The 56,035-nt window shown below is 64.5% G+C and carries 53 protein-coding genes and 2 tRNA genes (2 of these 55 running past the window's edge); 37 read left to right on the top strand and 18 right to left on the bottom strand.

Features of this window, described 5'->3' with window-relative positions; all coding sequences use genetic code 11:
- The 13 genes from EJJ38_RS05090 to EJJ38_RS05150 all read left to right on the top strand — a co-directional run.
- A protein-coding gene (locus tag EJJ38_RS05090) for an autotransporter outer membrane beta-barrel domain-containing protein (protein WP_245454119.1) crosses the window boundary here: on the top strand, positions 1-4,072 show its 3' portion. It extends 4,985 nt beyond the left edge of the window; only the last 4,072 of its 9,057 coding nucleotides appear in the window; its start codon lies beyond the left edge, outside the window; the stop codon is at positions 4,070-4,072.
- A 56-nt stretch (positions 4,073-4,128) separates the two neighbouring features.
- Positions 4,129-4,275, top strand: coding sequence for a hypothetical protein (locus EJJ38_RS20245; RefSeq protein WP_164738415.1), 147 nt, complete (start codon positions 4,129-4,131; stop codon positions 4,273-4,275).
- A gap of 359 nt (positions 4,276-4,634) precedes the next feature.
- Positions 4,635-5,858: a tyrosine-type recombinase/integrase gene (locus EJJ38_RS05095; RefSeq protein ID WP_127089050.1), complete on the top strand. Its 1,224-nt coding sequence runs from the start codon at positions 4,635-4,637 to the stop codon at positions 5,856-5,858.
- Between the two features lie 123 nt (positions 5,859-5,981).
- Positions 5,982-6,737: a hypothetical protein gene (locus EJJ38_RS05100; protein WP_127089051.1), complete on the top strand. Its 756-nt coding sequence runs from the start codon at positions 5,982-5,984 to the stop codon at positions 6,735-6,737.
- A 653-nt stretch (positions 6,738-7,390) separates the two neighbouring features.
- Complete coding sequence (locus EJJ38_RS05110; RefSeq protein WP_245454120.1) at positions 7,391-7,684, top strand: winged helix domain-containing protein; 294 nt, start codon at positions 7,391-7,393, stop codon at positions 7,682-7,684.
- Positions 7,685-7,873: 189 nt separating this feature from the next.
- Positions 7,874-9,274, top strand: coding sequence for a replicative DNA helicase (locus EJJ38_RS05115; protein WP_164738416.1), 1,401 nt, complete (start codon positions 7,874-7,876; stop codon positions 9,272-9,274).
- On the top strand, positions 9,271-10,179 hold the full coding sequence (locus EJJ38_RS05120; protein ID WP_127089053.1) for a YdaU family protein: 909 nt from the start codon (positions 9,271-9,273) through the stop codon (positions 10,177-10,179). The genes EJJ38_RS05115 and EJJ38_RS05120 overlap by 4 nt, the downstream gene beginning before the upstream one ends.
- The gene (locus EJJ38_RS05125; RefSeq protein WP_164738417.1) at positions 10,176-10,505 is read left to right on the top strand and encodes a helix-turn-helix transcriptional regulator; all 330 of its coding nucleotides are present in this window, start codon (positions 10,176-10,178) and stop codon (positions 10,503-10,505) included. Before EJJ38_RS05120 ends, EJJ38_RS05125 begins: the two co-directional genes overlap by 4 nt.
- Complete coding sequence (locus EJJ38_RS05130) at positions 10,502-11,047, top strand: hypothetical protein (protein ID WP_127089055.1); 546 nt, start codon at positions 10,502-10,504, stop codon at positions 11,045-11,047. Before EJJ38_RS05125 ends, EJJ38_RS05130 begins: the two co-directional genes overlap by 4 nt.
- Before the next feature lie 334 nt (positions 11,048-11,381).
- On the top strand, positions 11,382-12,512 hold the full coding sequence (locus EJJ38_RS05135; protein WP_127089056.1) for a hypothetical protein: 1,131 nt from the start codon (positions 11,382-11,384) through the stop codon (positions 12,510-12,512).
- Entirely contained in the window at positions 12,513-16,058 is a 3,546-nt protein-coding gene (locus tag EJJ38_RS05140; protein ID WP_127089057.1) for a hypothetical protein, read from the top strand.
- 3 nt (positions 16,059-16,061) lie between these two features.
- On the top strand, positions 16,062-16,499 hold the full coding sequence (locus EJJ38_RS05145) for a terminase small subunit (RefSeq protein ID WP_127089058.1): 438 nt from the start codon (positions 16,062-16,064) through the stop codon (positions 16,497-16,499).
- Between the two features lie 11 nt (positions 16,500-16,510).
- Positions 16,511-16,849, top strand: coding sequence for a hypothetical protein (locus tag EJJ38_RS05150; RefSeq protein WP_127089059.1), 339 nt, complete (start codon positions 16,511-16,513; stop codon positions 16,847-16,849).
- A 33-nt stretch (positions 16,850-16,882) separates the two neighbouring features.
- Here the strand turns inward: EJJ38_RS05150 and EJJ38_RS05155 are convergent, their stop codons facing one another.
- On the bottom strand, positions 16,883-17,074 hold the full coding sequence (locus EJJ38_RS05155) for a KilA-N domain-containing protein (RefSeq protein ID WP_127089060.1): 192 nt from the start codon (positions 17,072-17,074) through the stop codon (positions 16,883-16,885).
- A 270-nt stretch (positions 17,075-17,344) separates the two neighbouring features.
- Here EJJ38_RS05155 and EJJ38_RS05160 point away from each other — a divergent pair, with 270 nt between their 5' ends.
- From EJJ38_RS05160 to EJJ38_RS20250, 3 genes are all read left to right on the top strand, one after another.
- The gene (locus EJJ38_RS05160) at positions 17,345-18,115 is read left to right on the top strand and encodes a hypothetical protein (protein WP_127089061.1); all 771 of its coding nucleotides are present in this window, start codon (positions 17,345-17,347) and stop codon (positions 18,113-18,115) included.
- A gap of 197 nt (positions 18,116-18,312) precedes the next feature.
- Positions 18,313-18,693 (top strand): SH3 domain-containing protein, encoded by a 381-nt coding sequence (locus EJJ38_RS20890; protein WP_164738419.1) that lies wholly within the window; start codon positions 18,313-18,315, stop codon positions 18,691-18,693.
- A 781-nt stretch (positions 18,694-19,474) separates the two neighbouring features.
- Positions 19,475-19,642: a hypothetical protein gene (locus EJJ38_RS20250; protein WP_164738420.1), complete on the top strand. Its 168-nt coding sequence runs from the start codon at positions 19,475-19,477 to the stop codon at positions 19,640-19,642.
- A gap of 171 nt (positions 19,643-19,813) precedes the next feature.
- Here the strand turns inward: EJJ38_RS20250 and EJJ38_RS05175 are convergent, their stop codons facing one another.
- Positions 19,814-20,590 carry a LuxR C-terminal-related transcriptional regulator gene (locus EJJ38_RS05175; protein WP_127089064.1) on the bottom strand — a complete coding sequence of 259 codons (777 nt, stop codon included), beginning with the start codon at positions 20,588-20,590 and terminating at the stop codon, positions 19,814-19,816.
- A 92-nt stretch (positions 20,591-20,682) separates the two neighbouring features.
- On the opposite strand from EJJ38_RS05175, the gene EJJ38_RS05180 reads away from it, so the two are divergent.
- The 3 genes from EJJ38_RS05180 to EJJ38_RS05190 are packed head-to-tail and all read left to right on the top strand — an operon-like array spanning position 20,683 to position 22,775.
- Positions 20,683-21,324, top strand: a complete 642-nt coding sequence (locus EJJ38_RS05180; protein ID WP_127089065.1) for an acyl-homoserine-lactone synthase — start codon at positions 20,683-20,685, stop codon at positions 21,322-21,324.
- A complete protein-coding gene (locus EJJ38_RS05185) occupies positions 21,284-22,573 on the top strand; it encodes a cytochrome P450 (RefSeq protein WP_127089066.1) in 1,290 nt (429 codons plus the stop codon). The genes EJJ38_RS05180 and EJJ38_RS05185 overlap by 41 nt, the downstream gene beginning before the upstream one ends.
- Before the next feature lies 1 nt (position 22,574).
- Positions 22,575-22,775, top strand: a complete 201-nt coding sequence (locus EJJ38_RS05190) for a hypothetical protein (RefSeq protein ID WP_127089067.1) — start codon at positions 22,575-22,577, stop codon at positions 22,773-22,775.
- Positions 22,776-23,020: 245 nt separating this feature from the next.
- On the opposite strand, the gene EJJ38_RS05195 is transcribed toward EJJ38_RS05190, so the two are convergent.
- Both EJJ38_RS05195 and EJJ38_RS05200 read right to left on the bottom strand, forming a co-directional pair.
- Positions 23,021-23,521: a thermonuclease family protein gene (locus tag EJJ38_RS05195; protein ID WP_127089068.1), complete on the bottom strand. Its 501-nt coding sequence runs from the start codon at positions 23,519-23,521 to the stop codon at positions 23,021-23,023.
- Positions 23,521-23,835, bottom strand: coding sequence for a helix-turn-helix domain-containing protein (locus tag EJJ38_RS05200; RefSeq protein WP_338021850.1), 315 nt, complete (start codon positions 23,833-23,835; stop codon positions 23,521-23,523). Before EJJ38_RS05200 ends, EJJ38_RS05195 begins: the two co-directional genes overlap by 1 nt.
- A 32-nt stretch (positions 23,836-23,867) precedes the next feature.
- Here EJJ38_RS05200 and EJJ38_RS05205 point away from each other — a divergent pair, with 32 nt between their 5' ends.
- Positions 23,868-24,212, top strand: coding sequence for a hypothetical protein (locus tag EJJ38_RS05205; protein ID WP_127089069.1), 345 nt, complete (start codon positions 23,868-23,870; stop codon positions 24,210-24,212).
- 131 nt (positions 24,213-24,343) lie between these two features.
- On the top strand, positions 24,344-24,742 hold the full coding sequence (locus EJJ38_RS05210; protein ID WP_127089070.1) for a hypothetical protein: 399 nt from the start codon (positions 24,344-24,346) through the stop codon (positions 24,740-24,742).
- Between the two features lie 159 nt (positions 24,743-24,901).
- Here the strand turns inward: EJJ38_RS05210 and EJJ38_RS05215 are convergent, their stop codons facing one another.
- The 4 genes from EJJ38_RS05215 to EJJ38_RS05230 form a co-directional block, all read right to left on the bottom strand.
- Positions 24,902-25,447 (bottom strand): hypothetical protein, encoded by a 546-nt coding sequence (locus EJJ38_RS05215; protein WP_127089071.1) that lies wholly within the window; start codon positions 25,445-25,447, stop codon positions 24,902-24,904.
- A 216-nt stretch (positions 25,448-25,663) separates the two neighbouring features.
- Positions 25,664-25,739: transfer RNA gene (locus EJJ38_RS05220), tRNA-Ala, on the bottom strand.
- A 65-nt stretch (positions 25,740-25,804) separates the two neighbouring features.
- Complete coding sequence (locus tag EJJ38_RS05225; protein ID WP_127089072.1) at positions 25,805-26,212, bottom strand: energy transducer TonB; 408 nt, start codon at positions 26,210-26,212, stop codon at positions 25,805-25,807.
- The gene (locus EJJ38_RS05230; RefSeq protein ID WP_127089073.1) at positions 26,213-26,458 is read right to left on the bottom strand and encodes a hypothetical protein; all 246 of its coding nucleotides are present in this window, start codon (positions 26,456-26,458) and stop codon (positions 26,213-26,215) included.
- Between the two features lie 142 nt (positions 26,459-26,600).
- Here EJJ38_RS05230 and EJJ38_RS05235 point away from each other — a divergent pair, with 142 nt between their 5' ends.
- Positions 26,601-27,203: a glycosyltransferase gene (locus EJJ38_RS05235; RefSeq protein WP_127089074.1), complete on the top strand. Its 603-nt coding sequence runs from the start codon at positions 26,601-26,603 to the stop codon at positions 27,201-27,203.
- Between the two features lie 166 nt (positions 27,204-27,369).
- Here EJJ38_RS05235 and EJJ38_RS05240 read toward each other — a convergent pair whose 3' ends face one another.
- Positions 27,370-27,576, bottom strand: coding sequence for a DUF1127 domain-containing protein (locus EJJ38_RS05240; RefSeq protein ID WP_245454122.1), 207 nt, complete (start codon positions 27,574-27,576; stop codon positions 27,370-27,372).
- Positions 27,577-27,878: 302 nt separating this feature from the next.
- On the opposite strand from EJJ38_RS05240, the gene EJJ38_RS05245 reads away from it, so the two are divergent.
- Positions 27,879-27,952: transfer RNA gene (locus EJJ38_RS05245), tRNA-Gln, on the top strand.
- Positions 27,953-28,097: 145 nt separating this feature from the next.
- Here EJJ38_RS05245 and EJJ38_RS05250 read toward each other — a convergent pair.
- Positions 28,098-29,684: an FAD-dependent monooxygenase gene (locus tag EJJ38_RS05250; RefSeq protein WP_127089075.1), complete on the bottom strand. Its 1,587-nt coding sequence runs from the start codon at positions 29,682-29,684 to the stop codon at positions 28,098-28,100.
- 119 nt (positions 29,685-29,803) lie between these two features.
- Here EJJ38_RS05250 and gpmI point away from each other — a divergent pair, with 119 nt between their 5' ends.
- Complete coding sequence (gene gpmI / locus EJJ38_RS05255; protein ID WP_127089076.1) at positions 29,804-31,327, top strand: 2,3-bisphosphoglycerate-independent phosphoglycerate mutase; 1,524 nt, start codon at positions 29,804-29,806, stop codon at positions 31,325-31,327.
- 320 nt (positions 31,328-31,647) lie between these two features.
- Here the strand turns inward: gpmI and EJJ38_RS05260 are convergent, their stop codons facing one another.
- Both EJJ38_RS05260 and amaB read right to left on the bottom strand, forming a co-directional pair.
- Positions 31,648-33,336 carry a thiamine pyrophosphate-binding protein gene (locus EJJ38_RS05260; RefSeq protein ID WP_127089077.1) on the bottom strand — a complete coding sequence of 563 codons (1,689 nt, stop codon included), beginning with the start codon at positions 33,334-33,336 and terminating at the stop codon, positions 31,648-31,650.
- A 66-nt stretch (positions 33,337-33,402) separates the two neighbouring features.
- The gene (gene amaB / locus EJJ38_RS05265) at positions 33,403-34,932 is read right to left on the bottom strand and encodes an L-piperidine-6-carboxylate dehydrogenase (protein WP_245454123.1); all 1,530 of its coding nucleotides are present in this window, start codon (positions 34,930-34,932) and stop codon (positions 33,403-33,405) included.
- A gap of 219 nt (positions 34,933-35,151) precedes the next feature.
- Here amaB and EJJ38_RS05270 point away from each other — a divergent pair, with 219 nt between their 5' ends.
- Complete coding sequence (locus EJJ38_RS05270) at positions 35,152-35,508, top strand: response regulator (protein ID WP_205666108.1); 357 nt, start codon at positions 35,152-35,154, stop codon at positions 35,506-35,508.
- A 3-nt stretch (positions 35,509-35,511) separates the two neighbouring features.
- Positions 35,512-35,967, top strand: coding sequence for a response regulator transcription factor (locus EJJ38_RS05275; RefSeq protein WP_127089080.1), 456 nt, complete (start codon positions 35,512-35,514; stop codon positions 35,965-35,967).
- Here EJJ38_RS05275 and EJJ38_RS05280 read toward each other — a convergent pair.
- Both EJJ38_RS05280 and glmM read right to left on the bottom strand, forming a co-directional pair.
- Positions 35,952-36,629, bottom strand: a complete 678-nt coding sequence (locus tag EJJ38_RS05280) for an outer membrane protein (RefSeq protein ID WP_164738422.1) — start codon at positions 36,627-36,629, stop codon at positions 35,952-35,954. The genes EJJ38_RS05275 and EJJ38_RS05280 overlap by 16 nt on opposite strands.
- A 162-nt stretch (positions 36,630-36,791) precedes the next feature.
- Positions 36,792-38,135, bottom strand: coding sequence for a phosphoglucosamine mutase (glmM, locus tag EJJ38_RS05285; RefSeq protein WP_127089082.1), 1,344 nt, complete (start codon positions 38,133-38,135; stop codon positions 36,792-36,794).
- A gap of 237 nt (positions 38,136-38,372) precedes the next feature.
- Between glmM and EJJ38_RS05290 the strand changes: the two genes are divergently transcribed.
- From EJJ38_RS05290 to serA, 7 genes are all read left to right on the top strand, one after another.
- Positions 38,373-39,371, top strand: coding sequence for an adenosine kinase (locus tag EJJ38_RS05290; RefSeq protein ID WP_245454124.1), 999 nt, complete (start codon positions 38,373-38,375; stop codon positions 39,369-39,371).
- Positions 39,368-40,657 (top strand): ATP-dependent DNA helicase, encoded by a 1,290-nt coding sequence (locus EJJ38_RS05295; protein WP_245454125.1) that lies wholly within the window; start codon positions 39,368-39,370, stop codon positions 40,655-40,657. Before EJJ38_RS05290 ends, EJJ38_RS05295 begins: the two co-directional genes overlap by 4 nt.
- A 179-nt stretch (positions 40,658-40,836) precedes the next feature.
- Positions 40,837-42,372 (top strand): GGDEF domain-containing protein, encoded by a 1,536-nt coding sequence (locus EJJ38_RS05300; RefSeq protein WP_127089084.1) that lies wholly within the window; start codon positions 40,837-40,839, stop codon positions 42,370-42,372.
- Positions 42,373-42,478: 106 nt separating this feature from the next.
- Positions 42,479-43,960, top strand: a complete 1,482-nt coding sequence (locus EJJ38_RS05305; protein WP_127089085.1) for a methyl-accepting chemotaxis protein — start codon at positions 42,479-42,481, stop codon at positions 43,958-43,960.
- Positions 43,961-44,287: 327 nt separating this feature from the next.
- Positions 44,288-45,715 carry a methyl-accepting chemotaxis protein gene (locus EJJ38_RS05310; RefSeq protein ID WP_164738423.1) on the top strand — a complete coding sequence of 476 codons (1,428 nt, stop codon included), beginning with the start codon at positions 44,288-44,290 and terminating at the stop codon, positions 45,713-45,715.
- Positions 45,716-46,106: 391 nt separating this feature from the next.
- Positions 46,107-47,282: a phosphoserine transaminase gene (locus EJJ38_RS05315; protein WP_127089087.1), complete on the top strand. Its 1,176-nt coding sequence runs from the start codon at positions 46,107-46,109 to the stop codon at positions 47,280-47,282.
- A 271-nt stretch (positions 47,283-47,553) separates the two neighbouring features.
- Positions 47,554-49,140, top strand: a complete 1,587-nt coding sequence (gene serA / locus EJJ38_RS05320) for a phosphoglycerate dehydrogenase (RefSeq protein WP_127089088.1) — start codon at positions 47,554-47,556, stop codon at positions 49,138-49,140.
- A gap of 51 nt (positions 49,141-49,191) precedes the next feature.
- Here the strand turns inward: serA and EJJ38_RS05325 are convergent, their stop codons facing one another.
- The 4 genes from EJJ38_RS05325 to EJJ38_RS05335 form a co-directional block, all read right to left on the bottom strand.
- Positions 49,192-50,136 (bottom strand): DMT family transporter, encoded by a 945-nt coding sequence (locus EJJ38_RS05325; RefSeq protein ID WP_127089089.1) that lies wholly within the window; start codon positions 50,134-50,136, stop codon positions 49,192-49,194.
- Positions 50,137-50,244: 108 nt separating this feature from the next.
- Positions 50,245-50,817, bottom strand: a complete 573-nt coding sequence (locus EJJ38_RS05330; RefSeq protein WP_127089090.1) for a disulfide bond formation protein B — start codon at positions 50,815-50,817, stop codon at positions 50,245-50,247.
- Positions 50,818-50,824: 7 nt separating this feature from the next.
- Positions 50,825-50,977 carry a DUF5993 family protein gene (locus tag EJJ38_RS20255; RefSeq protein ID WP_245454126.1) on the bottom strand — a complete coding sequence of 51 codons (153 nt, stop codon included), beginning with the start codon at positions 50,975-50,977 and terminating at the stop codon, positions 50,825-50,827.
- 108 nt (positions 50,978-51,085) lie between these two features.
- A complete protein-coding gene (locus tag EJJ38_RS05335) occupies positions 51,086-51,412 on the bottom strand; it encodes a PqqD family protein (protein ID WP_164738424.1) in 327 nt (108 codons plus the stop codon).
- Positions 51,413-51,471: 59 nt separating this feature from the next.
- Between EJJ38_RS05335 and EJJ38_RS05340 the strand changes: the two genes are divergently transcribed.
- The 4 genes from EJJ38_RS05340 to alaS all read left to right on the top strand — a co-directional run.
- On the top strand, positions 51,472-52,392 hold the full coding sequence (locus tag EJJ38_RS05340; protein WP_127089092.1) for an HPr kinase/phosphorylase: 921 nt from the start codon (positions 51,472-51,474) through the stop codon (positions 52,390-52,392).
- Positions 52,389-53,222: a sulfotransferase domain-containing protein gene (locus EJJ38_RS05345; protein WP_127089093.1), complete on the top strand. Its 834-nt coding sequence runs from the start codon at positions 52,389-52,391 to the stop codon at positions 53,220-53,222. The genes EJJ38_RS05340 and EJJ38_RS05345 overlap by 4 nt, the downstream gene beginning before the upstream one ends.
- 1,100 nt (positions 53,223-54,322) lie before the next feature.
- Positions 54,323-55,408, top strand: a complete 1,086-nt coding sequence (recA, locus tag EJJ38_RS05350; RefSeq protein WP_127089094.1) for a recombinase RecA — start codon at positions 54,323-54,325, stop codon at positions 55,406-55,408.
- A gap of 329 nt (positions 55,409-55,737) precedes the next feature.
- Positions 55,738-56,035: the 5' portion of an alanine--tRNA ligase gene (gene alaS, locus EJJ38_RS05355; RefSeq protein WP_127089095.1), read on the top strand. 2,351 nt of this gene lie beyond the right edge of the window; 298 of the gene's 2,649 nt are visible here — the first part of the coding sequence; the start codon lies at positions 55,738-55,740; its stop codon lies beyond the right edge, outside the window.

Below are 56,035 nucleotides of genomic sequence, written 5' to 3' on the forward strand. Positions count from 1 at the left end.
GGCCTCCTCTATCATCAATACGGTTGGTCCGAATGCGGCGGGGATTTTTGCCCAATCGGTCGGTGGCGGAGGGGGGGCGGGCGCATCCAGCAGCGCGGCCTCCAGCGCCCCCGGGGCATCCAGTTCCGGCGGCAGCACGTCCAGCGCCACAGGCAGCCTGTCCGGCTCGGCAAGCGGCTCCAGCACCTCTTCGGCGGCGGGGCAAAGTGGCGGCGAGTCCGGCGCGCAGTCCGGAACCAATGGCGGGTACTCGCTGGCCATGAGCCTTGGTGGCAGCGGCGGGACCGCCGGCGATGGGAGTACCGTCTGGATCACCAACGAATATGGGATTTTCACGGGCTTTAGTCTCGCGAGCGGGACCAGGAGCCTCGTTCCCGCCGACAACTCGCCGGCCATCTTTGCCCAATCGGTGGGCGGCGGCGGCGGCAATGGCGGCGCGAGCACCACCAACAGCTCGGCTGGCGAATATAGTGGGTCCCTGGCTCTGGGTGGCAATGGCACTGCCGGTGGCGCGGGCGGCAGTGTCACGGTCAACACCATCGGCACCCTGCAGACGACGGGTGTCAACTCCGCCGGCGTTTTCGCCCAGTCGGTGGGCAATGGTGGCGGCAATGGCGGATCCTCCACCACGACCTCCTCCTCAGGCGGCGCCCTTTCCCTAGCGCTCGGCCTCGGCGGCAGCTCGTCGGGCGGCGGGGGCGGCGGAGCGGTGAGTGTCACCGTAAATACGTCCGGCGCGTTCCAGAACGATCCGGGCATCAGCACGCAGGGCTTCAATTCCCATGGCATCTTCGCCCAGTCGGTGGGCGGCGGCGGCGGCTCCGGCGGCGTTCTCGTTTCGGCGGCGACAGGGCCAAGCAGCACTGGCGGGAGTGGCAGCAGCAGCAGCTCGGCTTCGAGCACCTCGACCTCCGCTTCCACCACTGACGGCGTCGCTCTGGCGCTGGGGCTGGGCGGATCGGGGAGCGCGGGTGGGGCCGGCGGCACGGTGCAGGTCACCTCGAACGCGCAGATCAGCACCCTGGGCGCCAATGCCGCCGGCCTGTTCGCCCAGTCCGTGGGGGGCGGCGGTGGAGCGGGCGGAGCCAGCACGGTGAATGCCAGCAACAGCAGCTATGCGCTGTCCTTCGGCCTTGGCGGATCGGGCGGCGGAGGCGGCGCGGGCGGCGAGGTCACGGTGACGGCCAATGCGGCGATCACCACCCAGGGTGTGCTGGGCTATGGCGTGCTGGCACAGTCCGTGGGCGGCGGCGGCGGAACGGCGGGTGCCTCGACCAGCGGAGCCTCGGGCGGATCGGACGCCTCCTTCAGCATGGCGCTCGGCGGCAGTGCCGGCAGTGGCCAGACCGGCGCCGCCGTGAGTGTGACAACGGTAGGGACGATCACCACCTCGGGCGCCGCAGCGATGGCGATCATCGCCCAGTCCATCGGTGGCGGTGGAGGTATCGGCGCCGCCAGTTCGTCCACCTTCAGCAGTGATGGCGTCAGCGGAACACTCACTTTGGCGGGGACAGGCGGCAGCGGCAATGATGGCGGGAGCGTCACGGTTTCGGCTGCCGGCCTCGCGACCTCCGGTACCGCCGCTTTCGGCATTCTCGCCCAGTCCATCGGAGGCGGCGGCGGTGTCGCAAGCGTAGGCACAAGTTCGGGCATGACGAGCGGTTTCGCCACGACCTTGGGCGGCTCGAGCAGTGGCGCGGGCGGCACGGTCAACGTGTCCACCTCCGGACCCATCTCCACCACCGGCAACGGGGCGATCGGCATCCTGGCGCAAAGCATCGGCGGCGGCGGTGGCGTCGCGAATGGGGGCGGCAGCATTACCTTCGCCGGCCCCTTGACGACCTCCGATGGCGGCAGCGTCACGGTCACGGTGGGAGGTTCAGTGACCACCACCGGCACCAATGCGGTGGGCGTTCTCGCTCAGTCTATCGGCGGCGGTGGTGGTGTGGCCGTCTCGGACGGACAGGCGACCAATTGGACCTACTCGGACGGCACAGGTACGGGCGGGGCGGTGACGGTCAATGTCAGCGCTTCCATCAGCACCAGCGGCGCGGGCGCCTATGGCGTCATCGCCCAGTCCGTGAGCGGGGGCGGCGGCCTCGTCATGAACGGCACCACCATGGACCTGGTGAACGGCGCCAATGTGCTGGTGAACGGCAATGCCCTCATCTCCGGCAAGGCGGCGGTCTATGTGCTGGAAGGCGGCTCGGTCAGCGCCAGCGGAGTGGGCGGCACCGGCATCTCGGCCCAAGGCAATGGCGATCCCATCATCATGCTCGCCCCCGGAACCCGCGTCACTGGCGGCCCCTCGGGCACCGCCATCGTCAGCGACGGCACCGAGACCTACATCACCTCCTACGGCGCCATCTCCACCCTGGACGGGGCGGACGGGCTGGCCATCCGCACCAGCACAGGCTTCGCGCAGATCGTCAATGGCGGCAGCCTCATCGGCAATCTGGCGCTCACGCCGGGCGCCGCCAACAGCGTGTCGAACCTTGCGAGCGGAACCCTTTGGGCGGGATCCTCGCTCGATCTCGGCGGGGCGGGCAATGGGCTGACCAACGCGGGCACGTTGCGCAGCGCCTTCCCCACGCTCGGCGCCACCACGCTGAACGGCTCGCTGGTGCAGACGGCGAGCGGCGTGCTGGCGATCCGGGCCGACCAGCTCTCGGGCCAGTCCGACCGTTTCCTGGTCGCGGGCGATGCCCGCCTCTCGGGCGGGGTGCTGGGCATCATCTACAATCCCGGCCGCGCCATGCCGGGCCATTTTGACACGCCGTTCCTGTCGGTCGGGGGCACACTTTCAACCGACAATCTGGTGGCGCTCGGCGACACGGCGATCCTGGATTTCTCGCTGGCCAATATCGCCGGGGGCCTCAGCCTTGGCACCACCATCGACTTCACCCCGTTCGGCTTGTCCAAACGGGGCCTTGCGGTGGGGACGCTGATCGGGGAGATCCAGACGCGCGGCTCCTCGGCCCTGTTCGAGACCATCGTGCCGGCGTTGCTGCAGGTGACCACGGTGGCAGGTCTGGAACAGAGCTATGGTACGGTGGGGGGCGGCGCCGTCTCCATGGTGCCCACCACCATGATCAATGCGGCCTCGGCGACGCTCATGGGCATCACCACGCAGATGGACTTGTGGCGCAGCGGGCTGCGCCCGGCCTCCACGGCGCTCGGCTACGCCGTCCCGGCGAGCGGGGGCACAAGCGGCTCAAGCGCGGAATCGAGCGAGAGCGCCGCGAGCGGCGGACGCTTCTTCTGGGGCGCGCCCATGGCGAGCCTGACCACGGGCGGGGGCCTGTCGGGCTCCAGCATCGGCGGCATGGCGGGACTGGACGGGGTGGTGGACAGCCTGCCGCTGCTGGCGGGCGCGGCGCTCAGCTTCTCAACCTCAAGCCTTGCCACCAACGCCTATGGGGCAGACGTGTCCACCAGCTATGGCAGCCTCAGCCTCTACGGCCTGTATGAAGCCGGCCCGGCCTATGTGTCGGCCACCGTGACGGCAGGTTACGGCAGCGCGAACTTCAGCCGCAACCTCTACAATATCGGCCTCAACCTTGCGACCGACAGCGGGCTGGACGGCTGGATCCTGGGCGGGCGGATCGAGGCGGGCTACAGCTTCCCGCTGGGCACGAGCGGCGCCAACCTGACCCCGTTCGTGGCCTTCCAGCCGATCCAGCTCTGGCTGGGCTCGGGTTCGGAAATGTTCACGCTGGGGCCGGGCATCCAGTATGGCGCGACCTCCATCACCGCGCTGCCGCTCTATCTCGGGGTGCAGATCGACGGCATCTGGACGGCCAGCAACGGGCGGCAGATCGCGCCCTATCTGCGAGCGGCGTGGATGCACGATTTCAGCCCCGACCGGGACGTGCCGCGTTCGTTCGCCGAACTGCCCAACCTGTCCTTCTCGGGCACCGCCATCCCGACCCTGAGCAATGCGGCGGATCTGCATGCGGGCCTGCAGTTCCTCGCCAGTCCGAACACCGCGTTGTCGGCGAGCCTGGATGCCCAGATTTCCGAGACCTATTCCACGTTCGGCGCCTCCGCCAGCTTCCGGGTGAGGTGGTGAGCTACGGAGCGGCGCATGCACAGCGCGAGGCCGTACTCACCCTTCTGATGCGGCACATGGGCTTGCTGAACGACAAGGTGAGGGGGCAGGGCGATGCCGATAATCCGCTCCCCCTGTTGATCCGTGAGGTGCAGGGCAATGCGATCCGGCCGGTGCCGACGCCCATGCTGGAGCACGAGGACTGCGTGTGGCCGGTTCAGTGACCGGTGTCAGCGTGCCAGTGAGATGGGGCCGTCCTTCGGCGGCGGCCCTTTTCTTTTTGCCCGCCTTACAGCGCTTTCGTTCACCGCCGCCCGCAGCAATTCGCTGCAAGCCAATGCCTGCGGGTGAGTTTAGCGATTGGGTTGGATATCCCTGACAATCAAAAGTCAGAGCAATATCAATAGCTCATGATTGGCTATTGGTGGAGCCGAGGTCCACCAAACTGAACTATCCTGACGCGTCTTAGCCCATCAATGACCCGTTGAAAACAGGCGTTTTCCAGCCCCCTTCCTATCCCGAACATTCTTGACCTATCCCCGGAGCGCAGTACGTTGTTGGGGTGAATGTTGGGGTGCACCGCATGGCGAGGCAGATAAACAAGCTGACTGCGAGGTCGGTGGCGGCGCTCAGCAAGCCGGGCCGACACTCCGATGGCGGCGGCCTCTATCTTGTGGTCGAGCCCAAGGGTGCAAAGCGCTGGGTGTTCCTTTTCCGCTGGAGCGGCAAACTCAAGGAAATGGGTTTCGGCGGTGTCAGCGCGGTATCGCTGGCGAATGCGCGGGAGAAAGCGGCTACCGCTCGTAAGGTTCTTGACGCTGGCCGCAACCCCATTGAGGTCCGCAAGGCCGCCGCTTCGGAAGAGGCTGCACGAATCACGTTCGGGACATTTGCCGATCAACTCGTGGACGACATCAAGTCGGGCTTTAGGAACGAGAAGCACCGCTGGCAGTGGAAGCACACCCTTGAGGTCTATGCGGCTAAGCTGCGCGAAGTCCCCCTTGATGAAGTGAGCACGGAGAAGGTTCTGGAGGTGTTGCAGCCTCTTTGGCAGAGCAAGCAGGAAACAGCCTCTCGCCTCCGTGGCCGCATCGAACGCGTGCTTGATGCAGCGAAGGCGAAGGGGCTGCGCTCCGGGGAGAATCCCGCTCGCTGGCGAGGTCATTTGGATGCCCTGTTGCCGAGCCGGAAGAAGCTCCAGCGTGGCCACCATCCCGCGATGCCATACGCCGAAGTTCCAGCCTTCATTCAAGAGCTTCGGGAGCGGAGCGCGGTCGCTGCCTTGATGATGGAGTTCGCCATTCTCAGCGCAAGCCGCACCGGAGAGGTTGTCGGGGCCAAATGGTCCGAGATTGATCGCAAGGCGAGGGTCTGGACCGTTCCGCCGGAGCGCATGAAGGCAGGTAAAGAACACCGGGTGCCTCTTGGGCCGCGTGCTCTGGAGATTCTTGCCACCGTCGAACCTCTGCGCGCCGAAGGTGATTACGTGTTTCCCGGCCCGAGAAAGGGCAAGCCCTTTTCCAACATGGCGATGCTCGCCCTTCTGAAAAAGCGCATGGAGCGGCCAGACATCACCGTGCACGGCTTCCGTTCGTCGTTCCGGGATTGGGCTGGTGAGTGCACGAGCTTCCCGCGCGAAGTGGCGGAGGCTGCCTTGGCTCACGTTGTCGGCGATGAGGTCGAGCGAGCCTATCGCCGTGGCGACGCCCTGGAGAAGCGGCGGAACTTGATGTTGGCTTGGGAGGAATTCATTACGAGCGCGAACACGGACGATAAGGTCGTCCCGCTGCGCGTCGCAGGGGACTGAGATTCGAATAGCGGCGGGAATCCTGCCGCCAACAAGCTGCGCAAGGATAGGCCGGCCAGCCGACAAGTCGGGTCGCACCCCCGATTTCCTTGTGCCCCACAGGGTGCAGGCTCGGTGCGAGCTATGACCAAAGACATTGAATTCGACGACGAACGAGAAACTATGGAAATAGAGCGAGCAAAGGCTATAGCCGTTTGCGAGCTAGCAAAAGATTGGAAGATTTTATATGCGGCGATGAGGGCTGCGCAGCGGAAGCGTGATAGCGCGGTAAAACTTGGTTCACCGCCCATACATCCGGCAGAAATGTACGATAGAGGTTTAAGAGATTTTGAAAGATGGCTTTCTAATTCGGAGAAGGTTGTCGAAGATAGATTTGAATTAGATATAAATGAAGGATCTATTACTGCATTTATATGCCCTTATGATCTTAATATTTTTGGAGAACAGTACCTATTGCCGCTTTCGGCGGGCGTACGACATGGCGCGTATGCTGTCGTTGGCGAGAAAGCTTATCAAGTTCGGGTGTGGACGGATGAATTCAATCGCTGGCTTGAGGCTGCTGACTCGGATGCGCTACTTGAAGGTCAAAGCTCCGTAGATGTGCCTGAGCGGGGCCGCCGAAGGAGATGGAGCGCGACATCCGAGGTGGCTGCTGCGGTCATTCTTGAGCTATATGGCGAGGATGCGAGCCGTAAGATGGCTGAAGATTACGTGTTCAAGCGCCAGCCTGTAGGACCGGGGATATCGTACCTCGGCCGAGAGCTTCAGCCGAAGATGGATGCTCGCCTTCCCCTTTATGCTCGTTCCACCGCAAACGCCTATGAGGAGCGCGCAAAAGCGGGGCTCGAACTGATTGCTAGCCGGCAGGACTTGGAATGACTTATCCACACTACGAGCCAAAGATAGGCCAAACTGGCCAGACCTAAGCCAAACCAGCCAGAGTAAGGCCAGAGAAACGCGGGGCATGTAGACATATATCTGTTTGAGCCCCCATCTTCGCGACAGTACCGGAGCGCATCAATGCTTCTGTATGGAAAGCGAGGATGAATATGAATCAGTGCAGGTCATCCAGCATCGCGGACTTCAGTAAGCGCCATGGCTGGAGTCCGGTCACCACCTATCGATTAATCAAATCGGGCAGCCTGCGAGCCCGCAAGGTGGGACGGCGAACCGTCATTTTAGACGAAGATGAGCGCCTATTTCTGGCCGACCTTCCGACCATCAACTCAGATGCAATCCCGGCCTGAAATGCGAACACCCGACGCTGTGGCGGCGCCGGGTGCTGAATTTGCTTGGCTTGAAACCTCTCACTCCCCAGCGAGAAATTCCATGTCCCATATAGCTCACACCCGGAATCCGGGCAAGTCGAAACCGCCGACTGCCAGCCTTCCGCTGTTCGACTGGCGCCCCGCGCCCGCTCCCTTCTTCAATCCGCTCCACGCGGCAGCCCGCCGGCTTTCGGCGCGTTGCCGCGTGCCTTTCGGTGTGGCGCTCGCTCACGCCGAAGCCGCAGGCCTGGGCGGGGAGGTGAAATGATGCAGGACATCAAGAGCCTCACGGTCCGCGTTGGTGAAATCGGCGGTCCTACGATGAAGGTTGTTGGCCGCGTTGCGTGGACCCTAGACAAGCTGCTGAAAGCAGGAGAACGGGGCTGCACTCCTATCGAAGCTCCTGCGCCGCGTTGGAGCGACTATGTGTTCAAGCTCCGCAAAGCTGGCATCATGGTCGAGACGGTTACTGAAAAGCACGGGGGCACCTATGCCGGTGATCATGCTCGGTACGTCCTGAGGTCTTCGGTTGAGGTCGTAGAGGAGGTGCGCCAATGAGCACTGTCCTTCGCTTCCGGCCTTCGGCTCTCCCTCCTGACAAACTCAGCCGTCTTTGGGCCGCCTATGTGGATGCATTGGGCAGGGCGGAGAAGTCCAAGCGAATTGACGATGGCATCCGCGCCGGGATCGCTTGGCGGGAATGGTTGCGCGCCTTCGAACGGGGACAGCCCGCAACGGGGGTGTCTCATGGATGAGACCGGCAACGTTATCATCGAGATGGAGGCCGCCCTTATCGGGGCGGCCCTGTCCGCCCCTGCGGAAATTGTTCCGGCCCTCGCGCCGATCCTCCGGCCGGAGTTCTTCCTGTCGGAGACACATGGAAGCGTCTTCGGAGCCATGGTGGAGCGCCATGCGAAGGGCGCCCCGGCAAACGGCCACGGCCTCGCGTCTTATTTCAACGCGAGTTGGAACACGCCCATAAACGGGGCGGGAGGTCGCACGGTCGGGCAATACATTGCCGGTCTCATGGGGATGGCGGTTCCCGTTATGCAGATCCGCGCCTATGCGGAGGAAGTTCGCAGCTCGTGGGGCATTCGCGCCCTGGCGTCCGCTGCCGGTGAGGCGCAACAGAACGGCGCCCCGGATGAGCGGCTTGCAGCGTTCTTCTCCCGCGCCGACGAGATCCGCGCGGCGCTGGCCGACATCACGGGGACGCGAGAGGCCGCCGGAGACACGGCCCGTGCCCTTCTCGTCAAGGTGAACGACCGAATGCAGGGGAAGGGGGGCAACATCGGGGCGTCAACGGGCTTCCCTCGCGTTGATGCCCTGATCGGTGGGTACATTCCGGGGCAACTGGTTGTGGTTGCTGGACGCCCTGGCATGGGAAAGACGACAGTCGCCACTTCATCGGCTTGGCAGTGTGCCACGAACGGGCACGGCGTCGCGTTCTTCTCCCTGGAGATGGGCAGGGATGACATGGCCGCCCGGCTCCTGGCGGACGTTTCCTTTAAGCGAGACGCGGGTATCCCGTATTCCGCGATCAAGGCGGGGCTTATCCTGACGGACGCTCAATTCGGGCGCCTGTGCGACGCGCAATCAACGCTCGATGCGCTTCCGCTGGATATGGACTATGCGGGCCGCCTTTCCGCCCCGGAGATTGGAGCGCGGATCGCGGCGGCGAGAAAGCGCCTCGCCCGGAAGGGGCAAGAGCTACAGGTTGCGTTCGTTGATTACCTCAAGATGGTGTCAGCCTCCGACCGCTACCGGGGCAACCGGGTGCAGGAGGTGGGCGAAATCACTGCCGGCCTTCGCGAGGTAGCGAAGCGGGAGGGTGTTTGCATCGTTCTGCTTGCCCAGCTTAATCGAGGTTCGGAGGCGACCGAGGATAAGCGCCCCCAGCTCCAGCACCTTCGCGACAGCGGAGACATTGAGGCCGACGCGGACGTGGTGTTGTTCGCCTATCGCCCAGCCTACTACATCCGCACGTCGGCCAAGTACCTGGATGGCGACCCTGCCGCCATTGATGACTATGAGCGGCAGAAGAATGCCCTTGAGCTGATTGCCGCAAAGAACCGCAACGGCGCGACCATGGCGGAAACCCTCTTCGTGGACATCGCATCGTCGGCGGTGCGGGAGGTGCGGCCATGAATGAGCGCCCTTGGTACAAGCGCTATCCCTCCGACTTCCTACACGGCACGGCCGGCATGTCGCTTGAGGTGAAGGGCGCCTATTCGGTCGTGTTGGATCTGATCTACGACCGGCGCGGCCCAATCCCTGATGATGCCCGATGGATCTCCGGGCACTGCGGTTGCTCGGTGCGCCTCTGGAATCGCATCCGGGCCGCCCTCATCCAGGCGGGAAAGCTTGCCTCTGACGGCGCCTTCATCACCAATCCGCGCGCCGAGAGGGAGGTGGCCGCCGCTGCGGAAACGGTGCGAAAACTCGCTGAAAACGGCGCGAAAGGCGGAAATAAATCGGCTGAAATTCGCAGAAACTTCGCGATAATTCACGGTGGGTTTAGCGAAAACAATGGCTTAGCGGAAGCCCCTGCTTCAGCGGGGCTCAAGCACGCACGCGCGTTCCAGAAGCTAGATACTAGAAAACCCCCTAAATCCCCCGTGGGGGATGAGAGCGATTTCCTTGCCTTCAAGGAAGCGTATCCGACGCGCGATGGAAGCCAGGGGTGGGCAAAGGCCAAGGAACGGTTTGCCCAGCTCGCCAATAAGCGCGCCGCCCCGGTGGATCTGATCTGCGCGGCGCGGGCATACCGGGCCGAGATGGAGCGGAAGGGGAATGTTGGCACCGCCTTCGTGAAGCAGGCGGCCACCTTCCTGTCGGGCATGTCCGGCACATGGCAAGATTACCTGCCGTCCAGCCAGCAAGAATCTAAGCCCGCTAGCCCCCCGGAGAACTGGCCCACCAATCTGCCGGCCCCGGATCGCGTCCGCGCCGCCTGGAAGACGGGCCGTTGGGCGGATGTGTGGGGGCCTCCCCCCGACCAATCGGGGTGCCGCGTTCCTGCGGCTATCCTCCAGACTTGGGGAGCGGCATGAAACATAGCGTTGATTGCGCGGCCCCTGGAGGTCGTGAGCTGGCATTGTCGTCCGATCTGCAGCTTGGCGGCTCAGATAGTGTATCGCCCGCTGGCAGTACCTCTGTGGCCATTGGTGGCGCCATCCATTATGGCGACCTTCTGACGGTCGGAGAGGTTTCCGGCCTTCTGAAGGTTCACGCCGACACGCTGGCGAGGTGGCGCCGGATCGAGCGGGAGGGCGGCGGGCGGCATGGCCCGCCCTTCATCGTGCTTGGTGCGCGGGCCGTACGCTACCTGAAAGCGGGGCTGCACACATGGCTCGCTGAACGCGGGGGCAAGCCATGAAGCGCCGCCCTCGTGCACGCACGCATAACCCCGCGTCGGCGCCCCCTGAGAGCCCCAAGGGGCCAGGCCGGCGCCGTGGCGGCTATTCGGAACTTCGCCGACGCTGCAAGGCGGCCGAGCTGCAAGTTGCGCTTGAACAGGATGTTGCGCGCGGCCTCCTGGACCAAATCGACTTCCTCCGGGCTCGGGTGGATGTTGAAGAAGAAGCGGCACGCGTTCTCGCCGGTCAGGTCGAGGCCCTCATGTCAGACCGCGTGCGTCTATGGACCGCCGCTGTCGGGCAATGCCGCATCCTGTCGGATGTGGACGCGGGGGAGCGGGTGGCGCTCACGATGGTTGAGGCCATTCCCGTCACCGACGAGGCGGTAAGTCGGACGTTCCTCGGGATGAATCTCTACGGCTGGCTGTCGGTACCGGATGAGCTTGTGAGCATTTTCGGGCTTCAAGACGCCGTTCGGCGCTGGCGCTGGCAATTGTCTCAGACCGTTCGTGAAGATCCGCCCGCGCCGAAACGCGAAAGCCTCAAGAGATACATGCACTGATCACGAATTGTTACATGCAGCCTCGTGCAGCCTCGTGCAGTCGCGTGCAGTCTTGTTCTATGAACGTCATTAATGAAGGCACTCGGGGTATCTGATATATTGAGGCTGAACAAGAGAGGTGAGAGGCAGTGTTTACCGAAAGCATTATCTTTCAGGCCCCTCCGGGTTTTTCGAGCGCTCTGCTTGAGGTGGCGCGCCGAAATCACATGACCAAAAGCGAATATCTTCGTCGCTGTGCGCTGGAGCGCATGGAGCGTGAGGGCGTTCGCGTCCCGGTCAAGCCGACAACCATCCTCAATTCCGCTGATGCGGGTGAGTGCCGAGGGGGTAAGTGATGGCTCAATTCCCCACCGTCCGCGCGGGCGTCTCGAACGTCCAGATGCCCAAGGCCAATGCAGATTGGCAGAGTGTGGTGTCGGAGCTGTTCAACGACTATGCGGCAGGCCAGCAGTATGGCCACCAACGGAACATGCAGACGGGCACGCAGGCGGCCATTGATCAGGCGGGGCCGAACCCGAATTGGGGCTCCCTCGCGCAGCAGCTCATTGGGCTTGGAAACTTCCAGGGCGCCAACACTGCGGCAAACATGGCTCAGAATGAGGAAAACGCAGCAGTGAGGCGCGAAATCGCGAAGTCTCGCGCGGCTGCCGGCACGCCGAAATACAGCCTCAACGCCACCTATGGCGTTGATGAGAACAACAACCCTGTGATGTTGCAGGCGGGTAGCGATGGGACGGTCAAGCGCTCCATCATGCCCCCTGGTGTGCAGGCCTCCCCGAAAGCGATCCAGGTTGACGCAGGAACCCACTACATCCTCCTTGACCCCTTCACGCGGCAGCCTGTCGGTCAGGTTCCTAAGGACGTGTCCGGGGAAGCGAGGGAGAAGGAGAGGGGGAAAGGCGAGGGGGAAGCGCTGACTGCTATCCCCGGCGCCAAGTCGATGGTTGACCAGGTGACGGCGCAGATTAACGCCCTCAAGAACGACCCCTATTTGCCCAGCATGCTGGGGCCGATGGCATCACGCTTGCCGAATTGGTCCGCCGATTCCGAGCGGGTGCAATCCCGGATGAGCCAGCTTCAGGGCGGCGCGTTCCTTCAGGCCCGCGAGATGCTGAAGGGCGGCGGCGCCATCACGGATTACGAGGGGCAGAAAGCCGAACAGGCATTCGCGCGGCTCAATGCAGCCCAGAACCCCAAGGATTACATGGAGGCGCTGGATGATTTTCAGGCCGCTGTAACCCAGGGCCTTGCGAAGCTCCAGGCGCGAGCGGGCGCCGCCGCTTTCCCTGCCGCCCCGGCCGGGGCTCCGGCTGGCGCTCCCCCTGCAAACGGATACGGCGCCGCCCCAGCCGCATCTCCTTCGGGGGCGGCGGTGAATTTCCTTCGGCAGAACCCGCAGCACCGTGCCGCCTTTGATGCGAAGTACGGCGCAGGCTCCTCTGCTCGCGTCCTTGGGGGGCGATGAGTGGCCAACATCTTCGATCAATTCGATGAGCCGCAGGGCGCCCGCGTACCGGCCTCCATTCGGAACAACAATCCGGGTGCGCAGTGGCCTGGGCAGTCCGCCAAGCGCTTCGGCTCGACCGAGTTCGAGACACTGAACGACGGCCAGGGGAACCGCATCGCGAGGTTTGAAACGCCCGAGCAGGGAGCGGCCGCGCAGTTCGACCTATTGAGCCGCCGATATGCCGGGATGCCGCTTAACGACGCCATCCGCAAATGGTCCGGCGGCAATAGCCCGGATGCCTATACGGCCTCCGTCGCGCGCTCCATGGGGATGCAGCCGACGGACCTCCTATCTGCGGACCTGCTATCCGATCCCGCACGCGCTGTTCCTTTCGCCAAGGCCATGGCGCGGGTCGAGGCGGGCCGCGACTTCCCGATGAGCGATGAACAGTGGATGAGCGGCTTTCAACTATCCGGCCAGCCCATGGCTTATGCCCCGCAGGCGCTTCGCTCGCCTGGAGGTGCAGCGATTGACGCCGCGACGGCGCGCGGGGCGAAGGGGAGCACTATGGCAAACATCTTCGATCAGTTTGACGAACCTGCGCCCCGTGGTGCTGCTCCCGCGCCCGGCCCAAATATCTTCGATCAATTCGATGGGCCTTCGATTGCCGGGCCGGGGGGCTTCGACACTGCCTTTTCCGGGATGCCGACGCAGGGCTCGCCAACCTCACTTGCCGGCGCCCCCCTCATGGCCGAGGGTCTTCGTCGGACAGGCAAAGAAGCCGGATCGTGGAACAATGCCACGGCCGGGCTGAACGACGCGATTTACACGCTTGCCGGCGCCCCGGTGGACGCGGCCCGATGGGTGTTGAATCAAGCGGGGCGGCAGGCGCGCGCAATCAGCGGCGCTCCAGTTCAGGAAATCCCCGCGTCCAGCCCCGGCGGAAGCCAGTCCATCGCGGGATGGGGCGAAAAGCTGGGCATCAACGACCCGTCCAATGTGGTGGCCGTGACCCCCAGAGAGCAGATTGCGCGGGCGGCGGGTGCCGGCGTCGGCTATGCCATCGCGCCGGAAGCCGCGCTCTTGGGCCTCGGCCGAGCTGGCGTCCTTACGGATCGAGCGGTGAATGCTGCCGCTCCCTTTGTCGGGCGCTCGGCCACGGCTGGCGACGTAGCGGGGAGTGCTGTCGTTGGCGCGGCCTCCGGTGCCGGCGCCGAACGGGCAGCGGACATGCTCCCGGAACAATATCGCCCCCTCGGGGAACTGGCGGGCGGCCTCCTTGCCGGCGGCGTCGCGGCGGGCGCGACCGCACTCCCGTCTGTCGGGCGAGCAATTCTCCAGCCCAGCCAGAACCAATTAGCCCCCCTCACGGCATCGGGCCGGGAACGATTGGCGGCCGAAGCGCTGACTTCGAGCGCAACTGATCCCTATGCCGTGCGGGAAGCCCTAGACACGGGCTGGAAGGAAATCGTTCCCGGATCCTCCCCGACAACGGGGCAGATGACTGGCGACATGGGTCTCTTGAGCCTGGAGCGCGGTGCGCAGACCAGGCGGCCGGACGAATTCAACATCCGCCGGGCGGAACAGAACGCCGCTCGTCGTGGTGCCCTTGAAGGGATCCAGCCACAAGCAGGCTCTGAGGAAGTGGTGAACACGCTTCGCCTCGGCCTCTACAACATCGATCAAGCGACCAATTCCGCTATCGAGGCGGCGATGGCTAAGGCCAGGGATGCCACGGCGGCCATGGGCGGCCGGGGAACGCCAGAGGGCTATGGCGCCGCCATTCGTCAGGGAATTGCCGATGCCGAGACCGCCACTCGGGCGCAAGAGCGTGCGTTCTGGAAGGCGGTTGACCCTGACAATTCGCTTGCCCTGCCGGTGACTGAAACGCGGAAGGTCGCGCGCGAAATCCCGAAGTCCATGCCTAAAGCTGGCCAGCCGATGGAGGGTGAGGAACGCGAAATCTTCATTGCCGCATCACGTCTGCCCGCCGTCGCCCCCTTCAATGAATTGACGGCGCTGCGCTCGTGGGTGTCGCGCACGATGCGCAAGGAGTTGAAGGACAACGGACAGACGCCGATGTGGGCGCGCCTCGCCCAGCTCCGAGGGAACATCGAGGCCGACATTGAAGGCGCAGTTTCTGCTAAGGTGGCACAGGAGGCCGATGCGGTTGCGCGCGGGGAAATGAGCCCCGACGTGACCATGCTCGCTAATTTCCAGAAGGTTGCGGATGCCTGGATCGCACAGCGAGACGCCGGACAGCTTGGGCGAGAGGCTAGCTCGGGTTTTGCCGCTCCTGAAGGGAATATCTCCGGAGGAAGTCCCGGCTTTTCTGGCATTCGCGGAACAGCGGGCCAGGGCCGAGGGGGATTTTCTGACACTGCGGGCAATCAAGGCGTACCGGGATCTGGCGGCCTCGCCCCCAATTTCGACGCCGAAGCCGCAGGACGACTGAAGACCGCCAGCGACGCCACCAAGGCGCGTGCGCAGACCTATGGGGGTGGACAGGTCGGCCAGGTCATGCGCCGCGAGGGGGCTCAAGGGCCGTATGCGGTGCCCGCCGGCACTGTGCCAAGCCGGTTCTTCCGCCCTGGCCCCCGTGGCTATGAGGATGCGCAGGCCCTTCGCAACGCCACGTCGCCCGAAATCATGGCCGAGGTGCGCGATTACGCGCTTTCGACCCTGCGCCGGGTAGCGGAGCGCCCTGACGGCACCCTTGACCCCGGAAAGGTCAGCTCCTGGAAGCGCCAGCATGCCGACGCGCTCCGGGCCTTCCCCGAAATCGCGGATATGGTGGCGGATCCGGTGCTTGCCTCTCAGGGTATGGAGGCGGCGGCCATCGAACGCAAACGGGCCATGTATGCCTTCCAAAGTGGCGCCGTTGCTCGACTCCTCAAAATTGAGGAACCCTCCGACATCGCCCGCACGCTGGGGGGCATCTTCAGCCGTCAGGACGCGGCGCGCGAGTTGGCCACCCTTCGCCGGCAGATCGGCGGGAACAAGAATGCAGCCGAGGGCCTGAAGAAAGGCATTCTCGACTATGTGACGACCCGCTTCGTCTCGAACACCGAGGCGGGTACGTCCGAACAGACCCTCTTGCGGTCAGACGCCTTCCAATCCTTCATCCGCCAGAATGCAGCGGCCTTGCGCAACGCCGGGTTCTCGGAAACGGAAATCAGCGTGATGCGCGCCATTGCGGCGGATCTCCAGCGAGCAAACCGCTCGCTCACGGCGGCCCGCATCCCCGGTCAATCAAACACCGCGCAGGACACCATTGCGGCAAACAGGGGGGCAGAAAGCGCCCTTTCCCGCCTCATCGGGTTTTTCGGGGGGCCTCTTGCCGCCGTTACTGGAGTTGTCGGAAGCGGCGCCGTTGCCGTCATGCGGAAAGCGGGATTGGAGACGGTGGACGACCTGGTGAAGGACGCGCTTCTAAATCCTCAGCGCGCTCGTGCTCTCCTTGCAAAATACCCGCCGAAGTCCACGCGGCGGGACGAGATCCGTATCATGGATGCCTACAAGAAGGCGGTGCCGGCCGCCCTTGGATTTGGGGAGGATCGATAGTCTGTGCCGCCCCTAACCAATCAGCGATGGGAGCGCTTCGCCCAAGAGCTTGCACAGGGTCTCTCGGCCTCGGCGGCCTATGTCGCGGCCGGCTATCATCGCAACGACAGCAATGCCGCCAGGCTGAACGGAAATGAGCGGGTGAAGGCCCGTGTATCTGAACTTCAAGCCCGAGCGGCTGAAATGGCAGGCGTGACCCTGGCAGGCATTACCCAAAGCCTCATGCGCATCGCGCAGGACGCCGAAAGGGATGGCGACGCCGCAAACCGATCCGTGGCCCGTGCCGCCCTGATGGATGTAGCCAAGCTTAATGGCCTCGTGGTGGACCGCTCCGAGAACGTCACCCTTACGCACACAATCAGTGGCGAGTTGCTGAGCGATGAGGAATGGGAACGCGCATATGCGACCGGCCGGGCAGATCCGCAGAGATCACAAATCTAAGAGGTGAATTGGTGACAAACACGCGCAGCCTTGCCAACCTGAAACCCTTCAAGAAGGGCGAGGGAGGCCGCCCCAAGGGCGCTCGCAACAAGCTTGGAGAGGAATTCCTGAACGCCCTTTATGTGGACTTTCAGGAGCACGGTGCGGAAGCGATTGTCCGGGTGCGAGAAGACAAGCCGGACGCGTATTTGAAGGTCATTGCTTCGCTGCTGCCCCGACAGATCGACCTTACCGAAGCCGGGCCGCTGGAAGAGTTGACTGACGATCAACTGACACGTTTGATCCTAGACCTCAAAGAAGCGGAGCAGGCAGCGACCCAGCCAAAGGCTGATGAGGGTCATCGTCACTGAAGGCGATGTCTGCGCTCTAGCCCGATGCTAGCGTTACAGCACCTCGCGCACCGCCGTGTTGCGCCACATGTGAAACTCGGGGGAAAGGTACTTGGCGTAGGCGAGGCCGATCTGCCAGTGGGCGTAAGTGCCGCCGCCCTTGCCCCGCTTCGTAGTCATAACCTGCCCGACAGTCAGGTTATGGGAAATGGCGACGTGGTCCATGTGTGCACCCCTTCTCATCATCCAGGCGGGATGCCGTTGGATCTGGTGGCGGTAATCCCGACATCAGCTTTTTCGTCATCATCCAAGCGCTTCGCATCCTCTGAAATTCGGAGGATGTGAGCCTCCCGCTGATAGTACAGCGGGTAAACAGCGCGTTCCGCATGCCCGGCTTACGGGAACTCCTTCAAACCATGAACATCCCGCCGATACAACTTCTGCGTACACACCCGCTAGACAAGGCAGGATTGCGGAGCAACTATTGCGCGATAAAATGGCCGGGGGGAGGCGAAAATGGCAGGGAGTAGTAAAAGACTCGCGGTGTGCGGAGCTTTGTCGCTTTTTATGCACGGTTGCGTGACATCCGAGACGATATCATTCCAGCCCAAGGCCCAGCAAGAAGCTATAGTCCGAGATGGTCAGCCTGGGCTTGTTTCTAAGCGTGCAAATAGCGTTGCCATTGTTGCCCCAGCTAAGCGCAACCCCAGCGCAGGCGCCCGCCCGACTTTCACAGTAGGCGTATACAACGCTGGAAAAACTCCGGTAACAGTATTCGTATCGAATATCTCTGCTGAGCAAATGAAGGACGGCCAGCCGGTAGCCCCATTAAAAGTATATACATACGAAGAGCTTGTAAACGAAGAGAGGGCGAGGCAGGTTGTATCCGCCATTCTGGTAGGTACAGCGGCAGGTCTAAACTCGGCAGCCGCATCAAATGCCGGCTACTATTCGCAGACATCCCAAGTATATACCCCCTATGGTTCCGGAACGGTGGTCACCTCAGGATATAGCCCAACAGCCGCTGCAATCGCGCAAAGTAATGCCTCCGCGCAGAATGCCGCAATGATCGATAATGCGGCGGCTACCGGGCAAGCGAGAATGACGCAACTTGAAAGGGTCGTTTTTAAAGACAACACCGTTCTTCCGGGTGAGTGGTATGGCGGCACAGTCACCTTCGACCCCCCCCAAGTCGATAATGCAGCCTCGTCTAAAGTTTACAGGATCACCATTCTCGTGGGAGCAGACAAACACGAAGTCGATATCGTGCAGGCGGCAAAGGGCTGAACGTGGCCCGCCACAAGGTCGGTTCGCTGATTTTCCTGCTGCTACCTTTTGGATGGTGCGTTAGCCAATTCTCTGGACCCACACCGAAGCCGAGAGAAGACAAGACCTATTTGCCAGCGCCTCTAATGTCGCCGGCCAGGGTGCCCAATTCCCCTCCTGCATTGACACCGTCAACGGCCATCCCAGCGTCTCGCACAATGTTCGCCTCTACCAAGGCGAATGTCCGCTCATCTCCGTACACGTCAGCGCCCATCGTTTCTGTTCTCGATCAAGGCGAGGCCGTTGAAACCATTGGCGAGCAGAATGGTTGGCATCGCACCCCTAAAGGATGGGTTGCCGCCCGCCTATTAACTGAGGCGAAGCCTGCGAAAGAGGTTTTGCTGGCGCAACCTACCCCGACCAAGCCCGCAGCCTCCCAACCAGCGCGAGAGACGCGTCCCGCTCCAGGCACGCCAATTCGAGGATCATATTTGGGGACTTGCGACTGCCCATATGATCGAAAACGCAACGGCGCAATCTGTGGCGGGTCAAGTGCATACAGTCGACCAGGAGGACGAAACCCTGTTTGCTACCACTAGGCGTCAATGAAGCGCATCATGTCCTAAGTTGAGCCTATACTTTTAGGGTGCGCGCTATCTTATTTGGGCTGAGTGCAGGCGAGCCGATTTTCGTCTTGGTGCGCTCAGCAAGGCGGCGGGCGCAGACGAGCGCGTCACCGTCCAATTGCAGAGCGTCCGCCAAGGCAGCCTCCCACTTCAGCAACCAATTTCCTTCCGGATCGCATCCACCTGCTGCTTGGAGCGACAGACATTCTCGCACGGGATGCCGTCTCCGTCCGCGTCCGCCCGGCTGTAGCCGCCACACCAGAGCTGGACCGCCTCGCGGCAACTGGAAACGGTCTTGCAAGATCCCGCTACGAGGATGACTTCAGGCCCGACACCGCCAGGGATGGGCGAGAATTGTCCTGCAGCCAGAACGGCGGCGACTAAGATTGCCTTCATTGCTCCCCCCAGCGTCTGTACAGGGGGAGAATTGCAAAGATACAGCTTCTAGTCGAGTGGGGGCGCGGCTCGCAAAGTCCCATCGGGGAGAGGCCGTTGAAGCGTCTGCGCCTCCGACCACGGGGCCCGCATCCAAACGTCACGCTCTTCGGCCGTGACGAGGCACACCGGCATTGCCTTCTGGTGGACGCTGGAAACCTCAGCGTTCGGGCTTGCAGGGCCACTGATGGGCCAGAGAGAAGTGCGGCGACTGGTCGATTATCCATATGCCGTTGTGCACGTTCGCTGCTGGCGCTGCCCGCTCGCGCGAGGTTATCGGGTAGCGCGGCTCGCCGCGAAGCTGGGGGCGGACATCGACTTGCACGAGATGCTTGACCTTCTGGAGTGCGGTCGTGGGCGACCGAAGAAGCTCCGCAAGCTCCAGGACTTTTGCGCGGTGATGTATGCGGACCTGATCCAGGAGGCGGCTTCCGAGCAGGCGGGCTACAATGCGCGTGAGCGCTTGTTCTATGAAGATGGCACCTAGCAGCGCTGCGATCATATCGAGCGCGCGCCCCGCCAGATAGGGTGGCCACGGCGGGGAGGCTTGTCAGGGCTCTAACTGCCCCGCCGTGGCTTGGCTGTCGCCATCGTGGCACGTGACGATAAGCGGTTGCACTGTATCTCATTGCAATGGATGCGTGAAGTGAGGCGGCATCTAGTTGTCAATCAGACCCAAGAAAATCGCCCGCGCGACGGCATGCGTCTTGTTGTTTGCGTTCAACTTTTTGATCGCAGATCGAATATGCGTCTCGGCGGTGTCGTTTGAGATCGAGAGAATGTCAGCGGTGTCCTGCACAGTCTTTCCAGCCGCTGCCCAGGCCAGCACCTCGCGCTCGCGATCCGTTAATGTCGGGGTGTCCTGAGGCTCGATCCGGCGCACCCGGCCGTCACGCTTGCGCTGCTGGTCGATCATCTCTGCTGCGCGCTGACACCAATACAGAACGATCAGGTGCAGAAAAGCTCGCGTTGCGTCGGAGGCACGAGCAAAGCTCCGCACATTATCAGTCCAGAAGAATGTCACGACGCTGGAATAAGGCCGTCCAAGACGATCGACGTAATGGACCGGAATCACAAGTCCTTCACGGTATCCATGGTCCGTTGCGACGGTCATGGTGCGGTGCGCTCCTGGCATGCGCCCAACAAGCCGTGCTGGGAGCTTCACGGAGCCCCAGGTGAATGGGGTGTTCTTCCGTCGCATGACCGGAATCATCGGATCGACGGCAATCAATCCTTCTGACCGATAGTCGCTATCAAACCCCTTTTTGATGGTGTTGATCACTGTGGGGTGGGCGTCGCCGAAACGGGGGGCATCCACAAAGCTAAATGCGCTATAACCACATGATTCCGCAACGTTTTGCAGGATCTCCTTAAGCTCCGACAGAGATTGCCCTGCCTCGATCTTTACAACTATCGCCTCAATCTCTGGCAGCATGACTACCTAGCCGAGTGTAAAACTCACGGAAAACCGTGATACCCGCGCTGCGGGAGCTTTGCCACCCTCCGGTTGAGTGTGGGGGGTGGCAAATGTTGGCTGGACGGCTGCGCGGGCGAATATTTTTCGCTGCGGACGATGATCGCCTATGTCGTGAGGTTCAGGTTTTCCGCAGGCGCATGTTTGTCGATGAACTTGGCTGGGACCTCACGGTTCATGACGGGCGGGAGCACGACGAGTTCGACCGGAACGACGCGATCCTGTTCGCATTGCAGCGTCACGACGCCGTTGTCGGCTGCTTCCGGGCACTGCGGTGCGATCGGCCTTATCTCAGCCGTGAAGTCTTTCCGGGTCTAGCCTCAGACGTCTCTTACCCGAGCACGAGCGATTGCTGGGAGATCAGCCGTCTTGCGGTGAGCGACCGTTCGGCAGGCGCGCCGCTCTACGCGGCCATGCTCGACTTCGGTTGGAAGCGACGGGCGCGTGCCTTGGTGGCGTTGGTTGACCTCAGCCACGAAAGGATGTTGCGCGCGATGCAAATCCACACGCGGCGCTATGGCGCGCCAGCAGTGGTCGGCATCAATCGGTCAGGCCGACAGATCGATGCCGTCGCCGGTGAGATCCCCCTCGATGAGCAAAGCCCGGTGCTGCATCGCGCCGTCTCTCAGATCCTCGCGCATATGGAGATTTCGGATGAAACACTGGTTCTCGGACCTGATCGCGTTTCAGCGTGATCCCCTACGCTTTTTTGAGCAGCACGGGCGTGCTGCGCGCGAGCCGCTCGTCCCGCTATCGATGGGCCCCTACGCGGTGATGCTGGTCGCCGATCCCGAACTTATCAAGCCGATCATGAAGGCCGAGGAGGCTGTGATCGACAAGGGCAAGTTGATTTTCAAATTGCGTGAGATCATCGGCAAAAGCTCCATGACGCTCTCGGGCGAGGCACATCGTGCGCGGCGGGCTGCGTTGCATCACCAGCTTGCCCGTGGTCTCGCCACGACTTACGTGCCGCAAATCGCAGCGCTGGCCAGAGCGCAGGCCGCGGCATTGGCATGCGAAAGCGAGTTTGACGCGCATCACGCGACCTCACGGCTAACGTTGCGCGTTATCTGCAACATCCTGTTCGGCCCTGGCGTGCTCAGCTCCGGTGACGAGAACGCTCTATGCGAGGCGATCAAGCTCGTAGAGGACGATCTGGCTGCGGATATTTTCAAGGTGCTCCCCGATCTTCCTTGGGTTGCCAAGCGGAAGAAGGCTCGGATGCAGTCCGGCCGCGATATGATGATGATGGTCGTGGAGCGGGCCCGGAAGAGGGCTGCATCCGCAAGTGTGCTGCGCGCCTTGGAGGATCTCGACCTCACATCAGAGGAGATGGGCGACGAGGTACTGCTGCTGCTGCTCGCAGGACACCATACCACTGGGACCGCTGCAGCGTGGTTGTTGTGGCATCTAGCGCGCGACCCCGCGCTCGCCGAGCGCCTGGCGCAGGAGGCGCAGTCCATAAGCGATGCGGCCGGCGAGCTACGCCCGGACAGGTTGCCGAGCGCTCCCGTCAGCCTCGCCTTCACGCGCGAGGTGTTGCGCCTCTATCCGTCCGCCTGGTGGCTATCGCGGGAGGTCAAGGCGCCGATCGAGCTGGGTGGTCGGAAGCTGAAGCCCGGAACGTCCTTGCTGATCTCACCCTGGCATATGCACAGAGATCCCCGCTTCTGGGCCTCACCGGAAGAGTTTCGGCTCGACCGCAAATTCAGCGGCCCCGCCTATCTCCCCTTTGGGGCAGGCCCTCGCGCATGTGTCGGCATGGGGGTCGGTATGCTGGAGCTTCAAATTCTCGCGCTAGAGTTTGCATCTGCATACGAGCTGGAGGCCGCCGATATTGATGTGGGGGCGCCGCATCCCTCGATCACCCTTGTCCCGCCCCCAATCCATCTACGAATTAGAAGCCGGGTGCCCGCTGCTTCTGACATGCCAGGAGCCGCGTGATATGCACATCAAGAAGACAAATCAAAACGCCAAACCTGATATCGCTGCAATGAAGACGTACTTAGAATACGCTCTCACGGATGCCAAGGTAATAGACAAGACAGTCGGGCTACTTCTGGAAAGTGCCATTCGCAGGCTTTGTCAAATGCACGCAGAGCGGATACAGGCGGAACAATTAGATCAACGAAGGCAGATCAATTGACGCCAATCGCGATTCGAGTGCTGGAGCCTATGATTGGCGATGGCGCCTAGCCGGCGATCCACTGCCAGAGCTTCGCGGCCGGTGCCGCCAGCATCATCACCCACAGGGCACCGCTCACCGCAGATATAAGCGCCCAGGCCGCCAACCATTTGCCGAGCGGAGCGCGACTGGAAGTCCAGGAGCCCTCCCATCGGTTTTCGTTCGCCGGGCGCGCGAGGGCAGGGCGTCGGAGCATAGTGGCGATATCAGCGTTGGCGCTGCGCTCTACGCCATTCCCACGGCGCTTCGAAAGACCACTGCCAAATGCCGGCTCTCGCTTCACGCGCCCGCGCCTCCTGCTCCACATATTCGCGGCTGTAGCGTACATAAGCGAGCGCCCAGCCTGCCGACACCATGGCGGCGCCTACATCCTGCCCCGCGACTGAGCATCTGGCTAGGATGCGTTTATAGCGGTCTCGGCCAGCTTCAGTGCAGGTGACGGTGTGGGCGCGGATCAGCTCCGAAAGCCAAAAGGCGGCCCGCTGCCCGCATCGGATCTGTTGGCCTGTGGCGCTCTCGGTGCAGAGTTGCCTGCTCTCCGGCGCATCGATCCCCTCCAGCCGGATACGCGCACCGTGGATTTCGATAGTGTCGCCGTCAATAACTGAGGCGCGGCCAATGATGGGCTCGGCTGCGAGCACTATCGAAGGGACCGGAACAGAACTGCACGCCCAAGCAAGCACCCAAATGAGTCTGGTGCGCACCACTAATCCTCTTGGATTTTATTGAGCCGGACGCCGGGGCCACCGCCGTTCTGCGGAATGAATTTGACGCCAGCGGCCTCAAGGGCAGCCCGAATGGCAGCCATGTTGTTCGCCATCGGCACGGATCTTCCAGCCTCGAAATTCCTGAGTGTGCTCAACCCCACATTTGCGGCGGCGGCCAACTCGGACTGCGACCATTCGATAAGGCCACGAGCGGCGCGACATTGGGCGGGCGTCATAAACACTCCATGCTGATTTGCATCAACCTTAACGTTTTTCGTTTGACACGTCGATGCATGACGTTTTAGCTTAACCATAACGAAAATCGTTAATTAGATGGAGAAGCCGTATGCCTTCCGCGCTTCGCATTGAGACTGCTTTCTCTTCGCCTGCATCCTTTAACAGCGCCCTGTCCGGCAGCGTGGTTCTCGCGGACCAACTGGCAGACCTGATCGCCGCCTATCATCAGGAGCGGGCCGCGATGAATGCCTATCCGGGCGAAATCCCGGAGGGCTATCCGACGCCGGCCTTCGACCGGCTGGACGGCGAGGATGACTTGCCGACGCCGCAGAGCCGCGAGAGCGCCCTTGCGGCTCTGCGCGCGGCCCTGAGGGAGAATGATGAGTACCTGGGCGCGCCCATGATCTCCAACCTTCTCCGTGCAGCGGCGACCTATTTCGAGTCCGTAGCGTAGATCTGTCCGCCAGGATCCCGACGTAACGCGCGAGGTGGTTGAGCGGATCGGCATGGTGCCAGCCACCACCGGGCGCGAACAAATAGACGGCATTCCTAACTCTAACGCACGCTGGTAATGGAGGCGCTACAATGAATCGACGTAAAGCTCTTGCAGGGCTAGCCGCTATGCCGTTCGGAGTTGCCGCGACGGGGCTTCTCGCGGCGCCGGCAACAGACCCGATCTTTGACCTCATCGAACAGCATCTCGCGGTGCATAATGAATTCAATGAATACCTGCGCCTCTATGGCGACGACGCTGACGACGATGCCGAGGCAGACCGATTAAGTGCGGCCGAAATCGCTCTACGGTATGAGGTATTAACCACCTCGCCCAAGACTGCCGCCGGCGCGCTGGCAGTCTTAGAGCACCTCATAAGCCGCTCCCCCAAGGGACACCGCAACTTCGTTTTCGATGAGCAGCAGGCGGACGCTCTGTGCGGATCTTTCATCGACTTCATGCGCAGTCTTCTGGGTCGTGGTGGCGCCTGAGGGAGGCGCGGCGCGATCCAGCGACCCACGCCGTGGCGCTGCGCCTCCTCGCGCTTTTCCGGCAGAAGAGGAGTTATTTTGCCAGAAACGGCCGGCTCGCGGCTGCTACCCATCATCTCGGGAGCGCAAACCTGATTTTTTCCAACCAATACGGGAATCTCAAAGCTTAAACGGCTCTACGCTCTTCCTCATGCGACCTTTTCGCGATTTAGCGGATGATGGCGGCAAGGGCGGGAACTGCGCAAGCAGGCTCATGAGATAGCTGCCGCCGTACTTGCGAGCCCTCTCTTCCTTGTTCAGCAAGTAGCGCTCAAGGTCATGCCTGAAGTCGTTTTCGCGTTGTGAAGCCCTTCCCTTCGCAAATCCATCAGTAGCTAGCCTTTCGGCGGCGAGCCGGATCGCCGCACGCAAAAGCCACCGCAGCTCCTCGTCACACGGGTTGTCATCGGGTAGTAGTCGGCCCTTGAGAGCTTGCAGCCCCGATTGAATCGCTGGGAATAGCCGCACCTCGTCGGTGGTGAGGTGCCCATAGAGGTCGTACAACGCGGACCCCACCGGGTATGAGCTTTGGCCGCCCCTCGCGATGCCTCTCAGCATCTCGACAGCAAGCTTTTCGAAAGCCCAGGCGGCTCCAGCTTCAGCGATGCGCGCCGAGTCGTCGCCTGCTTCACCACCGCCACCATCAGTCGTACGGAGATCAGCCATGCCTTCCTCCCCGCCCCAGGTGAGGGTAGGCCGAGGTAATCTTGGCTGTCCAGTTCGACGGAAAGCGAGTTCACGAAATCCCAGATAATCCCGGCGAATCCCGCCAAACCTGTCTGCGCCCGTCCGAATGAGCAGCACGCGTTGGGGTAAGTGTTGGGGTGAAGTTCTATGCGCTTAAAAAAAGAGTAATGATTTCAGAATGTTGTGAAATCTAATTGGTGGAGCCGAGGGGAATCGAACCCCTGACCTCTGCAGTGCGATTGCAGCGCTCTCCCATCTGAGCTACGGCCCCGTACCTTGGGAGGCGCCATTTACTGAACCTGCTCCCCTGCTGTCAAGCCAGGCGAGAAGCGCCGTTCAGATATCCACCGCCCGTGTGCGAAGTGCAGCGGAAAAACGCACGGTGAGGACGCGCGAGGCAACCACGCGGCCCAGTTCTGGGGTCATGTGCAGCGGGGTGCAGCGCTGAAGGGCCGTGAGCGCAGCGGCCACGAATGCCTTCTGCGCGGTCGTATCGCCCGTGAGGCGTGAATAGGTGGCCAACGGCACGCCCTTCATGGCGCCTTGGGCGTTGAGGCCGAATCGCAAGGTGATCTGCGATCCCTCGCTGCCTGCGGGGGCTCGCCAGCAGGCTTGGAGGGCTGGCCAGATCTGGTCCAGGTGGCTCAGGGGCGTGAGGGGTTGCTGCGCACCTGCCGGCCCTGAGGGCAGGCAGGTGAGCGCGGCGAGTGCCGCAAGCCCGACCATATGCGCGCGGCGATTCATTCAGCCCGCCCGTGTGCGGGTCTCGATCAGCGCCGCCACTTCGGTGAGCGCATCCGCCAGCGCCCGGAGCTGTGCCGGATCCAGCGAGATCTGCACCGCGGGGGAGGGCAGGCCCGGCCCCCGGGGCACGCCAACCTCGAATCGCACGCCGCCCATGTGTCCGTCGAACACCGCCGTCGTGAAGGCCTGGAGGGGCCACACCTTGAGCCGACCGGCCTCGTCCTTGTCCCAGTCCGTAAAGTCCATGCGTTTCCTCTTTTCGTCTTCCGCCCTGTCGCAGTCCGGCCGCTTCCGTGGCAAGGGAAGGCAGCGGGCGTGAGTGATCCTTCAGGATCGACGCAGGACGCCCGTGGCATTATAGCTAGACAATTGCGAGGCTGGCGCGGCATTGATTTCGGTCGTCATTCCCACCCACAATTCGGAGCGCGCGCTCGTTCCGACCCTGGCCGCCCTGGTGCCGGGCGTGACGGGAGGGATTCTGCGGGATGTGATCCTCGCGGACGGCGGCTCAAGCGACGACACTGCCGCCATCGCAGACGCCGCCGGATGCGTCTTCCTTCCCGGGTTGGCGGACCTGGGCACGCGGCTGAAGCAGGGCGCGGCGCAGGCGCGCGGACGCTGGATTCTCTTTCTTCATCCCTATTCGCTTCTTGAGGAAGGCTGGGTGCGGGAAGTATCGAGCTTCCTGGAGCGCGCGGAACGGCGCGGCGCGGCGGACCTCGTGGCTGCGACCTTCCGCCTGTCCGTGGATGGATACGGCTTTCGACCGCGCCTGGGGGAGGCGGTGGCAGCGGCCCGGCTGGCGGTTACGGGGCGTCCGCGGCCGGGGCAGGGGCTTCTGCTGTCAGCGCGACATTATGAGCGGCTCGGTGGTCATGGACCGGGTGCGGGAGCGGAGCGGCGGCTGATCGCGCGCATCGGGCTCCGGCGCCTTCATGTGCTGCGGGCGAGCATTCTGCTGCCCGAGGCGATACCGGCCGGAAAACTCTGAAGGACGAGGGCTGTCCTGAAAACGAGTGTCCGGGAAACGGGTGTTGTTGAAACAAAGGCGGCCGCGCAGGCTGCGCGGCTCCTTCGTGTCGGATGCACCTGCATTTTCAGCGGCGCATCGTCCGTCTTCGGTCTCCGGCGCTTGCGTGCCTTCGACCCGTGCGGGCTCAGTGGCCGCGCACGACCGCCTGCGGGATTTCCTCACGGGTGAGGCCGATGCGGGCGAGGTCCGTGTCGGACAGCCGCGTCAGGTGCTTGTACTCGGCGGCCATCTGGCGCGCCTCACCGACCGCAGCGACGAAATCCGACACCATGGCGCCAAACCGACCGAACAGGCGGGCTTCGCGAACCGGGTGGGTGCTCATCGTGGTCATAGTTGCCTCCGTCTTACGGATCCTTTGATACGGCAAAGGTGTGCGTTGCAACATAGCTGATTGTGCATGGCACCATTGCGAGCCTGGTATACCGCCGACCAGAATTAAGAGTGTCCTAACCATAAGCCTGGAGATCGGGCGGTAGAGGGGGAAGGCCGTTTCGGGGGGGCGCCTCATCGAAAGAGCACACCTTTTTGCGAACCCCCCACTGGACCCCTGCTGACGAATTGCGTATAGAGCGGTCCTCGCTGTGCGGCCCTCATGGACCGCATAGTTCGCGCCCGCAAATTCCGGGCGGCCGTTGGGGGATAGTTCAACGGTAGAACCGCGGACTCTGACTCCGTTAATCTAGGTTCGAATCCTAGTCCCCCAGCCATTCCATAGATCATTGAGAATACGCGGCTTCCACTGGGCACGCAGATGTCTGCGTGGTCGCTTCCCCGCGCGCTGCAGGCTGTGGTTCGGTTCTTCTCTCCGACGAACGGGCGGAAGGGCACGGCCCTTCCGCCACCAACAGAGATTCAGCCTATCCGCCCCAGCACCGATTCGAGGAATGTCGCCCGCCCCGCCGCATCGGACGGCGCGCCGCGCCAGGCGATGTAGCCGTCGGGGCGCACGAGGATCGCCGCGCAGCCCGCCATGGTCCGGTAGGCGCTCTCGGTGTCCTCCACCAGCGTGACGCCGAATGGGTCGGGCAGGGCACTGTCCGCCGGGGCGAGGGCGATGAGACGGAAGGGCAGGCGGTCGCCCAGTGCGGCGGCTTCCGCCTCCAGCGGGGCGAGATCCTCGGCCATGCCCACGGGGGCGAGCAGGACATGCTCCGGGCCCTTCAGCAGGTCGAACAGGCGCAGGGGGAAGCCGACACCGCGCCGTTTCAGGCCGGCAAGGTCGGGCATCCGGTCGCCGGGTTGCAGCGTTGCATCTCCCGTGACGGGGGCGACGGCGGGGGTGCCGCGATAGGAGACGCGCATCTGGGTGTGGGCGAGCCGGTCCGGCGCCTTGGGGCGGTCGATGGCCATGCTCTCCTTGATGGTCTGGGCGATGACGCCCTCGGCCACGGGCTGGCGCTCCGCTTCATAGCTGTCCAGCAAAGTGGGCGCGGCCCGGCCTTTCAGGACGAGAGCCAGCTTCCAGGCGAGGTTATAGGCGTCCTGGATGCCGGTATTCATGCCCTGGCCGCCCGTGGGCGGATGGATGTGGCAGGCATCGCCCGCGATGAAGACCTGTCCTTCGCGGTAGCGGACGGCGAGGCGCATGGAGATGCGGAAGCGCGAGGACCAGCGCAGGTCGCTCACCACGGGTGGACGGGCGAGGACGCGATCGGCCACCTGCTGGATGTCCGCGAGTGACGGCCCGGCCTGCTCGGACTGGATGCCGTGGGCGACACCCTCGCCCGGCGCCACGGGCGTCTCGGATTCCAGCATGGAGACGCGGTAGCGCCCGTGCTCGGGCAGGGGAATGGCGATGAACATGTCCGGCGCCTGGTCTTCCAGGGGGCGGATGGCACGCAGGGCGACGCCGCGCGGCAGCTCTTCGCCCTCCGGCCAGTCCAGGCGCACATCACCCAGCATGAAGGGGTAGGGCCAGGCTTCGCCCTCAAAGGGAATATCCAGCAAATGGCGAACACTGGAATGGGCGCCGTCGCATCCCACCACATAGCGGGTATGCGCTACCTCGGCGCCACCGGGGCCTTCCAGGTCCGCGCGCACGATGCCGCCTTCCTGGGTCAGGGACGTGAGGCGCACGCCCCGCTCCACCGTGATGCCGAAGCGGGAGAGATGTTCCGCGAGAACCCGCTCGGTCTCGCCCTGGGGCACACCGAGGGCGGCATAGGGCAGATCGGACAGGTCGGTGGCAAGATCGCGCACGGGCTGCCCGGTCACTGCCAGCCGCGTGGCGGTGAGCCAGAGACCGGCATCGATCATCTGCCGGGCCACGCCCATGTCTTCATAGACTTCCAGGGTCCGGGACGTCACGCCGATGGCGCGGCAGAAGGGGAGGGGCGCCAGATGCGCCTCGATGATGCGGGGGCGGATGCCGTGCCGGACCAGTTCGCACGCCAGCGCAAGACCCACCGGGCCCGCGCCCACCACCAGAACCTCAAGCATGCCCCATTCCCTCGATGATCCGTCTCGGGGACCTTACCGCCTTGACCTTGCCACAAGGAAGGCGTCATGACGCGACCGTCGCGGTCGTTTCAGGCGCCGCTGTTGGAGTGAGGTCTGTCATGTCGTCGCGCGTGCCCACCATGCTGGTCGTTCTCGATGGATGGGGATGGCGCGATGACAGCGCGGACAATGCGGTGCGCCTCGCCCGCACGCCCAATTTCGATCGCCTCTACGGATCTTCGCCCCACGCCTTCCTCGCCACGTCCGGTCGGGATGTGGGCCTGCCCGTGGGGCAGATGGGCAATTCCGAAGTGGGCCATCTCAATCTGGGTGCGGGCCGCGTGGTCATGCAGGACCTGCCGCGCATCGATGCCGCTATCGAGGATGGCAGCCTGAAGACGCGCCTCGCGGACAGCGGCCTTGTGGCGGCGCTGAAGGCGAGCGGGGGCACCTGCCACATCCTCGGCCTCATGTCGCCGGGCGGCGTGCATGCCCATCAGGATCATACGGTGGCGGTGGCCCGGCTCCTTGCGGAGGAGGGCATCCCCGCGAAGGTGCATGCCTTCACGGACGGGCGTGACACGCCCCCGCGCTCGGGCGCCGACTTCATGGTGCGCCTCGTTGCGGACCTGCCTGCCGCCGTTCCGGTGGCCACCGTCTGCGGGCGTTATTACGCCATGGACCGCGACAATCGCTGGGAGCGCGTGCAGCGTGCTTATGAACTTCTGGCGCACGGCAGGGGCACGGTGTTCGAGAGCGCGGAGGCGGCTGTCGCCGCCAGTTATGCGGCGGATTTCTCCGACGAATTCCTCAATCCGGCGGTGATTAGCGGTTATGCGGGCATGGCGGATGGGGATGCCATCCTGTGCACCAATTTCCGCGCCGACCGCGCCCGCGAGATCCTGGATGCGCTGCTGCTGCCGCAATTCGACGGCTTCGACCGGGGCACGCCCATCCGCTTCGTGGCGGCGGCGGGCATGGCCTCCTACAGCTCCGGCCTCGATGGCGTGATGAAGACGCTGTTCCCGCGCCAGTCCCTGGACATGGGCCTGGGCGAGACGGTCGCCGCGGCGGGGCGCACCCAGTTGCGCATGGCGGAGACGGAGAAGTATCCGCACGTCACCTATTTCTTCAGCGGCGGACGGGAAGAGCCCTATGCGGGCGAGGAGCGCATCCTCGTGCCTTCGCCGAAGGTGGCGACCTATGACCTCCAGCCGGAAATGTCGGCGCCGGAATTGACCGACAAGGCGGTGGTGGCCATCGAGAGTGGCGACTACGACCTCGTTATCCTGAATTTCGCCAATCCCGACATGGTCGGCCACACGGGTAGCCTGCCCGCCGCCATCAAGGCGGTGGAGACGGTGGATCGCGGTCTCGGCCGCATCGCGGAGGCGGTGCTGTCCATGGACGGCGCGCTCCTGGTGACCGCCGACCACGGAAATTGCGAATTGATGCGGGATCCGGAGACCGGTGGGCCTCATACGGCGCACACCACCTTCCCGGTTCCGGTCATGCTGGTGGGGCGTCCCGGCTTCGCGCTGAAGAACGGCCGCCTTGCGGATGTCGCCCCCACGCTCCTGTCCCTCATGGGCGTGGCCAAGCCGGAGCAGATGACGGGGCAAAGCCTCGTGATGAAGGGCTGAAGCCGGTGGGGAGAGGCGGTTGCCGTCTCTCGAACTCCGGCTCGGTTGCCGTGCTTTAAATCCCGCCCTCGCTGCCCCCTCCCTAACCCTCCCCCGCAAGCGGGAGAGGGTTAGGGAGGGGGCAGCGTGTTGCGGAGTGGTTGCACCTGCCCTTGAGCGTGCCTGTCGGCGATGAGTTGGAAAGGCCATTTCCGGCAACTCGCGACAGAGCCTCATCAGCGTGGCCTGCGCCCTCTCCCGCTTGCGGGGGAGGGGTGGGGAGGGGGAAATCGCGCGCCCTCCCCGGCAGGCAAGCGCCGCTCGGTTCAGCTCCTCCGACCTCACTTTTCCTGTTTCGCCAGCGCCTCGTCGCGGATGGCGGTGAGCGTGCGGGAGGGGGTGATGGCTTCCGGGTCGATCTTGCAATGGAGAATGGCGGGCAGGCCGCTCGCTTGGGCGCGCTCGAAGGCGGGCAGGAAGTCCTCGGTGGTCTCCACCGTCTCGCCATGGCCGCCGAACGCGCGGGCATAGGCGGCGAAATCGGGATTGCGCAACTTGGTCGCCGAGACGCGGCCGGGGAATTCGCGCTCCTGGTGCATGCGGATGGTGCCGTACATGCCGTTATCCACCAGCACCACGATCAGCGGGATCTCATACTGGACCGCCGTGGCGAATTCCTGGCCGTTCATGAGGTAGCAACCATCGCCCGCGAAGGCGACCACGGTGCTGCTGGGCGACTGGCGCTTCGCCATCACCGCCGCCGGGACGCCATAGCCCATGGAGCCGGATGTGGGCGCGAGGTGGAGCATGCGCCCGCGCAGGCGGAAATAGCGATGCAGCCAAGTGGCGTAATTGCCTGCGCCATTGCAGATGATGGTGTCTTCCGGCAGCAGGTCGCGCAGCGCCTTCACCGCCTCGCCGTACTGGAAAGTGCCGGGCAGCTTGGCGGGGGTCTCGGTCCAGGCGAGATAGTCCGCATGGCCCTGGCGGGTGGTCTCTTCCCACTTGCCCTGGGGCGCGTCCGTCATCTGCGAGAGCGCGGCGGCGAAGGTGCCGGGCGTCGCCTCGATGCCCAGCACGGGCTGATAGACGCGGCCGATCTCGTCGGCGCTGGGATGCACCTGCACCAGCTTCTGGGTCGGGGTGGGAATGTCGATGAGGCTATAGGAGGAGGACGGCATCTCCGACATGCGGGCGCCCAGCAGGATCAGCAGGTCGGCAGACTTCACGCGCGCGGCCAGCTTGGGATTGGGGCCGATGCCCACATCGCCCACATAGCAGGGATGGTCGGAGGGGAAGCGGTCGGCGCGCCGGAACGACGTGGCGATGGGCAGGGCGCTGCGGGCCGCGAAGTCGGCGAGTTCAGCGGTCGCCTCCGGCGTCCAGCGGGTGCCGCCGATGATCAACAGAGGGTTCTCAGCCTCACGCAGCATCGCGGCGAGGCGCGTCATGTCCGCGGGCGCGGGAGCGGGGGCGGCAGGCTCCACATAAGCTGCGTCCGCCACCTCGGCGGTCTCCATCAGCATGTCCTCGGGCAGGGCGATCACCACCGGGCCGGGACGACCCTGCATAGCCACGCGGAAGGCGCGGGAGATCAGTTCCGGGATGCGCTCCACCTGGTCGATCTCCACCACCCATTTGGCGATGGAGCCGAACACCGCCTTGTAGTCCAGTTCCTGGAAGGCTTCCCGCTCGCGCATGCCGCGCTCGATCTGGCCGACGAAGAGGATGAGCGGCGTGGAATCCTGGGCGGCGATATGCACGCCCGCGCTGGCATTGGTGGCGCCGGGGCCGCGCGTCACGAAGCAGATGCCGGGGCGGCCGGTCATCTTGCCGTAGGCGTCCGCCATCATGGCCGCGCCGCCCTCGTTGCGGCAGACCAGCACGTCGATGTCCGCGTCGTGCAGCGCGTCCAGCACGGCCAGATAGCTCTCGCCGGGCACGCAGGTGATGCGGTCCACCTTCTGGGCGATGAGCTGATCGACGATGAGCTGGCCTCCGGTGCGCGGGGCCGGGCGGGGCGTGGACATTTGGGCAATCCTTCAGGAGAAACGGAAAAAGGCCCGGCGCCTCGGCCGGGCGATGGGGAAAGCGGCTCAGCCCACGTCGAAGGAGACGCCCTGGGCCAGGGGCAGGGTGGAGCCGTAATTGATGGTGTTGGTGGCGCGGCGCATATAGGCCTTCCAGCTGTCGGAGCCTGCCTCGCGCCCCCCGCCGGTCTCCTTCTCGCCGCCGAACGCCCCGCCGATCTCGGCGCCGGACGGGCCGATATTGACGTTGACGATCCCGCAATCGGAGCCTGCCGCGCCCAGGAAACGCTCGGCTTCCCGCAGGTCGGTGGTGAAGATGGACGAGGCGAGGCCCTGGGGCACGTCATTATGCCGGGCGATCACTTCTTCCAGGCTGGAATAGCGCATCACATACAGGATGGGCGCGAAGGTCTCCGCGCGCACCACCTCGCTCTGGCCGGGCATCTCCACGAGGGCCGGGCGTACATAGAAGGCGTCAGGGAATGCCTCGGCTTCCACCCGGGCGCCGCCCGTCACCGTGCCGCCCTCGCGCCGTGCGGCGTCCAGGGCGCGGGCCATCGCCTCGAAGGCAGGACGGTCGATGAGCGGGCCGATGAGCGTCTGCGCCGCGCGCGGATCGCCCACTTGCACGGAGCCGTAGGCGGCCTTCAGGCGCGGCACCAGTATGTCATAGACGCTGTCATGCACGAACAGGCGGCGCAGGGTGGTGCAGCGCTGTCCGGCCGTGCCCATGGCCGCGAAGGCGACGGCGCGCAGCGTCACATCGAGATCGGCCGACGGGGTGACGATGGCGCCGTTATTGCCCCCCAGTTCCAGGATGGCGCGCCCGAAGCGGGACGCCACGCGGGGCGCCACAGCCCGGCCCATGGCCGTGGAGCCGGTGGCCGAGATCACGGGCACGCGCGGGTCATCCACCAGCGCCTCGCCTGCCTCGCGCCCGCCCAGCAGCAGGGTGGAGAGGCCCTCCGGCACGCCGCCGAAGCGGGCGGCGGCCCGTTCGAACAGCGCCTGCACGGCGAGGGCGGTGAGAAGGGTCTTTTCCGAGGGCTTCCAGACCACGGCGTCGCCGCACGCGAAGGCGAGGGCGGCATTCCAGGACCAGACCGCCACCGGGAAGTTGAAAGCGCTGATCACGCCCACCACGCCCGCCGGGTGCCAGGTTTCCATCATCCGGTGGTCCGGCCGCTCGGTCGCGATGGTGAGGCCGTGAAGCTGGCGCGACAGGCCGGTGGCGAAGTCGCAGATGTCGATCATCTCCTGGACCTCGCCGAGGCCCTCCGAGGTGATCTTGCCCGCCTCCAGCGTCACCAGGAGCCCGAGATCGGCCTTGGCGGCGCGCAACTCCTCGCCCAGCAGGCGCACCAGTTCGCCCCGGCGCGGCGCGGGCACGGTGCGCCAGGACAGGTAGGCTTGGTGGGCGCGGCCGATGGCCTCGGCGGGGGAGGGCGTCGGCACGATGCGGCCGATTTCCGCTCCCGTGAGCGGCGAGCGGGCGGGCAGGGATCCACCGCTGATCACATCCGTGGGGACGCCCAGGCGTTCGAGCAGGCTCTTCGCCTCTGCCGCGATGCCTGAGGCATGAGTGAGGTCAAGCACCGATGAAACTCCCCGCATTTCCAAGGCCGAGCGAAGCGGTCCGTCGCGGGCCCGCCGAAGCGGGCCGTACCTTACGAGCTTCGTCGCGCGCGGCCAATCGGTGCGTAAGCAGGCAGCGGGGGCTTGAGCGGAACAAGTTGTGCGGCAAATGCGTTAAGTCGTCCGGAGGCTAGGTGGGGAAGTATGGACAACCTATGTATGTCGCAGGCGTCGACACCCGTGGCACGCACCGTCCTCGTGGTGGAGGACGAGCCTCTGTTGCGCTTGGTCCTGAGCGATCTCCTGCGTGCGCGGGGCATTACCGTGGTGGAGGCGGCAAGCGCGGGAGAAGCGCTCGACCTGCTGGCGGCCGGTGTCGAGGCCGACCTGATCTTCACCGACGTGCGGATGCCCGGCCCCATTGATGGGCTCGAACTGAGCCGCAGGGTTCGCGCTACCTGTCCAGACCTGCCCGTGGTGGTCACGTCAGGCCATCTCGAAAGCTCGTTGGTGGATCCGGGTGTCGCGTTCCTGCGCAAGCCCTATCTGCCCGCCGATGCCGTGTCGGCGATCCTCGCAATCATGGAAAGGAGATGACGAATGGCTACCGATGCTCCCGATGAAAAACAGCGCCCTTGTGTCGTGCTCCTGGATGGCGACGTGGTGGCGCGCCATGTGCTCGCGGAATATCTGCGGGAATGCGGTTATCAGGTGGTGGAGGCGGCGACCTCTGAGGAATTGATCGCGGTCCTGGAGTACGGGACACCGGCGGTGGACACGGTCCTGTTCGACCTGGAGGCGCCGGGCGCCCCGCGCGGTTTCGCCCTGCGCAACCATCTGCGCGACACCTATCCCCACATCGACATCATCCCGGCCGGCTCCACGGCCGTGGCTGCGAGAGAGGCGGAGGATTTGTGCGAGGAAGGGCCGCAACTGCAGCGCCCCTACCATTCGCAACTTGTCCTGGCGCGCATTCGCCGCATGAAGGGCCGAGCTGGCCTGAAAGGCGCCGAGGTAAAGCGGACGACCGAGACCGCTGCCTACTTCAGCGCGTAGCGCAGGCCGAGCCGGAACTGCTGCTCCCGGATCCCCGACATGACGAGGTCCACCGGCCGTCCCTGAATGTCGAAGGTCGGAGAGCCGAGGTCGATGAAGCGGTAGCCCGCATTCAGGGTCCAGGCGGGCGTGATGGCCCAGGAGGCGCCCGCCACGAAGCTCCAGGCGGCCTGCCAGTCATAACGCTCGAGATTTGGCAAGGCGACGGCGATGGGCGCGCTGGAGGAGAGAGAGACCTCTCCCGCGCCCACGCCCACGCCCACATAGGGCGTGACGCGGCCAATGGTGAACAGGTCCCAATAGGCGTTGGCCAGGAAGACCTTTTCCTGAAGGCGGGAATGGCTGATGAAGTCGGCGGTCACATCGGCCCGGAAATGGGGCGTGAAGCGGTAGCCGAGGCCGACGCCCGCGGTCCAGCCGGGGCCGCCATAGGGCTGGGAGCGGGTGCCGATGGTGCCGGTTCCGCTGGCGAGGCGCGATCCGCCCGCATCGACGCGCACATACCAGCCGCCATCGGATACCGTTTCCTCAATGGCGGGGGCCGTAAGCGTGAAATCGCCGGGGCGGCCGGGCGAGAGCGCCCCCGGATCCGCCGCCAGGGCTCCCGAGGACAAGACGGCGGCCGAGGCCGCGCACGATGTGAAGCGGAAAAGGGTCTGCATTTGCAATGTCATCCGCAAGGAGACAGGGACAGCGAATCCGAGGCTCGCACGCCGTCATTAATGGTCGATTAACCCTGATCGTATGCCCAAAGGCGCCCGCCCCTTGAAGGAGCGGGCGTCACGCGCCCGGTGCGAGCACGAATGTGCCTGCGGGTGTGCGCGTCAGGCGGCGACGCGCTGGAGCGCGTCGATGACTTCGTCAACAACCGATTCCACGAGATCGCGGTCGTCGCCTTCGCCCATCACACGGATGACGGGTTCCGTCCCGGAGGGGCGGATGAGGAGGCGACCGTGATTGGCGAGCTTCTCTTCCGCATTGGCGATGGCGGAGATGACGGAGGGCGCCTCCAGCGGCTGGCCGGAGCGATAGCGCACATTCTTGAGGATCTGCGGCAGCGGCTCGAAGCGGTGGCAAACTTCCGACACCGGCCGCTCACGCCGCGCCACCACGGCCAGCACTTGGAGTGCCGCCAGGAGTCCATCTCCAGTGGTGGCATAGTCGGACAGGATGATGTGGCCCGACTGCTCGCCACCCACATTGTAGCCTTCGCTGCGCATGCGTTCGAGCACGTAGCGGTCGCCCACGGAGGTGCGGGCGAGGGTGAGGCCAATGTCCTTCAGATGCCGCTCCAGGCCGAGATTTGACATGACGGTGGCGACGATGCCGTCGCGCGAGAGGCGACCGTCCTCGCGGAAGCTCTCGGCCACCACGGCCATGATCTGGTCGCCGTCCACCACATGGCCCTTCTCGTCCACGATGATGACGCGGTCCGCGTCGCCGTCGAGGGCGATGCCGATGTCGGCGCGTACTTCACGCACCTTCGCGGCCAGAGCGGCGGGGGAGGTAGAGCCCACGTCCCGGTTGATGTTCAGGCCGTCCGGCTCGGTGCCGATGGCGACCACTTCCGCGCCCAGCTCCCACAACGCCTCAGGGGCGACGCGGTAGCCCGCGCCGTTGGCACAGTCCACCACCACGCGCAGACCGTCGAAGGACTGGTTCCGGGGCAGGGTGCGCTTGGCATATTCGATATAGCGGGCGTGAACGCCTTCCAGCCGGCGGGCGCGGCCGATCTCGGCGGGCTTGGCCAGCTTGCGGGCGAATTCCTGGTCGATCAGATCCTCGATCTCCAGCTCGATGGCGTCCGACAGCTTGAAGCCGTCCGGGCCGAACAGCTTGATGCCGTTGTCATCGAAGGGATTATGTGAGGCGGAGATCATTACGCCGAGATCGGCACGCATGGAGCGGGTGAGCATGCCCACCGCAGGCGTGGGCATGGGGCCGAGCAGCAGCACGTCCATGCCCACCGAGGTGAAGCCCGCCACCAAGGCGTTCTCGATCATGTAGCCGGACAGGCGCGTGTCCTTGCCGATCACCACGCGGTGGCGATGCTCGCCGCGGCGGAAGACAAGTCCCGCCGCCATGCCGACCCGCAGCGCGAGGTCCGCCGTCAGCGTGGCATTGGCACGGCCCCGCACCCCGTCCGTCCCGAAATATTTGCGCGCCATCCCACAGCCCTCTGCGGCCCGCATGGGGCCGATGATCCCGTATCCAGCCTCTAATACCTGCTCTGCGTGCCGGGCGCCGCTCAAAATGTATGAGCGACGATGACAAGGTGAATAATGCCGCTCCCGCCTGCGCCCGTGCCCGGCATTGGGGCTCGGATGCGTTGCCCCCGCCCGTCCCGCAATGCTAGGGACGCGCATCCTGACTCTTGCATCCTGACTCTTGGGAGCCTGCGGCCCGTGCCTTCCACACTTGATGTTGTGACCATCGGCAATGCCATCGTTGACGTCATCAGCCGCGCGCAGGAGGACTTCCTGCTGGCGCAAGGCATGGCGAAGGGGGCCATGACCCTGATCGACGAGGCGCGGGCGGAAGCGCTCTACGGCGCCATGGGGCCGGGCGTGGAGATTTCCGGCGGCTCGGCCGCCAACACGGCGGCGGGTGTCGCATCCCTCGGTGGGCAGGCCGCCTTCATCGGCCTCGTGCGGGATGACGGGCTCGGCACGGTGTTCGCCCACGACATCCGCGCGGCGGGCGTCGCCTACGGGACTGCCGCCGCCGCAGAGGGCCCGGCCACCGCGCGCTGCCTGATCCTGGTGACGCCGGACGGCGAGCGCACCATGAACACGTATCTGGGCGCCGCGCAGAACCTCACCACCTCCCATATCGACGCAGCCGTCATCGCGCGCGCCTCCGTCACCTATCTGGAAGGCTATCTGTGGGATCCGGCGCCCGCCAAGGCGGCCTTCCTCGCCGCCGCCGACATCGCCCATGGCGCTGGGCGGCAGGTGGCGATCACCTTGTCCGACGCCTTCTGCGTGGACCGCTACCGGGCCGAGTTCCTGGATCTCATCCGGCGCGGCGTGGTGGATCTCGTCTTCGCCAATGAGGCCGAGGTGAAGTCGCTCTACGAGACCGGCGATTTCGACGCGGCGCTCGCCCGCCTGCGGGAAGAAGCGAAGCAGGCGGTGGTGACGCGCAGCGAGAAGGGCGCGCTCTTCTGTGCCGGCGGCGCCCTCGTCACCGTCCCGGCCGCCCCGGTGGCCGAGGTGGTGGACACAACCGGCGCGGGCGACCTGTTCGCCGCCGGCTATTTGTTTGGCCATGCGCGCGGACTCGATCCGGCCACGTCGCTGCGGCTCGGGGCGTTGTCTGCCGCCGAGGTGATCTCCCATGTGGGCGCGCGGCCCCAGAAGACCTTGGCGGACCTGGCCAAGGAGGCTGGCCTGCTGCGGTGAACGCTCCCGCCGCACTGGAGGGCGCCCCGCGCGCCCTGGCCCATATCGAGGCCGGCGCGGGCACCATCATGGTGCTCGGCGGTGCCGGCACGGGAAAGACCACCTTCCTGCATGACCTGCGCAAGGAGCCGCGCGGGCGTCAGGTCTTCCTCGCGCCCACCGGCGTCGCCGCGCTCCAGCTCGGCGGGCAGACCATCCATTCCTTCTTCGGCATCCCGCCGCGCATCCTCAATCCCGACGAGGTGAAGCCGCGCGTCCAGGTGCGCCGTCTGCTGAAGAAGCTCGACCGCTTGGTGATCGACGAGATTTCCATGGTGCGGGCCGACCTTCTCGACACGGTGGACCGCAGCATGCGCATCGCGCGGGACCGGGACGAGCCGTTCGGCGGTGTCCAGGTGGTGCTGGTGGGCGACTTCCTCCAGCTTCCCCCCGTTGTGCCCTATGCGGAACAGGAGATGCTGGAGCGCATGGGCTATGGCGGCCCCTTCGCTTTCGACGCCCTGTCGCTGCGTGCCCGGGCGGTGGCGCGGGTGCCGTTCACCAAGGTGCACCGCCAGTCGGACGATGTCTTCATCGCCATGCTCAGCGCCATCCGGCGTGGCATCGGGCTGCGCGAGGCGGTGGAGGCGCTGAATGCCGCCTGCGTGCGCGACCACCGCCCCGGCACCATGCCGGTGCTGCTCACGCCGACCAATGCCCGGGCCGACGCCTACAACCAGCGGGGCCTCGCCGCTCTAGCGGGGGGCGAGCGCACCTTCGCGGGCCTGCTGAAGGGAGAGTTCGGGCTGGAAGGCGACCGCCTGCCCGTGCCCGAGCGGCTTGCCTTGAAGCCGGGCGCCCGCGTCATGGCGCTGCGCAATGACCCGGCCCGGCGCTGGGTGAACGGCTCGGTTGGAACGGTGGTGGGCATTGGCGCCCATTCCGCTTTGGTGCGGCTCGATGCCGGGCCCACCGTGGAGATCGAGAGCTTCACCTGGGAGCGCCTGCGCTATGGCTGGGACGAGGCCACGGGGCGCATCGAAGCGCAGGTGGTGGGCACCTATACCCAGCTTCCGCTGGCGCCCGCCTGGGCCATGACCATGCACAAGGCCCAGGGCCTTACCCTTGAGGATGTGCGCATTGATTTCGAGGGCGGCGCCTTCGCGGCCGGGCAGGCTTATGTTGCGCTCTCCCGCGCTCGGTCCATCGAAGGGCTGTCGCTGGTGCGTCCCATCCGCCACTCGGACATAAGGTTCGACCGGCGCGTCGCGGCCTTCGTTGCCGCGTTCGAGAGTGCGGCCGACTGAGCCCGAGGGGGTTTTGTCGCGGTCCAAGTGATCGATGCGCCACTTGCCTCCGAAAGGGCCGAGAACCTGTTCCATTCTGAACGGCAACGAGGAACGGTTCTTCATCGACAAGTGGGTGGTTAAACCGCAATGTGAAAGTCTAGGTCCTCCGGGCGGTGCCCTGAAGCGAAGCAAGACTTATGAAAACTGCGGGAATCGCGACGCAGGAGGGGCAGTCCCAGCATGGGGCGGATGGTGGACGCAGGCGTGCCGGCCTGCCAACCCCGCCCTTGGCGCGGGTGTTGTTCACCGGGACGCTGGCCGCGGTCGTGTCGGTCCTGTGTGTGGTGGGCGTCGTGCTTTGGCAGATGCGGCAGGATGCGTGGGAGCACGCCCGGCAAGTCTCGCAGAACCTGCTGACCACCATCGCGGGCAATATCGACGCCAATATGCGTGTCTATTCCTTCGCGCTCGACCTCGGCGCCAGCGCCTGGGAGGCCGCGGAAGGCGGCCGCCAGCCGCCCGAGAGCCTACATAAGCTGCTCGGCATCATTGCGGAGAAGGCGCGCCATCTGGCGGTGGTGTTCGTGCTGGACCGCAATGGAGAGCTGATCTCCGAATCCGAGCAATTCCCTCCGCGCGGAGGCCATTTCGCCGACCGGGACTATTTCCAGGTGCACCGCGACCGGCCCGGAGCGAACCATTTCCTCAGCGCCCCGCATCTCAGCCGCCTGGATCGCGGCGAACCCTTCTTCGCCCTCAGCCGCCGCCTCACCGAGCCGGACGGCACCTTCGGCGGGGTCATCGTCATGGCCATCCGCTTGTCTTATTTTTCCAATCTCTTCAAGGGAGTGGATCTGGGCGCTGACGGCGAGATCGGGATCGGGACCCGCGACGGCACGGTGCTCATGCGCCATCCGGAGCCCGGCTTGGGCGCGGTGCACGCGAATATTGCTGACAAACCCCTTTTCCAGCGCATGAAGGCGGAGGGGAGTGGTTCCTTCGTGGCCGCCGTGGACGATGTGGAGCGCCTTTATACCTTCGCTCCCATTCCCGCCGACGCGCTGGTTCTCAGCGTCGGGATCTCGGTCCGCGACATACTCCAGGACTGGCGCGAGCGCGCATTGGCAATCGGCGCGGTGACGGTGGTGCTGTGCGGCGCTCTCGTCATGTTCGCCGTCCTGTTGCGGCGGGAATTGCGGCGGCGGGCGGCGGCGGAGGCCGACCTTGCCTTCCTGTCCCTGACCGATGGGCTGACGGGACTGCCGAACCGTCGCCACTTCGACCAGATGCTCCAGCGGGAGTGGCGCCGCACGGGGCGCACCAACGCCTCGCTCGCTTTGCTCTTCATCGACGTGGACCGCTTCAAGGTCCTCAACGACCGCTACGGCCATGCCCGCGGCGACGAGGTGCTCAAGGTGCTGGCGCGCCTGATCGATGCCAGTCTTCGCCGCCCGGGCGACATGGCGGCGCGCTATGGCGGGGAGGAGTTCGCCGTCATCCTGCCCGACACGGATGCGCACGCGGCCCTGGGGCTGGCCGACGCCTTGCGATCGCGCATCGCGCAGGAGACCGGGCGCGCCGACAGCCCGGTTCCCCGGGTGACGGTCAGCATCGGCGTGAACGCAGTGGGGCCAGGAACCAACCTGAGCGTCGCGGACTTGCTGGAGGGCGCCGACAAGGCACTTTACCAGGCCAAGGCGGCGGGCAGGAACCGCGTCGCCGCCTTCGCCTGAGATCCCCTTAAGGGACGGGCCCGCCCAGGCTCGCGCAAGCTTCGGTGCCGAAGCTTGCGCCATTGTATTTTTGATTTTGCATCATTTTGCGCTTTGGAGATTGTCGATGGCTTTTGGAACCGGGACTTTCCGGCGGGACATCGTGCCACCTGCCATCGATACCCGCCTGCTGGATCGCCTGCCGTCCGCCGTTCTGCTGTGCGACCCCCAAAGCTTCGTGATCCGCTATGCCAACGGCCGCTCCATGCGGCTTCTGGAGGGCATCGCCCATGTGCTCCCGGTGAAGCCGGACGCGCTCATCGGCAACCCGCTGGACACGCTCCACCCCGCCTTCCGGGAGCAGCGGGAGCACATTCTCGGCGCCACCGAAACGGCCCATCGCATGGCCGTCACCCTCAACGGGGAGACGCTGGAATTCCATGTGGATTCCATCCGGGACGCGCGCGGCGAGCGCGGCTATCTCCAGCTTACCTGGAACGTCACCACCGACTTTGTGGCCGAGGAGGCGCGGGTGCGCCATCTGCGGCAGATGGTGGATGACATGCCCATCAACGTCATGACCTGTGATCCGAAGGACTTCCGGATCGACTATGCCAACAAGGCGACCGTGGAGACGCTGCGCCGCATCCAGCATCTCCTGCCCATCACCGCCGAGCAGCTTCTCGGCAACACCATCGACGTGTTCCACCAGCAGCCCGCCCGGTGGCGCGAGCTTCTGGCCGACCCGCGCAACCTGCCCCACCAGGCGCGCATCCGCCTGGGGGCGGAGAGCCTGGACCTGCGGATCACCGCCATCACCAATCCCGACGGCAGCTATGCCGGGCCCATGCTCACCTGGGCTCTGGTAACGGACAGCGTGCAGGTGGCGAACGGGGTGTCGGACGTGGTGGGCGCCATGACCCGCACGTCCGAGACGGTGCATTCCTCCAGCGAGCGGCTTCTGGCCCTCACGCAGACATCCGAGGACGTGGCCTCCACCGTCTCGGCCTCAGCCGTGCAGATGTCGAATTCCTTCGACGAGATTTCCGGCCGCCTCAATGAGGTGCTCGCCATGTCGCAGGAGACGGCGGACAAGGCCGGCTCCACCGACGAGATCGTCAACAGCCTTGCCAATAGCGTGAAGCGCATCGGAGCGGTGACCGCGCTCATCGAGAAGATCGCGTCCCAGACCAATCTGCTCGCCCTCAACGCCACCATCGAGGCGGCACGGGTGGGAACGGCGGGCAAGGGATTCGAGGTGGTGGCACAGGAGGTGAAGGCGCTTGCCGTCCAGACCGCCGATGCCACCAAGGATATTCGCGCCCAGGTGGGCGCGGTGCAGCAGGCCAGCGGCGAGGCGGCGGCGGCGGTTTCCGAAATCACCCAGAATGTCACCCGCCTCTCCTCGGTGGTCACCTCCATCAGTTCCGGCATGTCGGTGCAGTCGGAATCCAATCGCGCGGTGAGCGAGAGCATCGACGGCGTGTCCCGTGCCTCGGCCGAAATCCGCGAGGCGGCTGTGGGCGTCAGCTCGGTGGCGGGCGAGGTCTCCGAATTCGCCGAGCGCCTGAGCGGCGAGATCGAGCCGCTGCTGAACCCCAAGGGGTAGGGCCGCGCGCCGGCCTGCTTCCCTGCATCCGAAGCAGGATCGGCCTGTCGCGGGCAACCTGAGCGGATATTCATCTAAGCGAATGCTGCGGAACAGTTTTCCAGCTTACCATCTTTTTGATGGTATCATCGGAGGGGCATCTTTTTGGGATCCAGAGCGAATCCAAAAAACCCTCCATCCGGATGATCTAGCTCAAGTTTCACACAAGCCTTGTCGGCTCAGAAAGGCAGGTGGGGGGCCACGCGGCTGGGTGAGTCCGGCCGAAGGAGGATCATGATGGGGTTTGAGGGATTACACGCTCTGCGTCGGCAGAGCGCGCCGGTTGCCATGGACACAAAACTCATCGAGCGCCTGCCCACCTGTGTTCTTGTCTGCGATCCCCAGAGCCTCGTCATCCTTTACGTCAACCGCCGGGCCCAGGCGGCGTTCGCCGACATGGCGCAGGCCCTGCCCGTGGCGCCCGGCGCCATGGTGGGCGCGGCGCTGGCGGACCTTCATCCCGACTTCGCCGCCATCGCCCGTGCCTTGTCCAAGCGCGAGGGGCTGCCGCTCCAGCGGCGCATCGACCTCAGTGGGCATGCGTTGCAGGTCGAACTGGATGTCATGGAAGCCGGGCGGGGCCATCAGGGCTACGCGCTGGTGACGTTCGCGCCGACCGAGCCCGTGCTCTCCGCCACGGCCCGCCGCCTGCGCCAGATGGTCGATGACATGCCCGTCAACGTCATGACCTGTACGCTCGGCGACTTCCTCATCGACTATGCCAACAAGGCGAGCATCGAGACCCTGCGCCGGATCGAGCGCTATCTGCCCATCACGGCGGACCAGCTCATCGGCTCCTCCATCGATGTCTTCCACAAGATGCCCGGCCGGGTGCGCGAGATCCTCGCGGACCCGCGCAACCTCCCGCATAATGCGCGCATCAAGGCCGGCCCAGAGACGCTGGACCTGCGCATCACCGCCATCACCGACGAGACCGGCGCCTATATGGGGCCCATGCTCACCTGGACCTGGATGACCCAGAGCGTCGCCCTCGCGGATGGCGTCACGCAGGTGGTCTCCGCCATGAGCAGCACTGCCGACCGCGTGCAGTCTTCCAGCGAGCGCCTGCTCTCCCTCGCTGAGCACTCCGAGCAGATGGTTTCCGCCGTCTCCGCTTCGGCGGTGGAGATGTCCGCCTCGTTCGACGAGGTCTCCGACCAGCTCCGGCGCGCCACCGACATGTCGCGGGACATGGCCCACAAGGCCGGTGCCACCGATGAACTGGTGAACGGCCTTGCGGGCAGCGTGGATCGCATAGGCACCGTGACCGCCCTCATCGAGAAGATCGCCTCCCAGACCAACCTGCTCGCGCTTAATGCCACCATCGAGGCGGCGCGGGTGGGGGAGGCGGGGCGCGGCTTCGCCGTGGTGGCCCAGGAGGTGAAGGCCCTGGCGGTGCAGACCGCCGCCGCCACCAAGGACATCCGCGACCAGGTGACGGCCGTCCAGCAGACCAGCGCCGCCGCCGCCGCGTCCGTCACCGACATCACGGGCAATATCGGCCGCCTCTCGGAGGTGTTCACGGCCATCTCGTCCGGAATGGAGGAGCAGTCGGTGAGCAATCGCGGCGTGAGCGCGAGCGTCACCGGCGTCTCGCGCGCGGTCAGCGAGATCCGGGAGGCCGCGCACGGGGTGAGCACAGTGGCGGGCGAGGTGAGCGCCTTCGCCGACCGCCTGACCCGCGAGACGCAGGTGCTGCTGAACCGGAAGGACTAAGTGAGGGGGAGGGGCGCAGCTTGTGCGTAGCCGGAGTTAGCTGGCCCCTCGCATCTGTTTATACGCCCCCCATATGACGGAGCAGCGCGGGAGGTGTTTATGGCGTCTGATCCGTTAGAAGAAGGAAAGTTGGCATTCTCCAGGGGAGAACGTCCCTTGGACAACCCACACAAGGCTGGCACGGAGGAGGCCGGGCTTTGGGAGGAGGGGTATTATTACGCCGAGCAGTCGAACGAGGATGGCGATCCCGCTGACGACTGACCCCTATCGGCACTGACGGCAACAGGCGCTCCAACCGTGTCTCGCCTTGCCTTTGCCCGGCGCCGGGCGTATCGAGGCGCCGGGACACTCTTCCCCAACGAAGAGCGCCCATCTGTAAGGATGGACTGACATGACGACGCATGATGCTCCGGCGACCCGCCCGGAAAACCCCAATTTCTCCTCCGGCCCCTGCGCCAAGCGTCCCGGCTGGTCGCTGGACGCGCTGCGCGACGCGCCCCTCGGCCGCTCCCACCGTGCCAAGGTGGGCAAGGTGAAGCTGAAGGAAGCCATCGACCTCACCCGCGACGTGCTCGAAGTGCCTGCGGGCTACCGCATCGGCATCGTGCCTGCGTCCGACACCGGCGCGGTGGAAATGGTGCTGTGGTCCATGCTGGGCGCGCGCGCTGTGGACATGCTCGCCTGGGAAAGCTTCGGCGAAGGCTGGGTCACGGACGTGGCCAAGCAGCTCAAGCTCGCCGATGCCCGCGTCATGACGGCCCCCTATGGCGAACTGCCGGACCTGAAGGCGGTGGATTTCAGCCATGACGTGGTCTTCACCTGGAACGGCACCACCTCCGGCGTCATGGTGCCGGACGCGGACTGGATCCCGGCCGACCGCGAGGGCCTGACCATCTGCGACGCCACCTCGGCGGCGTTCGCCCAGAAGCTCGATTTCGCCAAGCTCGATGTGGTGACCTTCTCCTGGCAGAAGGTGCTGGGCGGCGAGGCCGCGCACGGCATGCTCATCCTCTCCCCCCGCGCGGTGGAGCGGCTTGAGACCTACAAGCCCGCCTGGCCGCTGCCGAAGATCTTCCGCATGACCAAGGGCGGCAAGCTCATCGAAGGCATCTTCGAGGGCGAGACCATCAACACGCCCTCCATGCTGTGCGTGGAAGACTATATCGACGCCCTGCGCTGGTCACAGTCCGTGGGCGGCCTTGCCGGCCTCCAGGAGCGGTCCAACCGCAATTTTGAGGCCATCGCCCAGTGGGTGCATCGTACGCCGTGGGTGGATTTCCTCGCGTCTGACCCGGTGACCCGCTCCAACACCTCCGTCTGCCTGAAGGTGGTGGACCCGGACGTGACAGCGCTTCCCGCCGACGCCCAGGCCGCCTTCGCCAAGGCCATCGCCTCAGGGCTGGAGAAGGGCGGCATCGCCTATGACATCGGCTCCTACCGTGATGCTCCCGCGGGCCTGCGCATCTGGTGCGGCGCCACGGTGGAGCGCTCCGACGTGGAAGCGCTCACCCCCTGGCTCGACTGGGCCTATGGCGTGGCGAAGTCCTCGCTGACCAAGGCGGCCTGAGGGCCGGCCCTTAAGCGTGGCGTGCTCCCTCTCCGGCCCGAACTCGGCTTTTGCCGCGTTCGGTTCTTAAAGGTGCCGAAGTCGAAAACATTCGACTTCGGTTCGAGGGAGGGCTGGGGAGGGGGCCGAAGGCTTTCTCCCGGTGCGCTCGGTGGTGAAGCCTCGCCATTTCCCCCTCCCAACCCTTTCCCGCACGCGGGAGAGGGCTTTGACGACCGGCTTGCTGCATGCGCGCGGCCGTCTTCACAACCCCAATACCGGAGCCCAGACCATGGCCCCCCGCGTTCTCATTTCCGACAAGCTGTCCGACGCCGCCGTCCAGATCTTCAAGGATCGGGGCATCGAGGTGGATTTCCAGCCCGACCTCGGCAAGGACAAGGACAAGCTGGCCGAGATCATCGGCAATTATGACGGCCTCGCCATCCGTTCCGCGACGAAGGTGACGCCGAAGATCCTGGAGAAGGCCACGCGCCTGAAGGTGATCGGCCGCGCCGGCATCGGCGTGGACAATGTGGACATCCCGGCCGCCACCGCCAAGGGCGTGATCGTGATGAACACGCCGTTCGGCAATTCCATCACCACCGCCGAGCATGCCATCGCCATGATGTTCGCGCTCGCCCGCCAGATCCCCCAGGCGGATGCCTCCACCCAGGCGGGCAAGTGGGAGAAGAACCGCTTCATGGGCGTGGAGCTGACCGCCAAGACGCTGGGCATCATCGGCTGCGGCAATATCGGCTCCATCGTCGCCGAGCGGGGCGTTGGCCTGAAGATGAAGGTGATCGCCTATGATCCCTTCCTCTCCCCCGAGCGCGCCATCGATCTCGGCGTCGAGAAGGTGGATCTGGAAGACCTGCTGGCCCGCGCCGACGTGATCACCCTGCATACCCCGCTCACCGAGAAGACCAAGAACGTCCTCTCCGCCGAGAACCTGGCGAAGACCAAGAAGGGCGTGCGCATCATCAACTGCGCTCGCGGCGGCCTTGTGGACGAGGGCGCGCTGCGCGCCGCGCTCGACAGCGGCCATGTGGCGGGCGCGGCCTTCGACGTGTTCATCGTGGAGCCGGCGGAGACCAATCCGCTGTTCGGCCATCCTAACGTGGTCTGCACGCCGCATCTGGGCGCCGCAACCACCGAGGCGCAGGAGAATGTGGCCCTCCAGGTGGCCGAGCAGATGAGCGACTACCTGCTCTCCGGCGCCATCTCCAATGCGGTGAACTTCCCCTCCATCACCGCCGAGGAAGCCCCCAAGCTGAAGCCCTTCATTGAGCTGGCCGAGAAGCTGGGCTCCTTCGCGGGCCAGCTCACCGATACCGGCATCAAGACCATCCGCATCATCTATGAGGGCGAGGTGGCGAAGCTGAAGGTGAAGGCGCTCACCAGCTCCGCGGTGGCCGGGCTGCTGCGTCCCGCGCTCGCCGACATCAATGTGGTGTCCGCGCCGAGCGTGGCGAAGGAGCGGGGCATCGTGGTGGAGGAGACCACCCGCGACGCCGAGGGCGATTTCGACAGCCTCGTCACCCTCACCGTGGTGACGGAGACCTATGAGCGCTCCGTCTCCGGCACGGTCTTCGCCGATGGCGTGCCGCGCATCGTCAACATCAAGGGCATCAAGGTGGACGCCGAGTTCGCGCCCTCCATGCTCTATGTGACCAATGAGGACAAGCCGGGCTTCATCGGCCGCTTCGCAAGCCTTCTGGGCGATGGCGGCGTGAATATCGCGACCTTCGCGCTGGGCCGCGACCGCCAGGGCGGCGATGCCATCGCGCTGGTGGAAGTGGACGGCCCCGTGCCCGGCGAGATCCTGGCCAAGGTGGTGGCCCTGCCGCATGTGAAGCAGGCCAAGGCCCTCGCCTTCTGAAGCGTGTCGATCCCCATCGATGGAAAGGCCGCCGGTGACCCCGGCGGCCTTTTACATGTCAGGGGTCGTGCTTTTCGCGCCCGCCGCCTTGGCGCGGGTGGCGGTGAAGATGCCCGCAATCACCAGGGCATAGCCGAATCCGTGGAACCACTCGAAGGTCTCGCCCAGCACCAGGATGGCGAGGGCCGAGCCGAAGACCGGCATGAGATGGAAGAAGGGCGCCGCCCGGTTTGCCCCCACCAGTTCCACCCCCCGGTTGAAGCACAGATAGGCCACCAGAGCGGGGAAGATGCTCACATAGACGACCACCGCCGCCGTGCGCAGGTCCAGCGGTAGGGGCGCCACCCACTGCCCTTCGATCACGGCGAAAGGCACCAGAAGGATCGCTCCCAGCCCCATGATGGTCGCCAGGAAGGATAGCGCCCCCAAGGGGGGGCGAATGCGCAGGATCGCCGCATAGAAGCAATAGATCACCAGTGCCACGATGATCCAGACATCGCCGATATTGGGCTTGAGGTGCAGCAACACATCCAGATCGCCCCGGCTGATGATGACCAGCACGCCCAGCAGCGAGATGACGATACCCACCGTCTGGCCCTTGGAGAGCCGGTCGCGGAACAGCAGGAGGCTCCAGAGCGCGATGAGCAGCGGCGAACTGGACTGCACCAGCAGGCCATTGAGGGCCTGCGTGTACTGGAGCCCATAATAGCTCATGGCATTGAAGGAGGCGATGCCCGCCGCCGCCAGCACTGTGAGCAGGGGCAGGTTCCGCAGGATGATGGGCCAGTCGGCCCGCAATTGCCGCCAGGCGAAAGGCAGGATGAGCAGCGTCGCCAGCGCCCAGCGCACGCAGGCGAGCGTGATGGGCGGCACGCTTCCGGCCACATGGCGCCCAAGCACGATGTTTGTGGCCCAGAAGAAGGCGGTGAGGCTCAACAGCAGATAGGGGGCGTCGTACAGGCGCTTGCCCAGGCGGGCGGGAAGGGAGGGGGGCATGATACGAACCGGCGTTTCTCCACCCCCGCCTTTAGACCTTCAACCCGGCTCCCAAAAGAAAAAGTTTTGAACCCAACCTATCAGCTTCCCTTATGTATCGGCCGGTGACTACCGGCCGAGCAGGGATTTCAGTGGTCCGTCGTCCAGCAGCATGTACGACGTGGGATTGTCGGGGCAGAGACCGCCCGCGCATTCGAGCACCGTGGAGACCCCGTTCCCCAGCGCCATGACGAGGCCGGCAATGACGGCCACCAGGGCGACGGCGCTCCAGGCCGCGGGCGCGGGCTCGAAGGAAAACTGGCGGTCGAACAGCAGCATGGCCGCGCTGCCGAGAATGGCGGCGATGAAGATCAGGGTCGCCCAGGTGTAGAAGTGCAGTCCCAGCAGCGGCGGCCCGAAGCCTGGATCTCCGGGCGCGATATGCAGCAGCATCTGGCGCACCGAGATGGCGCAGCCCACGGCGGCGGCCAGGATCACCAGGGCATAATGGCTCGGGCGCGGGCCGAAGCGCACATTGAGCGCCAAGCCCACCGCGACGCCCACGAAGCCCGCGCGTTGCAGCAGGCAGAGCGGGCAGGGCAGTTCGCCGAACACGAACTGGTCGATGAAGGCAACCGCGAGCACGGCGGAAATGCCGAGCAGGCCGAGCGCGTTGAGGGTGCGGGACAGAGCGGGTGTCATGGCAGCCTCAAAGCGAGATGGCGAGCGGGTCGGTGGCGTGCAGCTTGAACAGCAGCAGCGTGAAGGCCAGCGAGAGCGCGAAGGCGATCACGGCCGCTCCCCGCTTGCCCGCCAGCACGGCTGCAAATGCCAGGAAGAACCCGAAAAACGGCACGCTCATCATCGCCCGATGCCCCCCATGATTCGCCCGGTGCCAGCCTAAGGCCCTTCGCTGACCTCTGAAAGTTGCGGCGCGCCTTGATGGCACGCCGCTGAGGTCGTTCTGAAATTAAGACTGACGCCCGGTGTCGGCCGCAGTGCCGACTTTGACGATTAAGCCCACGTGCCGGAATTTTTCGAGGAACTCCAACGTGCCGGCCTCGATGGTCTCGGGCGGGGCCTCGTAGCGCTCCGCCAGTTCGCCGCACAGGGCGCGAATCCGGACAGGGGTGGCAAGCCGTTGCCAGATATATTGGCTGGTATTGGAGAGCCCGTAATAGCGGCCGTCGGCGATGCTCAGGATGACCGTTTCCCCCGGCAAATCCGCGTCCAGCGCATTGGCGCTGCGCATCACGGTGTCGTCCAGGTCGAACGCGATCCCGCCAATACCCGGCATAACGAAGCCCCCCGGCTCAAACGTGACAGGAGGCATCGCCTTGCCTATCTTCCCCGGCCATGGCGGGGGCACTTCATTATCGGCTATTCGGCTGGCGGCTGTCGAGCGAGGTTCCGCTCCCGGAACTCTTGCCGTTCCCGCCCGATGATGCACGCGCGGTTGATATCGAGGTTCGCATCGGCCCGGTTCCGCCCCTGGGGCCGCAGGCGACGATCTTCAGCCCGGCCATCCAGTTCGACGCGGACAGCCTGCGCCTGGAGATACCCGGCGTGTGCCGCTATCGGCTGGACGGGGGCTCTACCCTCACGCTCGATGCTGAAGGCCCGGTCACCGGGGACGATGTGCGCGTGTTCCTCCTGGGAACCATGTTCTCCGCCTTGTGCATGCGGCGCGGCATGCTGCCGCTTCACGCCAGCGCGGTGGAGATCGGCGGCCGCGCTTTGCTCATCTCCGGTGCTTCCGGCGCGGGAAAGTCCACGCTTGCGGGGGCGCTGGCAGCGCGGGGGCATCGCCTGATCAGCGACGACGTGTGTTTGCTGCAGTTCGGCGGCGCGGGGCCGACGCGCATCTGGCCGTCCTTCCCCCGGCTGAAGCTCTGGCAGGATTCGGCGATCGAGTTGGGGGTCGAGACCGGCCACTTGCCGCGCGTGCGCGCGCCTTTTGAAAAGTATCAGGTCCCGTCACCGGCGTTTCGGCAGGAGCCCATCCCACCGGGGCACATGGTGCTCTTGCATCGCACCGAGCTCCCCGCTCACCGCGGTTCGCGGCGGCTGGGGAGCCTGGAGGCGATGGCGCGCGATGATATCGTCCATCGTCACAGATTGGCGCTCGCTCTGGGCCTGCGACAGTTGATGTTTAAGGGACTGGCTGCGTTGATGCGTGAGATACCCGTGACCGAGTGGATTCGGGGCGACGATTTTGCCGCTCTACCCGCGCTGGTCTTGGATATGGAGGGCCTCGCAGGCGCCGGCGCGACATGAGCGGCTATTACTGGCTGGCATCTTATCCGAAGTCGGGCAATACGTGGCTCCGCTTGATGATCCAAGTCTGTCTCTCTGGGGCGGGCATAGATATCAACCGCATTTCTGTCGCCCCGCAAATCGGCATAAACCGTCGCGTTTTCGATGACGCCATGGGCGTGTCGGCCTCCGATCTGACGCCGGATGAAGTGCTCTTGTGGCGGCCAGCCGTGCTGCGGGCCCGCGCCGCCAATCTCTCCAAGCCGCTCATCTTGAAAACCCATGAACATCGCTATCCTCTCGCAAATGGGGATTGGCTCCATCCGCCTGAGTGTTCGCTTGGTGCCGTCTATGTGGTTCGCGATCCGCGGGACGTGGCGATCTCCCTCGCGCGCCATCTCAGGATGACGATCGATCGCAGCATTGAGATCATGGCCAGTGCGGACATGAGAATAGCCGTTGCGCCCCACCGGTTGAATATCAGCCTGGTGGATTGCTGGGGCAGCTGGAGCGCGAACGTGGGGAGTTGGCTCGCGCCAGGGACGTTTCCGGTCTCGGTGGTTCGCTTCGAAGATCTGCGGGCCGACCCGGCGCGGGAACTGGCGCGCGTCCTCCCCAACCTTGCGCTATCCGCGGATGCCGCAACCATAGCTGCGGCCGTGGAGGCGACGGCGATCGGAAAGTTGCGCGCGCAGGAGAGCGTCGAAGGGTTCCGGGAATGGAAGGGGGACGGCACCTTCTTCGGTTCCGGAGAAGCAGGGGGCTGGCGCAGAAAATTAAGCGCGGAGCAGGCGAGGCGTATCGTTGCGGACCATGGCGACGTGATGAAACGCCTGCATTATCTGGACTGACGCGGCCGGCGCAGCGCCTCGTCCAAGCCTTGATGGCACTCTTGGGTACGTTATCTCTCCGTGTCGATTTCCGGATCTTTCTGTCGATCTTTTCCGGATGAGGGCAATCCTCGCCGGTCCTCGCCGGACAGGGATGCGAGTTCGCCGTCCCTGTTCCAAGCCTCTATCCGCGACCGATAAGGGTGGGGTGCGCGTTAACTGGTGCAACATGACAATGTTTATGACACCTAAATAGGTGCTATTCAGTGCCGTACGATGATCAAATGCTGGCGAGCGATTTGCGGGCTCTCCTGAAGGCGCGGAAGCGCTCCGCCTGGTCTGTTAGTCAGGCTATTGAGCTTCCGTATCGTTCGCTTCAAAATTATTTGTCTGGCGAAGTCCGAATGCCGACAACTTTTCTTTTCAAGATTATCGAATATTTTGGTTCATCTTTCCAATAAATTAAGGTCGGAAATCGCCTTTTGGGGCATGCAGCTATTTATGATGCCGTTTGGGGTGTGTTTGGAATCTCTTTGAAAGAAATAGATTTAAGAAAATTAGGAGGCCGAAATTATTTTTGTCAGAACGGCCGACACCTACAGAGGCCGAAGATCATGCGATGTGTGTGAAAAACGGTGGTGAATTAGCTGTGCGTCTTAGTGAAGCGTACGATCGCGTATCGCGCGAGCCGCGTTTTGGGGGAGCTCGGCCAACTATAGAAGACCTTCGGGAGCCACACCGCCGCCGAGCGTCTACGGATGGCGCCGAGCCCGAAAAATAGGTTGGCCAACAACCCGCGCCGCAGGTTGAGCGCGCTTTCAGCGTTGGCGAAAAAGTTCTTTTCAATCAATGGCTTTCATATCTATCTGTCGTTTGTCGGTTTGGACGTTTGCCAGGCTGTTTATTGAGGAATAGCGCCTTTCCTTCAACTTCAAGGGTTTGCGGCCGAAAGAGCGACAAATAGCTCTGGCAAGCGGACCCCTCAAAAACGACAAAAAGCGAAAACCCTTCCATTTCGCCGAAAGATAGGGAGGGAGCTTGAGAACATATTGCGAACCTAGAACAAATGAAGTACAAAATCTCCATTGGAAAAGCCCTTGCGCTTAGAAGGCGGCACGGTGATGACTCAGGCCACACTCCGACTCGTCGAAGGTTCCTCAATGGATAAGACGAAGGCACTCGATGCCGCGCTGTCTCAGATCGAGCGGCATTTTGGCAAAGGCTCGATTATGCGGCTCGGCAAGGGCGGCAAGGCTATGGAGGTGGAGAGCATCCCCTCCGGGTCGCTCGGCCTGGACATCGCACTCGGCATCGGCGGCTTGCCGCGCGGGCGCGTCGTCGAGATTTTCGGCCCCGAATCGTCCGGCAAGACGACGCTCGCGCTTCATGTGGCCGCGGAAGCGCAAAAGCGCGGCGGTACGTGCGCCTTCATTGATGCCGAGCACGCGCTGGATCCGATCTATGCCCGCAAGCTCGGGGTCAATCTGGACGATCTGCTCATCTCCCAGCCCGATGCGGGTGAGCAGGCGCTGGAGATTGCCGACACGCTGGTGCGTTCCGGCGCCATCGACGTGCTGGTCGTGGATTCGGTGGCGGCCCTCACGCCCCGGGCAGAGCTGGACGGCGAGATGGGCGAAAGCCAGCCGGGCCTGCAGGCGCGGCTCATGAGCCAGGCGCTGCGCAAGCTCACCGGCTCAATCTCCAAGTCCAACACCATGGTCATCTTCATCAACCAGATCCGGATGAAGATCGGCGTCATGTACGGCTCGCCGGAGACCACGACGGGCGGCAATGCGCTGAAATTCTACGCCTCCGTTCGCCTGGATATTCGCCGGATCGGCGCCATCAAGGAGCGCGACGAGGTGGTGGGCAACCAGACCCGCGTGAAGGTGGTGAAGAACAAGCTCGCCCCGCCCTTCAAGCAGGTGGAGTTCGATATCATGTACGGCGAGGGCGTCTCCAAGACCGGAGAGCTTCTCGATCTCGGCGTACGAGCGGGCATTGTGGAAAAGTCCGGCGCCTGGTTCTCCTATGACAGCCAGCGGCTGGGCCAGGGGCGTGAAAACGCCAAGACCTTCCTGAAGCAGAACGCGGAAGTGGCCGATCGCATTGAGGCGGCGATCCGTCAGAATGCGGGCCTCATCGCCGATCAGATTCTGGCGGGTGCGCCGGTGGACGGTGAGGAGGGCGAGCCGCCGGAAGCCTGAGGCTGTTGCCCGGATTGGCCAGGATGAGACAGTCTGGGCCTTTCCGAGGGGCTCTGTCCGGATGTTGTCCCGGCTCGGTGGATGGAAGCGCGGCTTGTACGCCCTGATTGATGGTTTCAAGGCGGCTGGAGAATGCCCCTGTGGCGGCCATAAGGGGGGCGTCGTGGGGGGACAGGTTCCGCTTTTCTGGACAAGCGGAAACGTCATCGCTAAAGGGACAAATTCCCCGTCCCGGCCTTGTGTCCCCTTAAATTGGGCGATGCGCGGATCGGGCGGCCGGCGGCGCGTTGCGCGCCGGGCGGCGGTCGAGACGTAATGGTGGTCAGCAGATGAGCGGCGTCAACGAGATCCGGTCGACTTTTATCGACTATTTCGTCCGGGAAGGTCACGAGGCGGTGTCCTCCTCGCCGCTGGTCCCGCGCAACGATCCGACCCTCATGTTCACCAATGCGGGCATGGTGCAGTTCAAGAACGTCTTCACCGGCGTCGAGAAGCGGCCTTATTCCACGGCGGTGAGCGCGCAGAAGTGCGTGCGGGCGGGTGGCAAGCACAACGACCTCGACAATGTCGGCTATACGGCGCGGCACCATACATTCTTTGAAATGCTGGGGAATTTCTCTTTCGGCG

The organism is Aquabacter cavernae, assembly GCF_003993795.1.
GTDB lineage: Bacteria > Pseudomonadota > Alphaproteobacteria > Rhizobiales > Xanthobacteraceae > Aquabacter > Aquabacter cavernae.

What these genes read in the sequence shown, in the direction of transcription:
- EJJ38_RS05115 (WP_164738416.1), top strand. Translation starts at nt 7,874, where the DNA reads ATGGATGAGACCGGCAACGTTATCATCGAGATGGAGGCCGCCCTTATC.
- EJJ38_RS05155 (WP_127089060.1), bottom strand. Translation starts at nt 17,074, where the DNA reads ATGATGAGAAGGGGTGCACACATGGACCACGTCGCCATTTCCCATAAC.
- EJJ38_RS05345 (WP_127089093.1), top strand. Translation starts at nt 52,389, where the DNA reads ATGAGCGGCTATTACTGGCTGGCATCTTATCCGAAGTCGGGCAATACG.
- EJJ38_RS05095 (WP_127089050.1), top strand. Translation starts at nt 4,635, where the DNA reads ATGGCGAGGCAGATAAACAAGCTGACTGCGAGGTCGGTGGCGGCGCTC.
- EJJ38_RS05120 (WP_127089053.1), top strand. Translation starts at nt 9,271, where the DNA reads ATGAATGAGCGCCCTTGGTACAAGCGCTATCCCTCCGACTTCCTACAC.
- EJJ38_RS05260 (WP_127089077.1), bottom strand. Translation starts at nt 33,336, where the DNA reads ATGTCCACGCCCCGCCCGGCCCCGCGCACCGGAGGCCAGCTCATCGTC.
- EJJ38_RS05135 (WP_127089056.1), top strand. Translation starts at nt 11,382, where the DNA reads ATGGCTCAATTCCCCACCGTCCGCGCGGGCGTCTCGAACGTCCAGATG.
- EJJ38_RS05205 (WP_127089069.1), top strand. Translation starts at nt 23,868, where the DNA reads ATGCCTTCCGCGCTTCGCATTGAGACTGCTTTCTCTTCGCCTGCATCC.
- EJJ38_RS05190 (WP_127089067.1), top strand. Translation starts at nt 22,575, where the DNA reads ATGCACATCAAGAAGACAAATCAAAACGCCAAACCTGATATCGCTGCA.
- EJJ38_RS20890 (WP_164738419.1), top strand. Translation starts at nt 18,313, where the DNA reads ATGTTCGCCTCTACCAAGGCGAATGTCCGCTCATCTCCGTACACGTCA.
- EJJ38_RS05100 (WP_127089051.1), top strand. Translation starts at nt 5,982, where the DNA reads ATGACCAAAGACATTGAATTCGACGACGAACGAGAAACTATGGAAATA.
- EJJ38_RS05180 (WP_127089065.1), top strand. Translation starts at nt 20,683, where the DNA reads ATGTTGGCTGGACGGCTGCGCGGGCGAATATTTTTCGCTGCGGACGAT.
- EJJ38_RS05225 (WP_127089072.1), bottom strand. Translation starts at nt 26,212, where the DNA reads ATGAATCGCCGCGCGCATATGGTCGGGCTTGCGGCACTCGCCGCGCTC.
- EJJ38_RS05160 (WP_127089061.1), top strand. Translation starts at nt 17,345, where the DNA reads ATGGCAGGGAGTAGTAAAAGACTCGCGGTGTGCGGAGCTTTGTCGCTT.
- EJJ38_RS20255 (WP_245454126.1), bottom strand. Translation starts at nt 50,977, where the DNA reads ATGAGCGTGCCGTTTTTCGGGTTCTTCCTGGCATTTGCAGCCGTGCTG.
- EJJ38_RS05240 (WP_245454122.1), bottom strand. Translation starts at nt 27,576, where the DNA reads ATGACCACGATGAGCACCCACCCGGTTCGCGAAGCCCGCCTGTTCGGT.
- EJJ38_RS05275 (WP_127089080.1), top strand. Translation starts at nt 35,512, where the DNA reads ATGGCTACCGATGCTCCCGATGAAAAACAGCGCCCTTGTGTCGTGCTC.
- EJJ38_RS05305 (WP_127089085.1), top strand. Translation starts at nt 42,479, where the DNA reads ATGGCTTTTGGAACCGGGACTTTCCGGCGGGACATCGTGCCACCTGCC.
- EJJ38_RS05315 (WP_127089087.1), top strand. Translation starts at nt 46,107, where the DNA reads ATGACGACGCATGATGCTCCGGCGACCCGCCCGGAAAACCCCAATTTC.
- EJJ38_RS05110 (WP_245454120.1), top strand. Translation starts at nt 7,391, where the DNA reads ATGATGCAGGACATCAAGAGCCTCACGGTCCGCGTTGGTGAAATCGGC.
- EJJ38_RS05125 (WP_164738417.1), top strand. Translation starts at nt 10,176, where the DNA reads ATGAAACATAGCGTTGATTGCGCGGCCCCTGGAGGTCGTGAGCTGGCA.
- EJJ38_RS05200 (WP_338021850.1), bottom strand. Translation starts at nt 23,835, where the DNA reads ATGGTTAAGCTAAAACGTCATGCATCGACGTGTCAAACGAAAAACGTT.
- recA (WP_127089094.1), top strand. Translation starts at nt 54,323, where the DNA reads ATGACTCAGGCCACACTCCGACTCGTCGAAGGTTCCTCAATGGATAAG.
- EJJ38_RS05175 (WP_127089064.1), bottom strand. Translation starts at nt 20,590, where the DNA reads ATGCTGCCAGAGATTGAGGCGATAGTTGTAAAGATCGAGGCAGGGCAA.
- glmM (WP_127089082.1), bottom strand. Translation starts at nt 38,135, where the DNA reads ATGGCGCGCAAATATTTCGGGACGGACGGGGTGCGGGGCCGTGCCAAT.
- serA (WP_127089088.1), top strand. Translation starts at nt 47,554, where the DNA reads ATGGCCCCCCGCGTTCTCATTTCCGACAAGCTGTCCGACGCCGCCGTC.
- EJJ38_RS05335 (WP_164738424.1), bottom strand. Translation starts at nt 51,412, where the DNA reads ATGCCGGGTATTGGCGGGATCGCGTTCGACCTGGACGACACCGTGATG.
- EJJ38_RS05215 (WP_127089071.1), bottom strand. Translation starts at nt 25,447, where the DNA reads ATGGCTGATCTCCGTACGACTGATGGTGGCGGTGGTGAAGCAGGCGAC.
- EJJ38_RS05250 (WP_127089075.1), bottom strand. Translation starts at nt 29,684, where the DNA reads ATGCTTGAGGTTCTGGTGGTGGGCGCGGGCCCGGTGGGTCTTGCGCTG.
- gpmI (WP_127089076.1), top strand. Translation starts at nt 29,804, where the DNA reads ATGTCGTCGCGCGTGCCCACCATGCTGGTCGTTCTCGATGGATGGGGA.
- EJJ38_RS05330 (WP_127089090.1), bottom strand. Translation starts at nt 50,817, where the DNA reads ATGACACCCGCTCTGTCCCGCACCCTCAACGCGCTCGGCCTGCTCGGC.
- EJJ38_RS05310 (WP_164738423.1), top strand. Translation starts at nt 44,288, where the DNA reads ATGGACACAAAACTCATCGAGCGCCTGCCCACCTGTGTTCTTGTCTGC.
- EJJ38_RS05325 (WP_127089089.1), bottom strand. Translation starts at nt 50,136, where the DNA reads ATGCCCCCCTCCCTTCCCGCCCGCCTGGGCAAGCGCCTGTACGACGCC.
- EJJ38_RS05210 (WP_127089070.1), top strand. Translation starts at nt 24,344, where the DNA reads ATGAATCGACGTAAAGCTCTTGCAGGGCTAGCCGCTATGCCGTTCGGA.
- EJJ38_RS05185 (WP_127089066.1), top strand. Translation starts at nt 21,284, where the DNA reads ATGAAACACTGGTTCTCGGACCTGATCGCGTTTCAGCGTGATCCCCTA.
- EJJ38_RS20245 (WP_164738415.1), top strand. Translation starts at nt 4,129, where the DNA reads ATGGGCTTGCTGAACGACAAGGTGAGGGGGCAGGGCGATGCCGATAAT.
- EJJ38_RS05340 (WP_127089092.1), top strand. Translation starts at nt 51,472, where the DNA reads ATGGCGGGGGCACTTCATTATCGGCTATTCGGCTGGCGGCTGTCGAGC.
- EJJ38_RS05280 (WP_164738422.1), bottom strand. Translation starts at nt 36,629, where the DNA reads ATGCAGACCCTTTTCCGCTTCACATCGTGCGCGGCCTCGGCCGCCGTC.
- EJJ38_RS05300 (WP_127089084.1), top strand. Translation starts at nt 40,837, where the DNA reads ATGAAAACTGCGGGAATCGCGACGCAGGAGGGGCAGTCCCAGCATGGG.
- EJJ38_RS05130 (WP_127089055.1), top strand. Translation starts at nt 10,502, where the DNA reads ATGAAGCGCCGCCCTCGTGCACGCACGCATAACCCCGCGTCGGCGCCC.
- EJJ38_RS05230 (WP_127089073.1), bottom strand. Translation starts at nt 26,458, where the DNA reads ATGGACTTTACGGACTGGGACAAGGACGAGGCCGGTCGGCTCAAGGTG.